At 45.5% G+C, this 57671-nt stretch carries 48 protein-coding genes and 1 tRNA gene (1 of these 49 running past the window's edge); 25 read left to right on the forward strand and 24 right to left on the reverse strand.

Translation table 11 applies throughout. The features are described 5' to 3' along the window. A partial coding sequence (locus IE070_RS14390; protein WP_189483900.1) for a formylglycine-generating enzyme family protein occupies nucleotides 1–1215 on the forward strand: 1215 nt, incomplete at its 5' end. A gap of 1041 nt (nucleotides 1216–2256) precedes the next feature. Here IE070_RS14390 and IE070_RS14395 read toward each other — a convergent pair. The 3 genes from IE070_RS14395 to IE070_RS14405 form a co-directional block, all read right to left on the reverse strand. Then, nucleotides 2257–2333: transfer RNA gene (locus IE070_RS14395), tRNA-Val, on the reverse strand. Between the two features lie 103 nt (nucleotides 2334–2436). Next, nucleotides 2437–3456, reverse strand: a complete 1020-nt coding sequence (locus tag IE070_RS14400) for a DUF3080 family protein (RefSeq protein WP_189483901.1) — start codon at nucleotides 3454–3456, stop codon at nucleotides 2437–2439. Further along, nucleotides 3428–4801, reverse strand: a complete 1374-nt coding sequence (locus tag IE070_RS14405; protein WP_189483902.1) for an MATE family efflux transporter — start codon at nucleotides 4799–4801, stop codon at nucleotides 3428–3430. Before IE070_RS14405 ends, IE070_RS14400 begins: the two co-directional genes overlap by 29 nt. A 63-nt stretch (nucleotides 4802–4864) precedes the next feature. Between IE070_RS14405 and IE070_RS14410 the strand changes: the two genes are divergently transcribed. Further along, nucleotides 4865–5482, forward strand: coding sequence for a riboflavin synthase subunit alpha (locus IE070_RS14410; protein WP_189483903.1), 618 nt, complete (start codon nucleotides 4865–4867; stop codon nucleotides 5480–5482). Nucleotides 5483–5586: 104 nt separating this feature from the next. Here IE070_RS14410 and IE070_RS14415 read toward each other — a convergent pair whose 3' ends face one another. Both IE070_RS14415 and IE070_RS14420 read right to left on the reverse strand, forming a co-directional pair. After that, nucleotides 5587–5787: a CPXCG motif-containing cysteine-rich protein gene (locus tag IE070_RS14415; RefSeq protein WP_189483904.1), complete on the reverse strand. Its 201-nt coding sequence runs from the start codon at nucleotides 5785–5787 to the stop codon at nucleotides 5587–5589. Nucleotides 5788–5824: 37 nt separating this feature from the next. After that, nucleotides 5825–6577, reverse strand: a complete 753-nt coding sequence (locus IE070_RS14420; RefSeq protein ID WP_189483905.1) for a pteridine reductase — start codon at nucleotides 6575–6577, stop codon at nucleotides 5825–5827. A 538-nt stretch (nucleotides 6578–7115) separates the two neighbouring features. Here IE070_RS14420 and IE070_RS14430 point away from each other — a divergent pair. From IE070_RS14430 to rplT, 6 genes are all read left to right on the forward strand, one after another. Then, entirely contained in the window at nucleotides 7116–8609 is a 1494-nt protein-coding gene (locus IE070_RS14430) for a methyl-accepting chemotaxis protein (protein ID WP_189483907.1), read from the forward strand. 14 nt (nucleotides 8610–8623) lie between these two features. Then, nucleotides 8624–9130, forward strand: coding sequence for a DUF6436 domain-containing protein (locus tag IE070_RS14435; RefSeq protein WP_229797082.1), 507 nt, complete (start codon nucleotides 8624–8626; stop codon nucleotides 9128–9130). A 165-nt stretch (nucleotides 9131–9295) separates the two neighbouring features. Then, nucleotides 9296–11212 carry a threonine--tRNA ligase gene (gene thrS, locus IE070_RS14440; RefSeq protein ID WP_189483908.1) on the forward strand — a complete coding sequence of 639 codons (1917 nt, stop codon included), beginning with the start codon at nucleotides 9296–9298 and terminating at the stop codon, nucleotides 11210–11212. A gap of 32 nt (nucleotides 11213–11244) precedes the next feature. After that, nucleotides 11245–11787 (forward strand): translation initiation factor IF-3, encoded by a 543-nt coding sequence (gene infC, locus IE070_RS14445; protein ID WP_229797087.1) that lies wholly within the window; start codon nucleotides 11245–11247, stop codon nucleotides 11785–11787. Between the two features lie 91 nt (nucleotides 11788–11878). Continuing rightward, entirely contained in the window at nucleotides 11879–12076 is a 198-nt protein-coding gene (rpmI, locus tag IE070_RS14450; protein WP_189433221.1) for a 50S ribosomal protein L35, read from the forward strand. A gap of 17 nt (nucleotides 12077–12093) precedes the next feature. Further along, a complete protein-coding gene (gene rplT, locus IE070_RS14455; RefSeq protein ID WP_189483909.1) occupies nucleotides 12094–12450 on the forward strand; it encodes a 50S ribosomal protein L20 in 357 nt (118 codons plus the stop codon). A gap of 99 nt (nucleotides 12451–12549) precedes the next feature. On the opposite strand, the gene IE070_RS14460 is transcribed toward rplT, so the two are convergent. The 3 genes from IE070_RS14460 to upp are packed head-to-tail and all read right to left on the reverse strand — an operon-like array spanning nucleotide 12550 to nucleotide 15269. Beyond that, nucleotides 12550–13680: an META domain-containing protein gene (locus IE070_RS14460; protein ID WP_189483910.1), complete on the reverse strand. Its 1131-nt coding sequence runs from the start codon at nucleotides 13678–13680 to the stop codon at nucleotides 12550–12552. A gap of 56 nt (nucleotides 13681–13736) precedes the next feature. Then, on the reverse strand, nucleotides 13737–14624 hold the full coding sequence (locus IE070_RS14465) for an alpha/beta fold hydrolase (RefSeq protein ID WP_189483911.1): 888 nt from the start codon (nucleotides 14622–14624) through the stop codon (nucleotides 13737–13739). Between the two features lie 18 nt (nucleotides 14625–14642). Continuing rightward, nucleotides 14643–15269, reverse strand: coding sequence for a uracil phosphoribosyltransferase (gene upp, locus IE070_RS14470; protein ID WP_189483912.1), 627 nt, complete (start codon nucleotides 15267–15269; stop codon nucleotides 14643–14645). A gap of 197 nt (nucleotides 15270–15466) precedes the next feature. Between upp and psrA the strand changes: the two genes are divergently transcribed. From psrA to IE070_RS14495, 5 genes are all read left to right on the forward strand, one after another. Further along, nucleotides 15467–16183 carry a TetR family transcriptional repressor PsrA gene (gene psrA / locus IE070_RS14475; RefSeq protein ID WP_189483982.1) on the forward strand — a complete coding sequence of 239 codons (717 nt, stop codon included), beginning with the start codon at nucleotides 15467–15469 and terminating at the stop codon, nucleotides 16181–16183. Between the two features lie 88 nt (nucleotides 16184–16271). Then, complete coding sequence (locus tag IE070_RS14480) at nucleotides 16272–18587, forward strand: acyl-CoA dehydrogenase (RefSeq protein WP_189483913.1); 2316 nt, start codon at nucleotides 16272–16274, stop codon at nucleotides 18585–18587. A gap of 135 nt (nucleotides 18588–18722) precedes the next feature. Continuing rightward, nucleotides 18723–19223, forward strand: coding sequence for a GNAT family N-acetyltransferase (locus tag IE070_RS14485; RefSeq protein WP_189483914.1), 501 nt, complete (start codon nucleotides 18723–18725; stop codon nucleotides 19221–19223). A gap of 62 nt (nucleotides 19224–19285) precedes the next feature. After that, entirely contained in the window at nucleotides 19286–19534 is a 249-nt protein-coding gene (locus IE070_RS14490) for a hypothetical protein (protein WP_189483915.1), read from the forward strand. Nucleotides 19535–19678: 144 nt separating this feature from the next. Beyond that, nucleotides 19679–22927 carry a sensor histidine kinase gene (locus IE070_RS14495; RefSeq protein ID WP_189483916.1) on the forward strand — a complete coding sequence of 1083 codons (3249 nt, stop codon included), beginning with the start codon at nucleotides 19679–19681 and terminating at the stop codon, nucleotides 22925–22927. 67 nt (nucleotides 22928–22994) lie between these two features. Here the strand turns inward: IE070_RS14495 and IE070_RS14500 are convergent, their stop codons facing one another. Further along, nucleotides 22995–24041: a Leu/Phe/Val dehydrogenase gene (locus tag IE070_RS14500; protein WP_189483917.1), complete on the reverse strand. Its 1047-nt coding sequence runs from the start codon at nucleotides 24039–24041 to the stop codon at nucleotides 22995–22997. Between the two features lie 246 nt (nucleotides 24042–24287). Here IE070_RS14500 and IE070_RS14505 point away from each other — a divergent pair, with 246 nt between their 5' ends. Next, a complete protein-coding gene (locus tag IE070_RS14505) occupies nucleotides 24288–24713 on the forward strand; it encodes a DUF4826 family protein (protein ID WP_189483918.1) in 426 nt (141 codons plus the stop codon). Nucleotides 24714–24829: 116 nt separating this feature from the next. Here the strand turns inward: IE070_RS14505 and IE070_RS14510 are convergent, their stop codons facing one another. The 6 genes from IE070_RS14510 to IE070_RS14535 form a co-directional block, all read right to left on the reverse strand. Next, nucleotides 24830–25984, reverse strand: a complete 1155-nt coding sequence (locus IE070_RS14510; protein ID WP_189483919.1) for a ribosomal protein uL16 3-hydroxylase — start codon at nucleotides 25982–25984, stop codon at nucleotides 24830–24832. Between the two features lie 119 nt (nucleotides 25985–26103). Beyond that, on the reverse strand, nucleotides 26104–27474 hold the full coding sequence (gene purB, locus IE070_RS14515; protein ID WP_189483920.1) for an adenylosuccinate lyase: 1371 nt from the start codon (nucleotides 27472–27474) through the stop codon (nucleotides 26104–26106). A 24-nt stretch (nucleotides 27475–27498) separates the two neighbouring features. Further along, nucleotides 27499–28122: a high frequency lysogenization protein HflD gene (gene hflD / locus IE070_RS14520; RefSeq protein WP_189483921.1), complete on the reverse strand. Its 624-nt coding sequence runs from the start codon at nucleotides 28120–28122 to the stop codon at nucleotides 27499–27501. Beyond that, nucleotides 28123–29226 (reverse strand): tRNA 2-thiouridine(34) synthase MnmA, encoded by a 1104-nt coding sequence (gene mnmA, locus IE070_RS14525; RefSeq protein ID WP_308428959.1) that lies wholly within the window; start codon nucleotides 29224–29226, stop codon nucleotides 28123–28125. 172 nt (nucleotides 29227–29398) lie between these two features. Continuing rightward, nucleotides 29399–29860 (reverse strand): NUDIX domain-containing protein, encoded by a 462-nt coding sequence (locus IE070_RS14530; RefSeq protein ID WP_189483923.1) that lies wholly within the window; start codon nucleotides 29858–29860, stop codon nucleotides 29399–29401. A 123-nt stretch (nucleotides 29861–29983) separates the two neighbouring features. Then, complete coding sequence (locus IE070_RS14535) at nucleotides 29984–30550, reverse strand: pseudouridine synthase (protein ID WP_189483924.1); 567 nt, start codon at nucleotides 30548–30550, stop codon at nucleotides 29984–29986. Nucleotides 30551–30833: 283 nt separating this feature from the next. Here IE070_RS14535 and IE070_RS14540 point away from each other — a divergent pair, with 283 nt between their 5' ends. Further along, complete coding sequence (locus tag IE070_RS14540) at nucleotides 30834–33062, forward strand: NADP-dependent isocitrate dehydrogenase (protein ID WP_189483925.1); 2229 nt, start codon at nucleotides 30834–30836, stop codon at nucleotides 33060–33062. Between the two features lie 148 nt (nucleotides 33063–33210). Here IE070_RS14540 and cspD read toward each other — a convergent pair whose 3' ends face one another. Beyond that, nucleotides 33211–33423, reverse strand: a complete 213-nt coding sequence (gene cspD / locus IE070_RS14545) for a cold shock domain-containing protein CspD (protein WP_019676583.1) — start codon at nucleotides 33421–33423, stop codon at nucleotides 33211–33213. 197 nt (nucleotides 33424–33620) lie between these two features. On the opposite strand from cspD, the gene clpS reads away from it, so the two are divergent. Both clpS and clpA read left to right on the forward strand, forming a co-directional pair. Next, on the forward strand, nucleotides 33621–33941 hold the full coding sequence (gene clpS / locus IE070_RS14550) for an ATP-dependent Clp protease adapter ClpS (RefSeq protein WP_189483926.1): 321 nt from the start codon (nucleotides 33621–33623) through the stop codon (nucleotides 33939–33941). A gap of 64 nt (nucleotides 33942–34005) precedes the next feature. Next, nucleotides 34006–36270 (forward strand): ATP-dependent Clp protease ATP-binding subunit ClpA, encoded by a 2265-nt coding sequence (clpA, locus tag IE070_RS14555; RefSeq protein ID WP_189483927.1) that lies wholly within the window; start codon nucleotides 34006–34008, stop codon nucleotides 36268–36270. Nucleotides 36271–36376: 106 nt separating this feature from the next. Here clpA and infA read toward each other — a convergent pair whose 3' ends face one another. From infA to trxB, 4 genes are all read right to left on the reverse strand, one after another. Beyond that, on the reverse strand, nucleotides 36377–36595 hold the full coding sequence (gene infA / locus IE070_RS14560) for a translation initiation factor IF-1 (RefSeq protein ID WP_008610216.1): 219 nt from the start codon (nucleotides 36593–36595) through the stop codon (nucleotides 36377–36379). 94 nt (nucleotides 36596–36689) lie between these two features. Beyond that, a complete protein-coding gene (locus IE070_RS14565) occupies nucleotides 36690–37412 on the reverse strand; it encodes an arginyltransferase (protein WP_189483928.1) in 723 nt (240 codons plus the stop codon). Next, complete coding sequence (gene aat / locus IE070_RS14570) at nucleotides 37412–38140, reverse strand: leucyl/phenylalanyl-tRNA--protein transferase (protein WP_189483929.1); 729 nt, start codon at nucleotides 38138–38140, stop codon at nucleotides 37412–37414. Before aat ends, IE070_RS14565 begins: the two co-directional genes overlap by 1 nt. Nucleotides 38141–38148: 8 nt before the next feature. Continuing rightward, nucleotides 38149–39105 carry a thioredoxin-disulfide reductase gene (gene trxB / locus IE070_RS14575; protein ID WP_189483930.1) on the reverse strand — a complete coding sequence of 319 codons (957 nt, stop codon included), beginning with the start codon at nucleotides 39103–39105 and terminating at the stop codon, nucleotides 38149–38151. A gap of 278 nt (nucleotides 39106–39383) precedes the next feature. On the opposite strand from trxB, the gene trhA reads away from it, so the two are divergent. Next, the gene (gene trhA, locus IE070_RS14580; RefSeq protein ID WP_189483931.1) at nucleotides 39384–40025 is read left to right on the forward strand and encodes a PAQR family membrane homeostasis protein TrhA; all 642 of its coding nucleotides are present in this window, start codon (nucleotides 39384–39386) and stop codon (nucleotides 40023–40025) included. Nucleotides 40026–40158: 133 nt separating this feature from the next. On the opposite strand, the gene IE070_RS14585 is transcribed toward trhA, so the two are convergent. Next, entirely contained in the window at nucleotides 40159–40938 is a 780-nt protein-coding gene (locus IE070_RS14585) for a MipA/OmpV family protein (RefSeq protein WP_189483932.1), read from the reverse strand. Nucleotides 40939–41175: 237 nt separating this feature from the next. Here IE070_RS14585 and IE070_RS14590 point away from each other — a divergent pair, with 237 nt between their 5' ends. The 3 genes from IE070_RS14590 to IE070_RS14600 all read left to right on the forward strand — a co-directional run bounded on the left by IE070_RS14590 (nucleotide 41176) and on the right by IE070_RS14600 (nucleotide 44046). Then, the gene (locus IE070_RS14590) at nucleotides 41176–42438 is read left to right on the forward strand and encodes a glycosyltransferase (protein WP_189483933.1); all 1263 of its coding nucleotides are present in this window, start codon (nucleotides 41176–41178) and stop codon (nucleotides 42436–42438) included. After that, nucleotides 42431–43189 (forward strand): Nif3-like dinuclear metal center hexameric protein, encoded by a 759-nt coding sequence (locus tag IE070_RS14595; protein WP_189483934.1) that lies wholly within the window; start codon nucleotides 42431–42433, stop codon nucleotides 43187–43189. The genes IE070_RS14590 and IE070_RS14595 overlap by 8 nt, the downstream gene beginning before the upstream one ends. An 83-nt stretch (nucleotides 43190–43272) precedes the next feature. Beyond that, nucleotides 43273–44046: a methyltransferase domain-containing protein gene (locus tag IE070_RS14600; protein ID WP_189483935.1), complete on the forward strand. Its 774-nt coding sequence runs from the start codon at nucleotides 43273–43275 to the stop codon at nucleotides 44044–44046. A gap of 140 nt (nucleotides 44047–44186) precedes the next feature. On the opposite strand, the gene tamB is transcribed toward IE070_RS14600, so the two are convergent. Together tamB and tamA are read right to left on the reverse strand one after the other, a co-directional pair. After that, nucleotides 44187–47984 (reverse strand): autotransporter assembly complex protein TamB, encoded by a 3798-nt coding sequence (gene tamB / locus IE070_RS14605; RefSeq protein WP_189483936.1) that lies wholly within the window; start codon nucleotides 47982–47984, stop codon nucleotides 44187–44189. A 42-nt stretch (nucleotides 47985–48026) separates the two neighbouring features. Further along, complete coding sequence (tamA, locus tag IE070_RS14610; protein ID WP_189483937.1) at nucleotides 48027–49730, reverse strand: autotransporter assembly complex protein TamA; 1704 nt, start codon at nucleotides 49728–49730, stop codon at nucleotides 48027–48029. Nucleotides 49731–49979: 249 nt separating this feature from the next. Between tamA and IE070_RS14615 the strand changes: the two genes are divergently transcribed. Next, nucleotides 49980–51098 (forward strand): beta-ketoacyl-ACP synthase III, encoded by a 1119-nt coding sequence (locus IE070_RS14615; protein WP_189483938.1) that lies wholly within the window; start codon nucleotides 49980–49982, stop codon nucleotides 51096–51098. A gap of 73 nt (nucleotides 51099–51171) precedes the next feature. Here the strand turns inward: IE070_RS14615 and IE070_RS14620 are convergent, their stop codons facing one another. Continuing rightward, nucleotides 51172–51480, reverse strand: a complete 309-nt coding sequence (locus tag IE070_RS14620) for an isoamylase early set domain-containing protein (protein ID WP_189483939.1) — start codon at nucleotides 51478–51480, stop codon at nucleotides 51172–51174. Nucleotides 51481–51879: 399 nt separating this feature from the next. On the opposite strand from IE070_RS14620, the gene IE070_RS14625 reads away from it, so the two are divergent. The 3 genes in view from IE070_RS14625 to IE070_RS14635 are tightly spaced (at most 7 nt apart) and all read left to right on the forward strand, a layout consistent with a single transcriptional unit that may run on beyond the window. Beyond that, nucleotides 51880–53094, forward strand: coding sequence for an efflux RND transporter periplasmic adaptor subunit (locus IE070_RS14625; protein ID WP_189483940.1), 1215 nt, complete (start codon nucleotides 51880–51882; stop codon nucleotides 53092–53094). A gap of 2 nt (nucleotides 53095–53096) precedes the next feature. Continuing rightward, nucleotides 53097–56261, forward strand: a complete 3165-nt coding sequence (locus IE070_RS14630; RefSeq protein ID WP_189483941.1) for an efflux RND transporter permease subunit — start codon at nucleotides 53097–53099, stop codon at nucleotides 56259–56261. 7 nt (nucleotides 56262–56268) lie between these two features. After that, nucleotides 56269–57671, forward strand: partial view of an L-lactate permease gene (locus tag IE070_RS14635; RefSeq protein WP_189483942.1) — the 5' portion only. Its footprint extends 220 nt past the window's final position; the window shows 1403 of its 1623 coding nt (coding positions 1–1403); it begins with the start codon at nucleotides 56269–56271; the stop codon falls past the right edge of the window.

A 57671-nucleotide genomic window follows, 5' to 3' on the forward strand; every position in this document is an offset into this window, starting at 1 on the left:
CTAACCACCATCGATCAGTGTTTAGCCTTTAAAGTCAGTGAGCGGCCGCAGACTATGCAACAGGTGAAACAGCGGCTGATGCCAAACAGCCTGGGACAGGCTGCTACGGCGCAGCCCCAATATCAGCTGTATTCAGAACCGCAACCCCCATCCCAACCAGCAACCCAAACAGCGACACGCCAGCTTTGGCCGGTAAAATGGCTAGCTACCTCTGCGGTGTTGCTACTGCTGGCAGTGGGTAGCTGGCAGTTTTTACAATATCGCGCTGAACAAATGCACTTAGCGCAACAGGATCATCAAGCGTGGCAATTGGCGAGCGCTGACCACACCGAGCAAAGTTATCAGCTTTATCTGAGCACACAGCCGCAAGGGCAGTATCGCCTTAACGCCCAAACACAGTTGGAAGTATTGCAGGCAGAAGCTGCGCAACTACAGTTGTTGGTGCAGCAGCAACAGGCAGAAGCAGCGGCGCATGATCAAGCACAGGCCAAGCAGGTTGAACGTGTATTAGGTAAGTTGGTGGCTATTCCGGCTGGCAGTTTTATGATGGGTTGCGATGAGATCACGCCAGAAAGAATGTGTTATGACACTGAGAAGCCATCTCGCCAAGTTGAGATTGATGCTTTTAAGCTAATGGAAACCGAAGTTACCTTTGCTATGTGGGATGCCTGCGTATCTGAGGGAGGTTGCAAAAAAAAACCTGCCGACGATAGCTGGGGCAGGGGCACCAGGCCGGTTATAAATGTGAGTTTTAATGACATAACACAGCAGTTTATTCCCTGGGTAAATAACATCACCGGTCTTACATTTCGCTTACCGAGTGAGGCTGAATGGGAATATGCCGCGAGAGCCGGCCTCTCAGTAAAAGATGCCAATGCGCAGTATAATTGTGAAACTGCTCACATCGGCCAGCCCTACAGTTGCAAGGGTGATGTGTTTAAAACCTTGCCGGTAAAATCATACCAAGCTAATACTTTCGGTTTGTTTGACATGATAGGGAATGTAGGGGAATTAGTTGCAGACTGTCACCGGGATAATTATAACGATGCACCTACTGATGGCAGTATTAAAGTTTATAAAAACTGCAACACCCGGGTTTGGCGTGGCGGTAGTTTTGGCGCTCCTTTAAATGACAGCCATGTGTCTATAAGGGGCTGGCAGGAGCCTTTTAAGGGTAGTTATGGTTTGGGCTTTCGATTGGCACTTAGTCAGTAGTGTTTGAGGCTGTCCTGCATTAAGGTTGAGTTGACAACACCTAGCGTGTCATTGGCTGGGCGTAGCCAATTAGCTTTAACAGTACAACGTTGTACTGGCGATCCCATATAATCAGCACATAGCGTTGTTGCGGTCGGTCATTTATGTTCCGTGGTTGTGGTTTTGGTGCTCCCTTGCAAGATAAGCTTGTTGTTTTACGCGGTTAGCAGGAAGCTTATATGCGAAGTTTTGCATTAGGTTTTCTCTTGATAATTGATAATCAGTAATTTCATGTAGTCACTTTTAAAATGTCGTTGACAAGTGATATGCCGCTGGATAATTAATTTATTTAACTTTGAACAATGGTTATCGTTAAGAGAGTAAATTATGCATAATGTATTTTTTGCTTCTTTAGCATAAATTTCTTCGTCCGGCTGTGAAACCTTAAATGAAGCTGCTTGGTATGACAAAACCTACTTATTAAACACCCAAGGAAGAAATAGGTATTCGTTAGATACATTATTATTTGTCATGTTGAGCGCCTTATTATGCATTTTAACTATACTAATCCATTGAAACCAAAAATAGACCAACACCCCAAACCAAAACAATGGCTTTAAATAAAGCATTAATTTAACGCGCCGTTCAATAAAAGTTTTCTTGGGAAAGTAACAAAAATCCCACATAAGCAAATTAACTTTATGATGCTAATGTGTGCATTTAGCCCCAATGTCCCCCAAAACTCATTCGCAAATTCCGGATTTAACTTTCCATATATAGATAAGACAATACCTACAATGGCCAGAATGATTATTAAATTAAGACCTAGATTATTACTTTTCATGACTTAAGGTTTTGGTCACCGAAATGGTGTCTACCTGTTTAAGAGAATTAATATAGGGGTCAAAAAAACATAATAGTCAGCATAGTATTTTTTAGTCGTGGTCACCTTATGGTCACCGATGGAAAAAACGCGAAGAAAAGCACTAATCAGAAAGTGAGTTTGGAATTGATTTCTTGGAATAAAAAGATATCTTACAAGGATTTGAAGATAAGAGAATTTGGTGCGTCCTAGTGGACTCGAACCACCGACCCCCACCATGTCAAGGTGGTGCTCTAACCAGCTGAGCTAAGGACGCACACTAAATGTTGTGGCTTATGCCTGACAACGGCGGCTATGTTATTGTGCTATGGTGTTGTTGGCAAGTGTTTTTCAGTAAGTTAAATGTGTTTGCCTGAAATTTAGCCGGTAAGGCCAATAGCACATTGCGAATTTAGCTGCTGATACCAACCAACATGCGCTAGCAGCAGGCGTTGTAACTGCTCAGCTTGGATTCCGAAGCGCTGTTCTAACACCGGTAGCATCGCAGTATCATGGTAAAGCTCGGCGATTAATGGCCAGCTTTGTTGTTGATACCGCATCAGTTCGGCTAGGTAAGCTTGGATCTCGCCAATAAAAAATTTGCGAAAAACGGTACTTAGAATGGTGAGTTGCTCAGTTTGGTTACTGCGGGCGCACAGGCTTGCGGGATCAAGTGATAATAACGCTGGATTCACCGCGTCAAACCAGCTGCTGGTGTAGCGCAGGCTGAATTGTAAACGCGATAAAAAGTCATATTGATAAAGCGTCGCCAAGGCCTGCTCAGGATCAATAGTGCTTGCCGTTGCCCAGTCTTGCGCTGCAATGGCTTGTTGTAAGTTTAGCAGTTGCTTGAGGGCTGATATGCTTTCGTTAAACCCATTGGTATCGTTTGGCGCTAACATAGTATCGCTACTGTGCCAACGTCGGCGCAATGTATCATCAGTTAGCAGCATATTGCGCCAAGCCGTTGTGATGCTTTGTTGCTTTTCACTGTAAAAGGCATCAAGTTGGCCTTGCAAGGGCGCATCCCAGCTTTTCGTTAAACAGCGCTGCATCACGTTAAGCACCTTTACTTCGTAGTGAAGGCGTTTACTCGCACTCAATACCTTGCCCATGCTGCTGTTGCGCTCAGCAATCAATTGATCGAGGCCACATTGCCGCGTAGCAAAGGCATCGAGTAAATCCATGCGAAGATCAGGTAGCGATTCGGCTAGGCTGTTTTTTGTAGGAAGAGGCGCAGCATCAACTAAAGTTACCTTTGTGGTGTCTAGTTCTAAAACCCGGTCTAGGCGCTGCTGGTAATCCTGTAATTGTGCTTTGCCCGGCTGTTCAGAACAACCACCAAGCGCTATCCCTAAAACTAACAGCCAACTAGTTTGCCGCAACCTGAAGATGTTCATGCTCCATCCTGTTAAGTTGTTTGCGCAGCACGACTGCCAGAGCAAGTGCCGCAACTGTTAACCCTACGATAATGCCAATCCAAAAACCATGCGCACCCATAGGTTCAACTACCCAATCTGTTAGTCCTAATACGGCACCTAAACCAAAACCGATTGGCCAATACGAAATAAGCGTAATAAAAAATACGGGTTTGGTTATTTTCATGCCGCGTAAGGCACAGGCTGCCACCACTTGTACGGCATCTGAAAATTGGTAAATAGCCGCCAGTATAAGCAGTGAGCTTGCGAGGGCAACAACAGCTGCATCTGTAGTGTATAAGGTAGCCACTTGATGGCGAAACAATAGGGTAAAGATCACGGTGGCAATTGACATTACCATTGACAGAATAATCACTGTACTGATGGATTTTTTCAGCGCTTGGATATTATTTTCACCCACTAGATGGCCAACTCGGATGGTTGCTGCTAGGCCCAGCGACAGCGGTAACATAAAGACAATCGCGCTGTAATTATGCGCAATTTGATGGCCGGCAACCATAATAGGGCCAAGGTGCACGATCACCAATGGTATACAGGCAAACAAGGTGACTTCAAAGAATATGGAGCAGGCTATCGGTGTACCAATTCGAATAATCTGCCATTGATCTTGCAAGCTTAGCCATAAGGTTTTCGGCCATTGCCGGTAAGGCCGGGTACTACGGCTACACCAACCATACACTAACATGGCGATGAACATGGCAACAAACACCAAACTGGTGGCAATGCCGCAGCCTGCACCGCCTAATGCGGGCATACCGAGTTTGCCGTAGATAAACACATAGTTAGCGGGGATATTCACTAAGATGCCGACAAAGGCAATCCACATACTGGCTTTGGTATTGCCTAAGCCTTCAAAGAGATTGCGCATGACCATATAGCCTGCTGCGGGAAATAAGCCAAAGCTAACATAGTATAAATATTGTAGCGTAGTGTCGCGTAATGCCGGTTCCATATTAAGTTTTGCCAGAGGAATATCGGCAAATAACATGACAACAAATAAAACACCGGCCAATAACAAACCCAAATAGAGGCCTTGCAACGTAAAATGACTGACATGCTGGGTTTGTTTACTGCCAAAAAACTGAGCAATAATGGGAGTAAGTGCCAACAACAACCCCTGCATGGTTAACACGACGGGTAACCATAAGCCTGACGCAACCGCAATGGCAGCCATATCCATTGCACTGTAACGGCCCGCCATTACCGTATCAACAAAATACATTAAGGTTTGGGTTAACTGGGCTAATACAATCGGGCCCGACAGTTTTAAAATGGTTCTGGCTTCAAAGCGTGAAAAGGGTAACATAGTGGCCGTTTTTGATTTGAGACGCGAATTAATAGGCGCGCAATTTAACACATTTGAGGTTTTATGTTTACTGGAATAGTGCAAAGCACCGCGACAATTCAGCACATTAACGATTTACCCGGCTTGAGACGATTAACGGTGCAAGTGGCCCCGCAGCATCTACAGCAGTTGCAACGTGGCGCCAGTATCGCTATTAATGGTGCTTGTTTAACGGCGACCGATTTTGACAGTGACGCGGGCTGGGTGTGTTTTGATGTAATTGCTGAAACCTTGGCCAAAACCAATTTAGGTTTACTGCAACAGGGCAGTAAAGTGAATTTAGAGCGCTCATTACGGTTTGGTGATGAATTGGGTGGGCATATTGTGTCTGGTCATATTCAAACCACCGCAGAATTAGTCGCTATTTTTCAAGATGCCCAAAACTGTCATTTACAGTTGAAGATGGATCCTTCGCTGTTACCTTATATTCAACCTAAAGGGTTTGTGGCAGTTGAAGGCTGTAGCTTAACGGTTGGCGACGTGACAGCCGATGGTTTTAGCTTATATTTGATCCCAGAAACCTTGGCAATTACCACACTGGGCAGCAAAGTAGTGGGTGATAAGCTTAATATTGAACTGGATCAGCAAACAGTGACCATTATTCGCACAGTAGAGCGGGTATTAGCCCAGCGTTTTGCCTAACTTCGCATATTACTAATACAGCAAATGAGCTCGGTGCGGGGGGTTCCCCGCAAATCGCTTTGACATAATGCCTTAATAGAACAGTTTTAAGGCGATGCTATGTCTTAATAATATTGCTCGTCGTCGGCATCAACAAAGATTTGTACCCGATGCTGCAGATCATCTTTGTGCACACGAATGTGCATGGGATTACAGCAATTGCTGCAATCTTCAATATAATCTTGATCTTCTTCGCTTGCTTCAATGCAAATGTCCGTGGGATAACCACAAAATGGGCAACTTACTGTTTGGAAAATGGGTTTCATGTTGCGCTCCTTTACCATCGCTCAACGTGGATCATCTTTAGGCTTTGTTTGCACCGCCTAAACTTCGGCCGCCATCAATGGCGACAATTTGGCCCGTGACATAAGGGGCTTGTGCTAAGTACAGCATAGCATTTGCTATATCATCTGGATCACCTAATCGCTGCATCGGGATTTGTGCCAGTACCGCAGCTTTGTCAGTGTCTGCTAACGTTTGTGTCGGCCATAAGATAGCGCCGGGTGCGATACCGTTAACGCGAATTGCGGGTGCGAGTTCGCGCGCAAGGGCTTTAGTCATCATTAACAACGCGGCTTTCGCCATACAGTAAATACTGTGATCTGCTAGAGGTTTCTCGGCATGGATATCAACCATGTTAATAATGCAGCCCTGATACTCTGCCAGCATGGGAGCTAAGGCTTTGCTCAGAAAATAAGGCGCTTTAACATTCGATCCAAACAAATCATCCCAAGCAGTTAGGCTAGCATTGTGCAGCGGTGTAGGATAAAAACTGGATGCATTATTGATCAAAAGATCAAGGCGCTTAAAACACGCCAAAGCCGCCTCTGCCAACGCTGCAACAGCTTGATCATCAGTGAGATCGGCGTGCACAACGGCAGCGCTATGGGCAATTTGTTGGTTCAGTTGTTCTGCCAATTGCGTCGCAGCAGGCAAAGAGCGATTAGCATGAATTATTACGCGGTACCCTTGCTGGTGCAGGCGCAGGATCATTTGGCGGCCTAAACGCAACGCACTACCGGTGACTAAAGCGACTGGCGCGTGAGAAAGTGTCATAAAGTTCCTTTACCGAAATAGTGGCTGAAGCTGTTTTTGTGCTGATAGCGTATAGTTTGCTTGAAACCGCTTAGCTGCATGTAGACTATGATAAAGATTATACAAAGCTCTGCGTACCTTAGAGCGATTATCTAATCGATAATAGTTAAATAAAATTGTTGAACAAACATAGTTAAATAAACTGAAATGGTGATTACTACCCTAAACGGTCGATAGCATAAAACTCGTCAATTACCATGCGCTTGGTTAGGGTGTAAAACCTCGTGTTCTAAATGTTGATTTGAAACAACAAAAAGCTAACAGAGCAACTTTTTAAACACGTTCTTTCCTTAAAACGGGAATACCTAACTCACCACTGATATGCTCTGCTATAATTTGAAGCATAACTTGCACCCTAAATTTGACCTTACATGATGCATGTCTGAAATAGGCTCTTTTACCTGCTTGAAATATCACTTTTTTAAACGACATTACATTTTAGCTACTAGAATATATACGTGACATCCGTTTTTAAAATTTAGCTCGCCTAGGAGTACTCATGCAAGCAATCACCCTACGATTTAGACAGCAAGCTTTTACCATAATGACTGTGGTTAACACATTATTGTTTTTGATAGCGTTAACCTTAGCTGCTATCTATGGCAGCTGGTTCGCGGCATTGGTCATTGGTTTACCTAGTGTCATCATTCCACTCTTATTATACCGGATGCTTGGAGATCATTTGCTGGCCCGGATCAGCTTTGGTGTTAGCTTTATGTTTTTCGCCGCATTGCATATCCATCAATCCAATGGTTTAACAGAGATCCATTTCGGTATTTTTGTGCTCTTAGCCATTCTATTTGCTTTCAGAGATCAATGGGTCATTATTACCGCTGCGGTCGTTATTGCTGTGCATCATTTATTGTTTATGTGGCTGCAACAACAAGATGCTGGCGTCTATTTACTCCCCGCTAGCCAAAATACTTTTTCTATTGTCATGATTCATGCTGTGTACGTCGTCGTAGAGGCGGTCGTATTAGTGTTAATGTGCCGTGCAGCGTTAAGAGAAGCGATGGTAGGGCAAGCACTTTTCGATGCCACTGATGAGTTGTTAGGTAGCACAGGTGCAATTCACCTAGATAAACGTGCTGTCGCGCTGGATTCTAAAGTGATCACGGGTTTTAATCGGGTTTTTGATTCGCTGCAGCAGACGATTGTTACAATTAATCACTCCGCTAAAGAGCTTCATCAGCAATCAGAAACGATGTTAGGCGATGGCAAAAACTTATCCTCTGGTATGCATGCTAAATTAAAAGAGGTGGAGCGTATTGCTGCGGCTACCGAACAAATGTCATACAGCATTGCAGATTTGCAAAAACTGTCACAGCAAGTAGCAAGTTATGCTGTAGCGGCTGAGCAATCAGCTATATCAGGTCAAAGTGTGGTTAGTGCGACTATTCAATCGGTGCGCACTCTAGCAACACAACTGCACCAGACGGGGAATAAAGTGCAAGACATGGCTTTAGCTAGTGCGGATATTCGTAAAGTGCTGGACGTAATTCAAGCCATCGCTGAACAAACGAATTTATTAGCATTAAATGCGGCTATTGAAGCGGCTCGGGCAGGGGAGCAAGGACGTGGATTTGCGGTAGTGGCGGATGAAGTAAGAACCTTAGCTTCGCGCACACAGAGTTCTACTGTTGAAATAAAACAGATTATTGAACGGTTAGTGACTAACAGTCTTGACTCAGTGGCGGTAGTAAAAACCAGTAGTGCTCAGTTAGCTGATACACAGCAGCATGCCGAACAAAGTGATGTTTTATTAGCGGCTATTCTCAAGCAGGCACGATTAGTAGCTGAATCTGCCCACACCATGAGTAATGCTATTGAGCAACAGAATGCTGCCAGCGCCGAAGTTGCTGTAAGTGCCCAGCAGTTAAAAAATATGACAGAGCAACAGAATCAGCAAAGTGATGCGGTGCTTCACGCTGCGACTCGCTTAGATAAGCTGTCAGCGACGTTAAATGCGGAAACACAAAAATTTATCGTTTAACACCGCGTTGGCGATTGAACGCGGCCTTAGTGCTGTTTTTTAGCTGGCTGCTGTTGGGCAGCCTGTTACTATTTCGTTTTGGTTTTGCCTTTTACGGCACCTTTGACGAAGAGCAGCGTTGGCACACTGCCACCCCCAGCGTAACCTTAGCGCAGTTAGCGATACCGGTTACTGCAGGCTGGCAGGTAGTACATGTTTTAGATTCTCACTGCGGTTGTTCACGTTTTGCTAAAGAGCATGCCGCTATGTTTACTTCGCAATATGCATTAGCTGAACAACAACAAAGCTATCGTACAGCACAAGAGCTTGCAGCAGTGGGGTTTATTATACCGGCGGTACCAGCGGTATTGCTGTTTGATCAAGGCATTTTAATTTACGCTGGCCCTTATGCCAGCGGCCCCCTATGTTCTACTCAGCAAAGCTTTTTGCACAGTCTTATTTCGCGCCAAACCCAGTTAGAAGGGCTCTGGTTAAATGGTGAAAGCAAAGCGTGCCGTTGTCTAGTAACACCTACCAGTTAGTGTTACCATAACATGGCGTATTACCTATTGTTATGCGCTTCAGCATTCAACGTTCTGCAGATGACTTTTCGTGTAAGCCATTAACTGCACAGCAAGAGGCTGAATTTTTCCTCTTAATTAAACAAGTGACCCTTGGTTTGGGCCACCACTGTATAAGGATTTATCATGCCAGTTATTACTCTGCCAGACGGCAGCCAGCGCGCTTTTGACCATGCTGTTTCCATTTTAGATGTTGCCAAAGATATCGGCCCAGGCTTAGCGAAAGCGACTATTGCCGGTAAGGTGAATGGCGAGCTAGTTGATGCCTGTGAACTGATAGAACAGGACGCAACCTTAAGTATCGTTACCAGCAAAGATGCGGAAGGCTTAGAGATTTTACGCCATTCTTGTGCCCACTTATTAGGTCACGCTATTAAACAATTATGGCCTAATGTGAAAATGGCGATAGGCCCAGTGATCGACAATGGGTTTTACTACGATGTTGATTTAGACCGCCCCATCAGTACAGACGATTTAGCTGTATTGGAAGCGCGGATGCTGGAACTGGCAAAAACTGAATACGACGTTATTAAGAAAAAGGTGAGCTGGCAAGATGCTTGGGACACCTTTAACGCCCGCGGCGAAAACTATAAGCAAGAGATACTAGAGCAAAATATTCCACGCGATAGTTTCCCTGCCTTGTATCACCATGAAGAATACACTGATATGTGCCGCGGCCCGCATGTGCCAAATATGCGTTTCTGCCAGCACTTTAAAATAATGAAAGTGGCCGGCGCTTATTGGCGCGGCGACTCAAAAAACAAAATGCTGCAGCGTATTTATGGTACCGCTTGGGCTGATAAAAAACAGTTAGCCGGATATTTACTGCAGTTAGAAGAAGCCGAAAAACGCGATCACCGGAAAATTGGTAAGGCGTTAGGTTTATTTCATTGGCAGGAAGAAGCGCCGGGTATGGTGTTTTGGCACAATGATGGCTGGACCATTTTCCGTGAATTAGAAACGTTTGTTCGTGAAAAACTGGGCGAGTACGATTACGACGAGGTGAAAGGCCCATTAATGATGGACCGCGTGCTGTGGGAAAAATCGGGTCACTGGGAAAAGTATGCCGACAATATGTTCACGACTCAGTCTGAGCATCGCGAATACGCCATTAAGCCAATGAACTGCCCAGGCCATGTGCAAATCTTTAACCAAGGTTTAAAGTCTTACCGCGATTTACCGCTTCGTATGGCGGAGTTTGGTTGTTGTCATCGTAATGAGCCATCAGGTGGTTTACATGGCTTGATGCGGGTGCGGGGATTTACCCAAGACGATGCGCATATTTTCTGTACCGAAGATCAAGTACTGGCTGAAGTAACAAAGTGTATCAAAATGGTGTTTGATACTTACAGTACCTTTGGTTTTAAAGATATTAAAGTGAAGTTGTCGACACGCCCTGCACAGCGGATTGGTTCTGATGAAATTTGGGATCGGGCTGAACAAGGTTTAATCGATGCGTTAAAGGCTAATGAAATTGCCTATGAATTGCAGCCAGGCGAAGGCGCTTTCTATGGGCCTAAAATTGAATTTACCTTACATGATTGTTTAAATCGTGCTTGGCAATGTGGTACCGTGCAACTCGACTTTGCCTTACCTGGTCGTTTAGGTGCCAGCTATGTTGCAGAAAGTGGCGATAAGCAGGTGCCGGTAATGATTCACCGCGCAATTTTGGGATCGCTCGAGCGTTTTATCGGTATTTTGATCGAAGAATATGCAGGCTTTTTCCCGACGTGGTTAGCACCGACTCAGGTCGTGGTAATGAATATTACCGATAATCAGTCCGAATATGTGCAAGATTTAGTAAAAACTTTCAAATCTCACGGAATTAGAGCAATAAGTGACTTGAGAAATGAGAAGATAGGCTTTAAAATTCGCGAGCACACGCTTAAGCGTATTCCGTACCTGATTGTGGTCGGAGATAAAGAAGTTGAAGCAGGTGATATCGCAGTCAGAACTCGCAAAGCTGAGGATCTGGGTAAGATGTCAACTGCTGCTTTTGTAGAAAAGCTAACAACAGAAATCAAAAACCGGGTATCGGCTTAAGCGAATTAGATAATTTTTCGGAGGAACATACTATTAAAGTAGGAAAGAAAACATTACCGGCCAACCGTCCTAATAGGATAAATGAAGAAATTAATCTACCTGAGGTACGATTAATTGGTATGGAAGGTGAACAGCTGGGTGTCGTGTCTACGGCAGAAGCAATTCGGTTAGCGGAAGAAGCGAGTGCTGATTTAGTTGAAATTAGCCCTACAGCGGAACCACCAGTTTGTAAGTTGATGGACTACGGTAAGTTCCTGTTTGAAAAGAGCAAAGCTCTTAAAGAGCAGAAGAAGAAGCAAAAACAGATCCAGATTAAGGAAATAAAATTCCGGCCTGGAACTGATGAAGGCGATTACCAGGTAAAACTACGCAACCTGCGTCGCTTCATTGAAGAGGGTGACAAAGCTAAAGTAACACTACGTTATCGTGGTCGTGAAATGGCGCATCAGGAAATCGGTATTGAGATGTTGACTCGAATTAAAGAGGATCTGTCTGATATCGCCATCTGCGAATCTTTCCCTAACCGGGTAGAGGGTCGTCAGATGATTATGATGCTGGCCCCAAATAAGAAGTAATAAGCGCCTACAAGTGTAATAAACGGCGGCTTGCTGCCGTTTTTTAACGCCTTATTATTCGTTGTAACTTAACAATGCGAGTTTAAATACTATGCCTAAGATGAAAACCAATAAAGGTGCCGCGAAGCGTTTTAAAAAGACTGCTTCTGGTAACTTTAAACGTAAGCAATCACACCTTCGCCATATTCTGACGAAGAAGTCTTCTAAGCGTAAGCGTCAGTTAGGTCCAAAAACCTTAGTCGCTAAAGTGGATATTGCCGGCTTAGTCCGTTGCATGCCGTACGCATAAGTCATTAGGAGACAGAAATGCCAAGAGTTAAACGTGGTGTCACGGCGCACGCGCGCCACAAGAAGGTTTTAAAACAGGCTAAAGGTTACTACGGTGCCCGCAGTCGTGTTTACCGGGTTGCTTTCCAAGCCGTTATTAAAGCCGGCCAATATGCTTACCGTGACCGTCGTCAGCGTAAGCGTCAGTTCCGTCAACTGTGGATCGCGCGTATTAACGCTGCATCACGGATGAACGGTTTATCTTACAGCCGTTTAATTGCAGGTCTGAAAAAGGCTTCAATTGAAATCGACCGTAAGATCCTGGCTGACATCGCTGTATATGACAAAGCTGCTTTTACTGCTATCGTAGCAAAAGCAAAAGAAGCTTTAGTTTAATACCGTAATGCCATAAAAAAACCACCGCAAGGTGGTTTTTTTATTTTTGGTATCTGACCCCGAACTAGCTTCGGGGTCAGATACCGAAAGCTAGCAAAGTTAGTTAACCGCAGGAATAAATTCCATAATCACTTCGTTATTAAAAAACAGCTGTAATTTATCGGCATTCACTTCAGCACGATCAGCTTGTTGCAGTTTTTCGGTAAATTGTTGTTCAATGGTACTGGCGTCGGCACAGAATTTACGGGTGCTGGCTAATTGCTGCACCGTGATTACGTTGGCACGTTGTTGATAACTGGCATTAAAATTATTGCAGCCGCTAAAGCCGTATAATTTATCTTTGTCAAAAATCAAGCGAACGTTAAGTTGATGCGGAATATACCGATCAGCCACTTTTTCTGCACGCCAAACAATGCCTTGTAATTTTTTCTGGGCAAATTGATCTGGGCAGGTTGCGTTGGGCCAAAATTGCTCAAACTTATCCACGTAAAGTGTATCTACGCCATTTTGATCGGGTGCTCTTCTGCCCACTAACGTAGTAATCACGGCTTTATTACTAAAACGCGGATCTTGCTGATACAACCGCATCATCGGTAAATGATTTTGGGTATTGGCTATGGGTAAGCTATCGCCGTTTTGACATTGAATAAAGGTTGCTTGGTTATTGCGCAGTTGGTACATGCCAAGCATGGGCTGACGTTGATCAATTTTTTTCACATTGTCATGTCGATTTAATTGATAAGCGTCAGAGGAAACAATCGGATTACCCGCCATATCGGTCATCACTAATTGCCGATTAGTGCGAAAATGAAAAACCGGTAAGGTGGTTTGCTGATTAACCAAGTGTAAGGTGCGTTTTTCTAATAGCCAACTGCCACTGATTAATGCCACTTGACCACGCTCTAAATACTCCTGGCGTGCTTCAAAGCGTCCATCGCGATACAGATTGATGTGGTAGGTGATCCCTGGGCAATCAGCACAAGGTAAGGTCCCTTCGAAGGTCATGTCGCTATCAATAAAAATATGTTCGAAATCGGTAGCTAATGCTTCAGTTGTGGCATTATTAGCCACTTCATTGACGTCTGCTACCGGTGCTGGAACCGGTACTATGACCGTCGGTTTGATATCGGTTTTTATTGGGGCTGCTTTTTCAGTCCCAAACTGCCCAAATTGCGGTAACTGGCTACACGCAGACAAAAACAGCGCGCTTAAAACAACTAACTTTTTCATTACAGAAGTCCCTGCAAAAAATTTGGCGCATTATAACGTATGCGACTTGTCTTTAGCTATTTTAAAGCAGTAAAAGCCTTAAGAGTAGTCGTTACCCAATCAGCAGCGTGCGCTGGTTGTTCTTGCATAAAGCAATGGCCCCCGGCAACTTGGTTCGCTATGACTGCAGGATTAAGCTGCTGCCATTTTGCGATTGCTTTTAGCACAAAGGGAAATGTCTGATCACCATAAAATACCTGAACGGGACCTGCAGCGTTTTTCAATGCTGGCCATAACCCTTTTGGGTAAGAGCTAAACACATCTGCTTCGCGTTGTGGTGGGCATTTCAAGCTTACGCCCTCATCGGTTTGCAGTAAGGCGTTCTCGACATAAGCCTGCAAGGCTTCAGGGTGCCAGGTTTTAAATAAGGTACGTTGTTGAAAGTACTGTAATGCCGTAGCACGATCGGGCCAATGTTGGCGTCTGCGCAAGGCCGCTTTAGCTAATGGATTCTTTTTGAATAAATTAATACCTTGTAACGTTCGCGCCAGTAATAACATTGAAGGCGGGAATAAAACGGGATCGAGCAGTACGAGCCCTTTAAAGATACCAGGTTTTTGGGCATGCATCAGCGCCGTCAACACGCCCCCAAAGCTATGACCAACACCGTAACATGCTGCGTTAGCAAAGCGCTGTTGATGCGCTAGCCAAGCGTCTGCGGCAATATCAGCGGCTACATTCCATCCTAAAAACTGCTCGCCATTATCACTTTCTCCGTGTCCTTGTGCATCTGAAATAAAAAGATCGAAATGAGGGGATAGACGCTGTAGCATCGGCGCATACGTTAAGCCACAAAAACCATTACCATGCATAAAATGCAGTACCGGTTTGCCACTCGGCTCACTGTGCATGCCACGCACGGTAACACCATATCGACTCTGATAAGCCCAAGGGACTAATTGCATTGAGAATGCCTTAACTGGTTATTTTGTACCAAAAAGTTTATCGCCCGCATCACCTAAGCCAGGCAAAATATAGCCCTTCTCATTCAAACCTTGGTCTACTGCGGCAGTATATAATTCAATATCGGGGTGCGCCGCAGCTAAAGCGCGAATACCCTCTGGTGCTGCCACGAGCACTAAGGCTTTGATATGCTGACAGCCTTGTTTTTTCAATAAATCAATGGTGGCGATCATCGAGCCCCCAGTCGCTAACATAGGATCAATGATAATAGCGAGACGTTGCGCAATTTCAGGCGCTAATTTTTGGAAGTAGGGTACGGGTTGTAATGTTTCTTCATCGCGATAAATTCCCACCACACTGATGCGTGCACTGGGGATCAGGTCAAGTACACCATCCAACATACCGAGGCCTGCTCTAAGAATGGGCACGACGGTGACTTTTTTACCTTGAATTTGCTCGATATCACAACTGCCACTCCACGCTGCAATGCTTACTCGCTCAGTGGGGAGATCTTTTGTGGCTTCATACGTTAGCAAACTGCCTAGCTCTGTTGCTAATTGCCGAAATTGACGTGTACTAATATCGGCTGCGCGCAGCAGACCAATTTTGTGTTGTACGAGCGGGTGGGTAACTTCAACCACTTTCATGGGAAAAATCCTCAGTTGTGTGAAGAGTTTATTATTTTATATATAGATAATAAGGTACAGAGCTTATCGGGAGCAAGTGTTACCCGGTGTTAAGCCATATCTGATGCTGATCAGACCACTTTTGCATTTGCCACTTGACAGACCAGTGATTCAAACGTACATTTCAAACAGGTGTTTAAAAGTGGTGTTTGACTATGATGAGCAGTAAAATTAATACCCAGCAGAAAATCTTAGATGCAGCCCAAAATCTTTTTGCAGAAAGCGGTTTTAATGATACTTCATTGCGGCAAATAACCACGAAAGCGGAAGTGAATTTAGCGTCAGTAAATTATCACTTTGGCTCCAAGAAAGAATTGATCCAAGCTGTTTTGCAACGTTACTTACAAATCTTAATGCCACGGTTAGATCAAGAGTTTGATCTGCTGTTAGCCCGCACCAAACCAAATAACCTGCCAGATGTGCTTGCGGTTTTTGTTAAGCCCCTGTTAGAGCTTAACCAAGTTCAGCGTAAGGGTACTCGTACTTTTTTACAGCTGCTTGGGCGTGGTTATACCGATGTACAAGGACATTTACGTTGGTTTATTAACCATCATTATGGTCGTACATTAGATAAGCTTGTATTGCTAGTGCAACAAAGCTGCCCACATCTGCCGCAAAGTGAATTGTTTTGGCGATTACATTTTTCCTTAGGTTCTATTGTTTTTACCATGGCGTCAAATGAAGCACTGGCAGAAATCGCGTTGGCCGACTTTGACGAGGCCGTGGATATCGAGGGCGTGATTTGCCGCTTGATCCCTTATTTATCGGCGGGTATTGCCGCCCCAGTTTTTAATCAAGTTACACAAATAACAACACCACCCAACATGAATGAAGGGGCTGCCAAACGGCAGATAAACGCGTCTTTATCAGTCTAGTACCTTATGACTAAAAAGCGTGTTATCTGTTGTAGCCCATTTAAGAATGCTGGATTTAAACCAAGCCTGATGCTGGAAGGAAGCTGAAATGCTATTTTTATTAATAATCGTCGCCATACTTGTTGTGCTGTTGGGGGTAACCTCAGTTCGGCGCAGTGTCATTACCAAGCCAGTTTTTGCTATCTTTAAAAAGATTTTACCGCCACTGTCTGATACCGAGCGCGAAGCGATGGAAGCCGGTGATGTATGGTGGGATGGTGAATTATTCAAAGGCAAGCCTGATTGGCAAAAACTGCATGCTATTCCTAAAGCAGAGTTATCGGCTGCAGAGCAGGCGTTCATGGATAATCAAGTCGAAACGCTGTTAACCATGTTAGATGATTATAAAATTGTACAAGAGCAGCGCGATTTACCTTTAGACGTCTGGAATTACATCAAACGCGAAGGGTTCTTTGCGATGATTATTCCGAAAAGCTACGGCGGTTTGGAATTCTCTGCTATTGCCAATTCAACCATTGTATCGCGCATTGCTACCCGCAGCTTAACGGCAGCGGTGACCATTATGGTGCCTAACTCATTAGGTCCAGGCGAACTGTTAATGCATTATGGTACCGATGAGCAAAAAAATCGTTGGTTGCCAACACTGGCTAATGGTACGGATGTGCCGTGTTTTGCTTTAACGGGCCCAGAAGCCGGCTCTGACGCTGGCGGTATTCCAGACAGCGGTGTGGTCTGTAAAGGTCAGTTTGAAGGCAAAGAAGTATTAGGCATTCGCTTAAACTGGGATAAACGCTATATCACCTTAGCGCCTGTTGCCACTGTGCTTGGTTTAGCATTTAAGATGTATGATCCGGATAAGCTGTTAGGTGATAAAGAAGAGTTAGGCATCACCTGTGCATTAATCCCAACAAGTCATCCTGGTGTGCAAATTGGCGATCGCCATTTCCCGATGAATATGGCGTTTATGAACGGCACGACCGCCGGTAAAGACGTGTTTATCCCAATAGAATGGATCATCGGTGGTCCATCTTACGCCGGTCGTGGCTGGCGCATGCTGGTAGAGTGTTTATCTGCAGGTCGGGGTATTTCCTTACCCGCATTGGCAACGGCCACTGGCCATTTAGCCACGCGGATGACCGGTGCTTATGGTTATGTGCGTCAGCAGTTCGGTATGTCAATTGGCAAGTTTGAAGGCGTACAAGAAGGTTTAGCGCGTATTGGTGGCTTAACCTATACCTTAGAAGCTATGCGGGTGATGACCGCAGGTGCGATTGATTTAAAATTAAGCCCGTCTGTTGTTACGGCTATTGCCAAATACCATATGACGGAAATGTCGCGCGTGTTATTAAACGATGCTTTTGATATTCATGCCGGTAAAGCCATTCAATGCGGCCCGATGAACTACTTAGCGCATGGCTATATGGGTGTGCCTATTTCCATTACGGTAGAAGGCGCCAACATTTTAACGCGCAATCTGATGATTTTTGGTCAAGGTGCGACCCGTTGTCACCCATACGTATTGGCCGAGTTAGAAGCTGCAGCGAATCCAAATGCGGAAGAAGGCTTAGCGCAGTTTGATAAGCTGTTAATGGCACATGTTGGCTTTGCCATTGGCAATACCTTCTCTGCATTATGGCAAGGCTTAACCGCCGGTGCCTTTAATGGTGCGCCGGTATCGGGTGATACTGCGCGTTACTACAAGCAGTTAAGCCGGATGAGCCGTGCTTTGGCCTTAAGTGCCGATATTTCGATGCTGATGCTAGGCGGCGATTTAAAACGTAAAGAAATGCTGTCTGCGCGTTTAGGTGATGTGTTAAGCCAGCTGTATATTGCTTCAGCGATACTTAAATTCTATGAAGATAATGGCCGTCAGCAAGCGGATCTGCCGTTTGTGCATTACAGTGTGCAGCGTGCCTTGTATGAAATTGGTAAAGCGTTTGATGGCTTCTTTGCGAACTTCCCGAATCGTATTGTGGCTCGTACTATTCGTACCTTGGTGTTCCCATTCGGTATTGGCTATAAAATGCCAACTGATGACGTGGCACAACAAATCTGTGAGGCCTTGTCTAAGCCATCTGTAGTGCGCGATCGCTTAACGCATTTATGCTACGTTGGTGCTGATGAGAATGACGCCACTGGCTTAATGGAATCAGCCTTTGTTGCGATGCATAATGCGCAGCCGTTACTGAAAAAGCTGGCGCAAGCGCAAAAAGCCGGACAGTTGCCACGCAAACAACCTTTGGTTGATACGATTAAGCATGCTTTAGCAGCAGGTATTATCACGTTTGAAGAAGCGGCAACGTTAGAGCATATGAATAAACTGCGCTTTAAGGCCATCAGTGTTGATAGCTTTAAACCGGGTGTGTTAGAAAGCTTAAGTGTAGCGACACGAAAGGCGGCGTAAACCGCGATGTTAAATGCAAAAACCGGCGTTAATACGCCGGTTTTTTTATATATATCAGCCTGATATTGATTTACTATACTGCTTTATTTGCAATATCTTTTATGCCAATGTTTCTTGGCCACTAATGAGGTTTTCATGTCATCACTAAGTTCTATCCGTATCGCGACTGCCGCAGACAGTGCATTAATTTTAGCGTTTATCCAAGGTCTTGCTGAATATGAAAAACTGGCTGATCAGGTTGTTGCCACAGAACAAACCTTGTTAGATAGCTTGTTTGGTGAAAAACCTGCAGCCGAGGTCGTTATTGCCGAGTATGCTGGAGAGCCAGCCGGTTTTGCCCTGTTCTTCCACAATTATTCTACCTTCTTAGCGCAGCCAGGTTTGTATCTAGAAGACTTGTTTGTATTACCGGCCTTTCGAGGGAAAGGATTAGGCAAGTTATTACTGAGTTATTTAGCGAAATTGGCGGTAGAGCGCAATTGTGGGCGTTTTGAATGGTCGGTATTAGATTGGAATCAACCTGCCATTGATTTTTATCAGGCGCAAGGGGCCAATGTGATGAATGATTGGCGAATAACTCGGGTTACGGGTGAAAAACTTCAAGCATTGGCAGCAAAATATTCAGAGTTAACATGATACAAAAAACACTGATTGGATGATAAAAATAAGCGCGCTTGTATAGGGCAGTACTAAGCATTATGACCGCTGAACGAAAACATAAAGAAGTAAAAAATACACATTCGACACTGCAGTGTGTAGCGGCAAGTGGGGCATCTAGCCTAGAAACAAAAACGGCAAAATCTGGCACTCATGTACAGAAAATCGTTAGTCAAACGGTGATAAGAAAACGACGTAGTGATGATTTTTGGATTAATATTGGTGTAGTATTTTTTATTAGCGTTTGCTTGATTATATTGAGTTGGGATGTTTTATTAATGGGTATGTAATACGATTTACTGAGTAAGCTAAAACGTGTTTCTATAGCAGCCACATTTAGGCAAATAGATTATGCATTGCTTTTCGTTGATCAGTTAAGTTAGCCTACTGATTTGGAATAGCACCTTTTTAGCTTTCAGTTTTAAGGGAGTCTCGTGCTTAAAAATTTTTTCACGTTATTACTGTTTTTAAGTACGGTTTCCCTACCTGTGCTCTCAAAATCATTAGTACATCGTTTGGGTGTTGAGGATGGCATTAGTAATAACACGCTTTACGATATTGTGCAGGATGATTCTGGATTTATTTGGCTAGCCACTACCGAATCAGGTTTACGTCGTTACGATGGTTATCGTTTTATCACTTTCCCAATTTTACAACCCAGTGAGATGCTCAGTGCCGTTCAACCTGATGTAGGGAAACTTCTTATTGATAGCAAAAATCGTCTTTGGGTTGGCACCTGGGGTATGGGCGTTAGTCGGCTTAGCCATGATAGGAGAGAACTTTCACGTTTTCTTGTAGATGGTTATCAAGTGCAAAGTTTGCACGAAACGAAGGATGGACATATCTGGCTGGGTACCACTGATGGTCTTTACCGATTGAGTAATGACGATTCCATTGAGCGAATTGGCGGTCCTGAAGCTAATCAATCTTTTGTACACCAGCGTATTTGGAGCATGGCTGAAGGGGATAATGGTAAGCTTTGGATCGGCACCAGCTACGGCTTTTATTCTTGGCATGAGACAGAGGGATTGTCGGGGCCGTTTTTGGTCAGTCAAAATAGTGCAACAAATAGAAGATCAAATGAGATAAGAGCGCTTTCATATTTTAATAAAACACTTTGGTTAGGGGGTCGAGTTGGCTTACGCGCTTATGAACCTGAGACGCAGCAATGGTATTCTTTTGATGATATTGCTGAATTAGCAGAAAAACCTGATTTTTTAATCAATACAATAAAGCCTGATAATAATAATAATTTGTTGTTAGGAACATACGAAGGGCTTTATCGCTTTTCGCCCGATTGCCGCTGCTTTATTCCATTTCGATCACAAAACGCCTTATTGCCGTCATTGAATGTCAGAGCTATCTTGCAAGATCGCAGTGGTTTGCTCTGGTTGGGGACACGTTCTCACGGTCTATTTTATACGCGTTACAACCGTAACGCATTTTCCGACTTGACGCATGCGGTGACAGATAATTTACGAAAAGCGTTCACATTTTCTGTTAGGGGTCTTGCGTTAGCAAATGATCAAACATTGTGGTTAGCTGTTGGGCAACAAATTTACCAACTAGATTTATTAAGCGATGAGGCACAGCGTTTTACCTTAGAGGCCAGTATAAATAAAATTGTTTCAGATAAAAATGAAACCCTCTTTATTGCTACTGACGCGGGCGTCTACAAGAAGCCCCTAGCTGATGATAAATACGAGCTTTTTGATGAGCCTTTTTTAAAGGCTAATCTAAAACAGCCTTTGGTGCGGGATATTATTATTCAATCTGATGAGCGTTATTGGTTTGGGTTATGGGGCGAGGGTGTTCTTTACTACGATCAACAGCAGCAACGCTATCAGCATTTTTTAGCTGAGTTAGCCAGTAATCATGCAGGCGATGCTATTGAAGCGATGACGTTAATGGCAGATGGCTCAGTCTGGGTTGGCACACGTTATAGTGGCTTATATCATCTTGACATTACAGCGGGTGTTAAGGCGCATGTGCAGCAAAGTCATGAAAGTGGCTTACCATCAGATAAGATCCAATGTTTAAATAATGACGGTGGCACATTACTCATAATTTGTACAAATAAAGGTTTAGTAATATGGGATCTGGTAGCCAATACAAAACGGCTTTTGGGGGAGCACGATGGTTTAGCCAGCGACAACGTTATTGGTGTCGTTATGGAAAATCAGCGTATTTGGGTGCTTACGGGGCATGGTGTGAGTTTAATCAGTCCTGATATTCCGCATATTGTCAGTTTCAATCGCCATGATGGTTTAAGCACGCCAGAACTTAACAGGAACGCTGCTGTCGTTGATAGCCAAGGTATGATTTACCTTGGTACCTTAGAAGGGATCATTAAATTAGATCCATCATTATTGTGGACCAATACAACACCACCAGTCCCTAAGATTACTGCCATTAGAGTTAATCAAGCCGCTGCAATACCCACTGACGAATTTTCACATGAAAGTCTGATGCTTTCGGCAAATGAGAACACCCTAGAATTTCAGTTTTCAGCTATGGATTTTCATGATGTACAGAGAAATAGTTTTCGCTACAAATTGGTAGGCGTTGATCAAGATTGGATATATGGTGGGACAAGACCTTATGCTATTTATTCTAACTTGCATCCGGGTGAGTATGAATTGCAATTAATGGCAATGAATAATCATGGTTTAATTTCAACCTCTACAGCGTCTTTTCACTTTAACATTCATCCCCAATGGTGGCAGTTGCGCTTAGTACAAATTGCCTTTGGCTTATTAGTTTTGTTGTTACTTGTAGCCTTTCACTTTTACCGTATGCGGCACATTCATCAAGTAAATCGACTTCTAAACCAATCGGTTGAAGAGAAAAATAATAATGCACGATTACTTGAAAATATGGTGAGTGAACGTACGTTAGCGCTTAAAGAAAAAACTGCCATGTTATCTTTTAAAACCGCTGAATTAGAGCAAAGTCTGATTGCCTTAGCAGAAAAAAACCAAGAGTTAACACGCTTGGATAAACTAAAAGATCAATTTGTGTCTACGGTTAGTCACGAATTGAGAACGCCACTCACGGCCATAAGGGGGGCAATTGCGTTATTGTCTAATAATGCGGTTAAACCTGGCACGGCTGCATTTCAGAAAATGATTGATGTCGCCTTACTTAATGGCGAGCGTTTATCACAACTCATCAATGACTTGCTCGATTTACAAAAGTTCGAATCAGGTCATTTTACTTTACAGATCAGTAGAGTAGATCTTAATCAATTAACAGAACAAGCGCTAAATGGCATGCAACCCTATGCAGAGCGTTTCCGCGTCGCTTTGCGGTGGCACAATGACAACAAAGAGCAATGGGTTGACGCAGATCCGCTGCGGCTTCGGCAGGTTATGGATAATTTTTTGTCAAACGCCATTAAGTTTTCTTCTGCAGATCAAGTGGTTGAAGTATCTATCACGGTAAAAAATAACACTGTCCGCTGGTCGGTGATCGATCATGGTCGTGGTATTTCTGAGGCGTTTGCCAAGCGTATTTTTACGAGTTTTACACAAGCTGATGCATCGGATTCGCGCAATCGCGAAGGCTCTGGACTGGGGTTAGCAATAAGTAAAAAGATTATTGAAAGTCATCAAGGCCAATTGGGTTTTGATAGTACCTTAGGGCAAGGCAGTACGTTTTGGTTTAGTTTACCATCAGAGTAGCAAGCGTAAAAAGGAGGCCGTAGCCTCCTTAAGTAACATGTTCGCTTAATTGTAATGATGTTGACTATTAAGCGGTTTTTCCTTTCGCGATGATTTCTTGTGCCATGATATCAGCAATCACACTGGTAGAAAGTTGTTGTGAATCAGCACGATTAAAAATAGTGAGTAAGGTATCAAAGATTTGCATTACTTTGGCCGTTGATTCTTCTGCACTGTAACCTTGTGGACGCATTTCAAACGCGACATTAATAATGCCGCCAGCGTTAATCACATAATCAGGCGCATACAATATGCCGCGCGCACGTAGCATATCGCCATGCTCAGGCCGTTTTAATTGATTGTTTGCACAGCCGGCCACAATTTTCGCTTTTAACTGTGGGATCGTCTCGTCGTTTAACGTGGCACCTAACGCACATGGCGCATAAATATCAGCGTCAGCCGCATAAATAGCATCTAAGCCTACAGCAGTAGCCCCAAATTGTGTTACTGCGCGATTTACAGCGTCTTGATTGATATCGGTAACGATCAGTTTGGCACCTTCTTTATGCAAGTGTTCACACAGGTAGAAACCAACACTGCCTAGACCTTGAATGGCTACCGTTTTACCTGATAAATCGGCTGAGCCAAATTTATGTTGTGCAGCGGCTTTAATGCCCTGGTAAGTACCTAATGCCGTAAAAGGACCTGGGTTGCCACTTTTGCCCTCTAGGCCAGCCACAAACGGCGTTTCCTGATTTACTTGCATAATGTCATGCGTTGTAATGTTGACATCTTCAGCGCTGTAATAGCTGCCGCTCAAGCGGTGTACCATGCGGCCAAACGCGCGGAATAGCGCTTCAGATTTAATGGTTTTGGCATTACCGATAATCACGGATTTCCCGCCGCCCAAAGGTAAGCCAGCCATGGCGTTTTTATAGGTCATGCCACGTGATAAACGCAGTACATCAACAAGAGCGTCTTCGTCAGTAACATAATCCCATAGTCTACAGCCGCCTACGGCAGGGCCTAAACGGGTACTGTGAACGGCAATAATGGCTTTAAGGCCTGTTTCTGCGTCGCTACAAAAAACCACTTGTTCATGTTGATCAAATTCAGGATGATTAAATACTGCCACGGTGAACTCCCTCGGAGGCTAACGATGATAATGTTGGGTTGAGATTTACGCACTTCTTTACGTTTACGTAAACTGTAGTTCTTGTTTTTATGGCGCGGAATGTATCACTTGATACAGCTTTATGCCAGTATTCGTGTTAAAAAATGGCTGGTCTGGCCAGCATAGACAAAATCCCTGCGCGCAAAGCTTGATTGTCAGCGATGACTCACCTAAAGTAGCGCCAACTACAACACAGGAAGTCGTCTTATGAGTGAGCAGTTAACTCAGAATAATACTGAAATTACTGATGAACAGCGGGCCAACTGGGTGCGGTCTCAGTTTCAAAAAGCCAATGAATATTTGGCAACCAAAGGCATTATCCCTGATAATGTGGCCGTGAGTGAAAGCCGTTACCTGCCACCTTTTGTCGCGGTATGGAAGCTAAATACCCGTGATAAAAAGTCTTTTTGGGTGATTAGTGGTGATCTGCCAACAGATCATATGCCTATTTCGGCAGCATTAAATGCCCGAGAGGCGATCCGTGCTTTTGCGCTGCATTGGCAGCTAAAAGCTGAACAAATTGCCCAAGCGGGTTTTACTGATCAAACACAGCAAGATTTTGCGAATTTATTAGTCTCGCGTGCGCATGGTTTGTATGATTTATTTGATGATGAGCAACTTTGGCAGAGCTAATATTTTGGCGCCTTAATTGTAATTTAATCTTTACAGTAAAAACGCCGCAGCTGCGGCGTTTTTACTGGGTCTAATCTTACTCATTATCGTAACTGATTAGCGCTTGAGCAATGCCGTTATGCTTCAAAATACCACAAGCCCTGATTAATCAGATCGGTGATTAACAGCAAACGCTCTTCTCTGGCGATTAAATAAAGGCATTGCTGTTCATCGATCCGCTGGCTGTCACAGAGTAAGCGCGCCGTGAGGTATTCCTCCGCCGGCAGCACAATCCGATTGCCATTAATAAACAGCTGAATATCGCTATCGTTAGCGGCTTGATAATAACTGCAACGTAAACCGCCAAGGCGCGCTAGTACCGAACCTTCTTCAAGGTACTCGGCAATTTCTTCCGGCTGGTAATGTGGATCCGGCTCTTGCTGATCAAGTTCATGTTTTGCCTGCGTTATATATTGGCCAAACCACAGCGGTAATTGCTTACGATCACTTACCAACTGTACCAATAATTGTTGCACTTGATCTAAATCGTGCTCACTAATTGCACCTATTTCGGATGTTAAACCACGCTGGGCATCACTAAAGCGTTTACCAACGATGTCGTTGTCTAACAAGTAATCGGCCAAACCGGTCAATAAATCTTTTTGTGCGGGCGCGCGAAACCCCACAGAATAATTCAGGCTGTTTTCAATGGATATGCCTTCATGTGGACAGCCTGGTGGGATATACAGAATATCGCCTGGCTCCATAACCACATCAATACAAGCGGTAAAAGGTGTTACTTGCAGTAAGCGGGGGTGAGGGCAAATAGATTTTAAACTGGGATCTGGCATACCAACGCGCCAATGACGCTTGCCTTCGCCTTGAATGATAAAGACATCATACTGATCCAGATGCGGACCAACACCGCCGCCGGGGGTAGAAAAACTGACCATTAAGTCATCAATTCGCCAGTTAGGAATAAAGCGAAACGGTTCAATTAGGGCAGCGGCAGGCGGATGCCAATGATCGACGGCTTGAACTAAGATGGTCCACTCTTTCTCACCAAAGCGGGCAAAGTCTTCAAAAGGGCCAGTTTCCAGCTGCCAGTTGCCATCGGTGCACTGGACTAAGCGTGACTCGACATCATCTTCTAAGGCTAAGCCTGCCAGCTCGTCGGCTGAAAGCGGATCCTGAAATTGCTTGAAACCTTGCTTAATCAGCAGTGGCTTTTTTTGCCAGTACTGCTGCATAAAGTCTTCAAGACGTAAATCGCCCAGATCTAATTGGTACATGGTAAGGTCCTTATTGCAGAGACAGTGCAAAGTATGCGCGTTGATTAACTCAGTGAGTTTGCTAAGCAAACAAGCCGACACTATGCCGGCTAGTTTTCTGCTGCTTAATACGCCAGTATTTAGTCCAGTAACTCTACTAAACGAATGGCATCACCGATATAACCGGCAGGTGTTAACTGTTTCATTTCGTTTTTAACGTTGGCAGGTAAATCTAAGCCATCAATAAACACGGCTAAATCGGCTGCACTAATACGCTTACCACGGGTTAGCTCTTTTAACTTTTCATAAGGCTTTTCAATACCGTATTTGCGCATCACGGTTTGCACTGGCTCGGCCAGTAATTCCCAGTTAGCATCTAACTCGGCTAGCAGATTCGCTTCGTTGACTTCAAGCTTACTGATGCCTTTTAAAGTGGCTTGATAAGCAATTAGGGTGTAGCCAAAACCGACCCCTAAATTGCGTAGCACTGTTGAATCGGTCAGATCGCGCTGCCAACGAGATACCGGTAATTTTGCCGACAAATGGTTAAATAATGCGTTAGCGATGCCTAAATTACCTTCTGAGTTTTCAAAATCAATCGGGTTTACTTTATGCGGCATGGTCGAAGAGCCAATTTCACCGGCAACAGTACGTTGTTTGAAATGACCCAGTGCAATATAGCCCCACACATCACGATCAAAATCGAGCAATATGGTGTTAAAACGCGCAATGGCATCAAACAGCTCGGCAATATAATCATGCGGTTCAATTTGCGTGGTGTATGGGTTCCAAGTTACCCCTAATGAGGTAACGAAACGCTCTGCAAAGGCATGCCAATCAATATCTGGGTAGGCAGATAAGTGTGCATTGTAGTTACCAACGGCACCATTAATTTTACCCAGCAGACTTACTGCCGCAATTTGCTCGCGCTGGCGTTTTAAGCGCATATACACGTTAGCCATTTCCTTACCCATGGTCGTGGGAGATGCGGGCTGACCGTGCGTTCTGGCCATCATAGGAACGGCTTTTAAATCTAGGGCAAGTGCTTTAATGGCGGCTAAGAGAGCATCGCACTCTGGCAGTAACACCTGATCACGTGCTTCGCGCAGCATCAGGGCATGCGATAAATTATTGATATCTTCTGACGTGCACGCAAAGTGAATAAATTCGGTGATTGCCAACAGTTCGGCATTTGCCGCCACTTTTTCTTTCAGCAAATATTCAACGGCTTTCACATCGTGATTCGTGGTGCGTTCAATCTCTTTAACACGCGCTGCGTCATCAAGGCTAAAGTCAGTAATGATACGATCTAAAATAGCATTTGCTTCGGCAGATAACGCGGGAACCTCGGTGATCTTGGGTTCTGCGGCTAATTGTTGTAACCAACGCACTTCAACCGTTACCCGGTATTTGATTAAACCAAATTCGCTAAAAATAGGGCGTAAGGCCGCGGCTTTGCTGCCGTAGCGACCATCTACCGGCGATATGGCGGTAAGGGCATTCAGTTCCATGACAACTCCTGATATTGGGCGTGATTAAAGACTGGCCAAAGCGGCTTCCGCGGCGGCGAGTAATTTACGTCGTTTAAAAATAAAGTGTAAGCGGCTGCCACCCGCCTGACGCCATAATACGGCGGCCCTAACTGCAGCCAGTAATAATGCACGTACTTTGTGCTGAACACTGCTTTGGCTAAGTAATTCAGGTTGGCCATAGATTTGGATACGGGCACCTAGGCTACTGATGCAATCGCTGTATATATCGGCCAGTTTACCCACTATGGTATCGTCGGTAACCGTAAAATGTTGTAATTGGCGTTCAAGTTGGCTGAGTTGTTGACCCAGTTCACTCATGTTTTTGGGGGTTTTATGTAAACGCCGTTCTAGGCCCAAAACGCCCACTAAATAACGGGTGAGCTCAACATCTTTTTTCTGTTTATCGCCTAGCTGCTCTACAATAAGCTCAAAGCCTTCACGTAAATTTGCCAGCTCGCCGCCATAGATATCTAGAGGCGTCGCTGGATTCAAATTGACGACACTGCCCAGAATAAGCTCGAGTTTTGCGTGTTGCGATTCGCTCGTGCGCGCGACGTTTTGCACTAATTTAGCGGCTTGGCATAAGGCTGCCAGCGCAATCAGTTGCGTTTGAATCGAGGTTTCCATTTAATTCAGTGCCTCATCAATAATACCACCACCCAGACACACGTCATCGAGATAAAAAACGGCTGACTGACCGGGTGTAACGGCTTTTTGGGGATGTTCGAAGGTCACCAATACTCTACCCTCTGGCTGTGGTGTCACCGTGCAGGCAATATCGGTCTGCCGATAGCGTGTTTTTACGGTTAAGTGTGTTACGTGCTGTGGGCCGATACGATCGACCCAATGCAATTGACTGGCGATCAATCCCGTTGAAAGTAGCGCGGGATGATCATGACCTTGTGCCACTAAAAGCTGATTTTTATCGAGATCTTTTGCAACCACATACCAAGGATCATCACCGCCGTCACGCAAGCCCCCAATGCCGAGGCCCTTGCGTTGCCCCAGCGTGTGGTACATTAATCCTTCGTGTCGACCAATAATTTTACCATCGTCAATACTGACAATATCACCGGGCTGTGCGGGTAAATAGTGTTGTAAAAAGTCTTTAAACTTACGCTCGCCGATAAAGCAAATACCGGTAGAGTCTTTTTTGTCGTGAGTAATTAAGCCTTGTTGCTCTGCAATAGCCCGTACTGCCGGTTTTTCTAATTCGCCCACTGGGAAGAGCGTTTGTGCAATATGGTGTTCAGCTAAGGTGTATAAAAAATAGCTTTGATCTTTATTGCTATCTAAGCCACGCAGCATTTGCCAATGGCCATCGTGATAGCGACGACGCACATAGTGTCCTGTGGCAATATAATCGGCTTGTAAGGCGTCGGCGGCAAAGTCTAAAAAGGCTTTAAATTTGATTTCTTTGTTGCACATAATGTCGGGATTTGGCGTGCGGCCGGCTTTATATTCGGCTAAGAAATACTCGAATACGTTATCCCAATATTCAGCAGCAAAATTGACTTTGTGTAATTTAATGCCAAGTTTATCGCAAACGGCTTGCGCATCAGCCATGTCTTCGGCTGCAGCACAGTATTCGTCGTTGTCATCTTCTTCCCAGTTCTTCATGAACAGGCCTTCAACCTGGTAGCCCTGTTGTAACAGTAACCACGCTGACACGGATGAATCAACGCCGCCGGACATGCCAACGATAACTTTTTTACTACTATTATCAGACACGCTGTTGTCAGACATAATCTCGCACTTCACTTAGCCAAAAAGAAAGGCGCGAATTATAACACCAAAATGCGCATTGAAAAACGCCAACGGCGGCTAAGTTAGCCAGTCATTATGTGACTAGCCTATGTTAGGCGCTGTGGCTATGAAGATTTGTTAGGCGATATTGTTCGCATCACAAGGTGATTAAAGGCTGGATTAACGTTAACGGCAAACGAATTTGCTGGGTATAGCACTCGATTGCATCGGTGACCAGTTTGCTGCGAACAGGAATGGGTTGAGCCAGTAATTCTGCAGCAGATAGCCAATGTAAGGCTAATATATCACTATCTTGAGGTTGATAATTAGCGGGCAGCGTGCTGGGTTCAAATAAAAAGTTGATTCGGATGTAGGTATGCTCGTTGGTCGATTTTAATTGTGAGATCCCCAGCCATGCTGTGGGTTCTAGCTGTAAGCCGGTCTCTTCGAACACTTCGCGACAAATCGCTTGTACGATGTCTTCATCCTCTTCCATGTGTCCTGCTGGTTGGTTTAATACTCTATGCCCCCCAATTTTGTCTCGCTCTTCAACAAATAAAAACCTGTCATTAAACACGACAACAGCAGCAACAGTGATGTGTAAGCGGGTACGACTCATGTAAAATCCTTTATGGGTGTGCGAAAAGCATACGCGACGATATGAAGTATATACAGGCTCAAGTCAGCACCGGCCATTTGTAAGCACGTTGCCAACCGACAAAACATCGTTATCATATTACTATCACATTGACGCATCTAAAGTAATAGTACGGCTTGCACCAGGCGCTAGATCGCCTAATTGCCAACATCCTATTTGTGCGCGAACCAAACGTAGCGTGGGAAACCCCACTGCGGCCGTCATACGCCTAACTTGGCGATTGCGCCCCTCGGAGATGGTTAAACTAAGCCAACTGGTTGGTATGGCGGCGCGAAAACGTACCGGTGGATGGCGTGGCCAAAGCGTCGGTTCTGGCATACGTTCAGCCAAGGCGGGTAACGTGAGGCCATCATTCAACACAACGCCTGCGGCTAATTGTGCTAACGCCAGATCAGTAATTATTCCTTCAACTTGCACCCAATACGTCTTGGGGGCTTTAAAGGCTGGATCGCTAATTTTTTGTTGCGTTTTACCGCAATTAGTCAGTAACAATAATCCTTCACTGTCACGATCCAAGCGGCCTGCCGGATACACATTGGGGATTGTGATAAAATTTGCTAGGGTAGCGCGGGGGGGCGAACTGTTGTCGGTAAACTGGCTGAGCACATCAAATGGTTTATTAAATAGCACCAACAATGGAATTTCTACCATAGTCCTATTGTTTTTTGGCAAAAAAGCCTTATGTTTTTGAAGGTCTGCTGTTTTGGTTTTTTTCACACGGTTTCTCTAAGGTTTTCACGGCGGTGTTTGAAATTCGTGGCCTAATGCTGATGGGATATCATTCGCATAAGCATTGACCAAGCACTCGCCTGTTTTAATCGATACGATGCTGATATAATAAACGCGCTTCGTTTGGCTGCGTTTAAACAATTTCCACAAATGGGTGGCAATGGCTTTGTCATGGCGATCCGGCTATTACAATACAGGAACTAACATGTCGAAAGAAAGTGCAAAAATTATTTACACCATCACGGATGAGGCGCCAGCACTGGCCACTCAATCGCTCCTGCCTATTATCGAGGCCTTTTCTGCCGCGGCGGGTGTAGCCGTTGAAACACGCGATATATCGTTATCAGGCCGCATTATTGCCAGCTTTCCAGAATTTTTAACGGCTGAACAGCGCATTAATGATGATCTGGCAGAATTGGGTGAATTGGCAAAACAGCCTGACGCTAATATTATTAAATTACCCAACATCAGTGCTTCAGTGCCGCAATTAATTGCAGCCATTAAAGAATTACAAGCCCAAGGCTATGCGTTGCCAACGTATCCCGAAGAGCCCAAAACAGACCAAGAACGTGATATTAAAACCCGTTATGACAAAATAAAAGGTTCAGCGGTAAACCCAGTTTTACGTGAAGGTAACTCAGATCGTCGGGCACCGGCTTCCGTTAAGCAATATGCTCGTAAAAACCCGCACAGTATGGGTGCCTGGAGCAGCAGTTCAAAATCGCACGTTGCGCATATGAGCGCCGGCGATTTTTATGGTTCTGAGCAATCTGCCACTATGGCGGCTGACGATGTACTGAACATTAGCTTACACAAAGCTGATGGCAGTGTGCAGGTATTAAAAGAGAAGGTTGCGGTATTGGCTGGCGAAGTCGTTGATGCCACCTTTATGAGTGCCAGCGCGTTACGGGCGTTTTATGCCGAACAAATTGCCGATGCCAAAGCGCAGGGTGTGTTGTTTTCACTGCACTTAAAAGCCACCATGATGAAGGTGTCTGATCCAATCATGTTTGGTCATGCGGTTAAGGTGTTTTACCAAGAGATTTTTGCTAAGCACGCGGCGACGATTGCGAAACTGGGTGTGGATGTAAATAATGGTTTTGGTGATCTCTACGCTAAGCTGAAAAACCTACCACAAGCCGAGCAAGATGCCATCATCGCTGATATTAATGCACTGTATGCCACTAAGCCGGCGATGGCGATGGTTAACTCTGACAAAGGTATTACTAACCTGCACGTACCCAGTGATGTCATTATCGATGCGTCTATGCCAGCGATGATCAGAAGTTCTGGCCAGATGTGGGGCCCAGATGGTCAGCTGCAAGATACCAAAGCCGTGATCCCCGATCGCTGCTACGCAGGTGTTTATCAGGAAACAATCGAGTTCTGCCGTAAAAATGGCGCCTTTGATCCGCGTACTATGGGCTCAGTGCCGAACGTAGGCCTGATGGCACAAAAAGCGGAAGAATACGGCTCACACGACAAGACCTTTGAAATGGCTGCTGCAGGTACTGTAGTGGTTACCAACAGTAAGGGTGAAACCGTATTTAGCCATGTGGTAGAAGCGGGTGATATTTGGCGGATGTGCCAGGTAAAAGACGCGCCAATCCGTGATTGGGTGAAATTAGCGGTAAATCGTTCACGTTTGAGCAATACACCTGCTGTTTTTTGGTTAGACAGCGCGCGCGCGCATGATGCGCAGATCATTAAGAAAGTTAACGCTTACTTAAAAGAGCATGATACCCAAGGTTTAGATATTCAGATTATGTCACCGGTTGAAGCAACCCGTCACAGTCTGGCGCGCATGAAGCAAGGTTTAGATACCATTTCGGTTACCGGTAACGTGCTGCGTGATTATTTAACGGATTTATTCCCAATTTTAGAATTGGGCACCAGTGCCAAGATGCTATCTATAGTACCGTTAATGAACGGTGGCGGCTTGTTCGAAACCGGTGCGGGCGGTTCAGCACCGAAGCACGTTGAGCAATTTGTGGATGAAAACCACCTGCGTTGGGATTCGTTAGGTGAGTTTTTAGCGCTAGCGGCCTCGTTAGAGCATTTGGCACAAGTTGCTGATAATAAGGTTGCACAGATTCTGGCTGATACGCTGGATCACGCTACCGCCTTGTTCCTAGATAACGACAAGTCACCACGCCGTAAAGCGGGTGAGCTGGATAACCGTGGTAGCCATTTCTATTTGGCGATGTACTGGGCTGATGCGATGGCTAAACAAACGAACGATGCCGCTTTAGCAGCACGTTTTGCCAAGCTAGCGGATACCTTACATGCTAATGAACAGCAAATTCTGGCTGAGTTAAATGGCGTGCAAGGTAAGGCGGTTGATATCGGCGGTTACTTCCGTCCAGATCAGACTAAAGCGGCTGCTGCGATGCGTCCAAGTTCGACATTAAATGCAGCCTTAGCTGCGCTATAATCGTTTTAGCAATCGTTATAGCAATCGTTATAGCGCCTGTGTCATGTTTACTCTTGGCACAGACCATTTAAAACAATAAGGCGCTAATGAAATGTTAGCGCCTTATTTTTTAAGCTAAATGCCGCTTAAGTATGTGCAGCGTGGTGTCTTATTCTTCACCAGGCAGTTTAATATTCACCGCGTGTAAGCCTTTTGGGCCTTCTGACAAATCAAAAACCACATCCTGACCTGCCTTAAGCGTGCGGTAGCCGTCCATGCTGATGGTTGAATAATGGGCGAAGATATCTTCATCGCGACCATCTTCCCGGATAAACCCAAATCCTTTTGCATTATTGAACCATTTTACTTTACCGGTAGCCATACTACTTACTTCCTTCTCTAAGTTAGCTATATTCTGTATGCTAGTGATGTACACTCATGGGAGTTGCATACTCCACTATCTAATGTAGATAATTTGTACAGACAGTCAAGGTGTTTGCTGAAATTAAGCTGAATACTTTATTAAATTTTAATTAAAGCGCCTTTGCTGGATGGCGCATGCATGGCTATAGTTGATATATGAGCGGTTTTAACAATCCAAACGTACATAATGATGATCTTGCAGAACTGACGCGGCAGCGCTTGGCGCCGCCGCCCATGTATAAGGTGATTTTGCATAATGACGATTTCACGCCAATGGATTTTGTAATCGACGTGTTAGCGCGGTTTTTTAATATGCAATATGAACGGGCAACTGAAATAATGTTAAAAGTACATTATGAAGGAAGCGCAGTGTGTGGCGTTTATACAGCAGAAATTGCTGAAACCAAGGTACAGCAGGTAAGCCAGTATGCGAAAGAGCATCAGCATCCTCTGCTTTGTACAATGGAGCGCGCTTAAGCAAGCCAACAAAAACCAACGACTGTTGGGGTAGTAACTAACTCAGGTGGATTAGGAGTAGTATATGTTAAATAAAGATCTTGAGTTAACTCTGAATATGGCATTCAGATTTGCGCGTGACCGTCGGCATGAGTTTATGACCGTAGAGCACCTGCTGTTAGCCTTGTTAGATAATCCTGCTGCCAGTGCAGCGTTAAAATCGTGTGGCGCGAACATTGATAAGCTGCGCCAAGAGCTCAGTAGTTTTATCGACTCCACCACGCCTGTGTTGCCGGAAGGCGATGTAGAGCGTGATACTCAGCCTACATTGGGTTTTCAGCGTGTGTTGCAACGTGCCGTATTTCATGTGCAATCATCAGGCAAAGCCGAAGTGAATGGCGCAAATGTGCTGGTAGCCATTTTCTCTGAACAAGAGTCCCAAGCCGTCTATTTACTCAAAAAAGTCGATATTACCCGCTTAGATGTGGTGAATTATATTTCGCACGGTATTACCAAAACTGAAAAATCAGAGCAACACGATGAACCGTCACAGGAAGAAAGTTCGGAAGGTGGTCAGGAAGAACATCGCTATTTAGAAACCTTTACGGCTAATTTAAATGTGCTTGCAAAAAATGGCCAAATCGATCCTCTGATTGGTCGTGATGCCGAAGTTGAGCGAGCGGTTCAAGTATTGTGTCGTCGTAAAAAGAATAATCCGTTATTAGTCGGGGAAGCTGGCGTTGGTAAAACGGCAATAGCGGAAGGCTTAGCATGGCGTATCGTGCAGCAACAAGTGCCTGAAGTGATTGCGGATGCGACTATTTATTCGCTAGATATGGGCGCCTTGCTCGCGGGCACGAAATATCGTGGTGATTTTGAAAAGCGCTTAAAGTCACTTTTAAAAGAAGTTGAAAACGAAAAAAACGCCATCTTATTTATTGATGAAATTCACACCGTGATTGGCGCGGGAGCGGCATCGGGTGGGGTGATGGATGCGTCTAATTTAATTAAACCGCTGTTATCAAGTGGTCGCTTACGGTGTATGGGATCAACCACTTACCAAGAGTTTAAATCTATTTTTGAAAAAGATACCGCCTTGGTGCGCCGCTTTCAGAAAATTGATGTGTTAGAACCTAGCGTTGAAGATACTACACGTATTTTATTGGGGCTAAAAGAACGCTATGAGCAGCACCATAATGTGAAATACACCCAAAAAGCCCTTCGTGCTGCCGCGGAATTGTCAGCAAAATATATCAACGAGCGGCATTTGCCCGATAAAGCCATTGATGTAATTGACGAAGCGGGGGCATCACAGCGGTTATTACCCTTATCTAAACGCAAAAAAACCATTAATGTACCGGAAATTGAACAAGTGATTGCGCGGATGGCGCGGATCCCTGAAAAATCCGTGTCGGCTTCTGATAAAGATGTGTTAGCCAATTTAGATCGTAATCTTAAGCTGGTGGTATTTGGCCAAAATGAGCCGATTGATGTGTTAACCTCTGCGATAAGATTGTCGCGTTCAGGTTTAGGCAATGAAGAAAAACCCATCGGTAATTTCCTATTTGCAGGTCCCACGGGGGTAGGCAAAACCGAAGTGACCAAGCAATTGGCTAAAGTGATGGGCGTTGAATTACTGCGTTTTGATATGTCCGAGTATATGGAGCGTCATGCGGTTAGCCGTTTGATTGGTGCGCCGCCAGGGTATGTTGGTTTTGAACAAGGCGGCATGTTAACCGATGCCGTCTCAAAACATCCTTATTCGGTTGTATTGCTCGACGAAATTGAGAAGGCGCATTCTGATATCTACAATATTTTATTGCAGGTTATGGATCACGGCACGTTAACGGATAACAATGGCCGCAAGATCGATTTTAGAAATGTGGTTTTGGTGATGACAACCAATGCCGGTGTGCAGGAAACCATTCGTAAATCAATTGGCTTTAAGCAACAGGATCATAGCCATGATGCGCTAGCCGAAATTAATAAAACCTTTAGTCCGGAGTTTCGTAACCGCCTAGATGGGATTATTTGGTTTAAACATTTAGATCAGGACATTATTCTGCAAATTGTTGACAAGTTTATTTGTGATTTACAAGTGCAATTGGATAAGAAGCAAGTCTCACTGGAGTTGACGGCCGATGCCAGACAATGGCTCGCAGAGAAAGGCTATGATCATGCAATGGGTGCGCGGCCAATGGCGCGTGTGATCCAAGAGCATTTGAAAAAGCCACTCGCCAATGAAATATTGTTTGGTGCCTTAATGGCCGGTGGGGAAGTCAAAGTTAGCCTTAAAGATCAGCTATTACACTTTGAATATCAATCGGCTAAGGCGTTAGCTAATGCGTAAGTTAACTAATACGTATTTGTGTTAAAGAGTAGGCAAGATAAACGCAAAAACCCGGCTATGGCCGGGTTTATCTGTTAGCGCAGTAAACCACGCTAACGGTGTAGACTTAACGCTGGCGGAATACGATACGACCTTTAGTCAAATCGTAAGGTGTCAGTTCAACAGTGACTTTGTCGCCCGTTAAAATGCGGATATAGTTTTTACGCATTTTGCCAGAAATGTGCGCGATCACTACGTGACCATTCTCAAGTTCAACTTTGAACATCGTATTTGGCAGGGTATCCAAAATGGTACCTTGCATTTCAATTACATCTTCTTTCGCCATTCAGCGTACTCGCCTCTATAAAATTGGGTGCCTTCGGAAAAACAGCGCAGATTGTGCCGAAATACGGCCAATAAGTAAAGCAGCAAGCGCTTTTTTAAGCAAATGAGTGCCAATATCCATCAAAAAAACGCTGATGCGGCCGAAATTCGGTTTTGTAGGCCATTTTTCGACAGCCATCGACCTGGTAACCGAGGTAAACAAATTGCCTTGCAGATGCTTTTGCCTCGGCCAGTAAATACAGTACCGCCAGTTTACCTGGTGAAAATGCCACCGCTTCAGGTGCAAAAAAACTGTACACCGCTGAGTAACTGTTGGTTAAGGCGTCAATAATGCTTACCGCCATTAATTGCTGTTGTTGATACACGGTAAGCAGTTTTATGGGTTGCCATTGAGAGCTCAGCAGTGAATCAAGCTGTTCAGGAGTGGCGGGGTACATACTGCCATCGGCATGCTTAAAGGCAATATAACGCTCAAATAGGGCAAAGAGTGACTGATACGCTTCGGGTGTAAGGTTGTTGTCCTGTAGACGATAATGCCAGTTAGCCCGTTCGGCTTTAGCCAAGATCCGCCGCTGTGCGCGAGAGGGCTCAAAGGTATTTACCGGAATGCGTAACGATTGACAGGCTTGGCATTGCGCACAATGCGGTCGATATAATTGGTTGCCACTGCGTCGAAAATTGTGTGCGACCAATTGCTCATAAAGCTGATGATCGTGTGGGATAGGTGACATTAATACGGCTAGCTGCTCTTGTGCCGTAGGTAAATAGCTACAGGTTGCAGGCGGAGTTAACCCAAATTGCAGCGGTGTGCTGGACATTAGAGCGGCGTCCGCGCGGGTTGTAACAACAGTGTTTTTGGTGACCAGTGCCCGTTGGGTGCGGGTTGTGTCTGCAAGCGCTTTAATAACGTGAGATAATCAGATCGGGGTAGCGGGGTGGCACCGAGTTGTAACAAAAATCGATTTGGTAATTGGCAATCTATCCAGCCTTCCGCATACTGTTGTAAATGCTGTTGCAACGCAATTAAGGCAAACTTAGCACCGTTATCAATTCGATTGAACATCGATTCCCCACAAAACAATTGTCCAAGTTGCACGCCATATAACCCGGCGACAACGGTATCATGCTGCCAAATTTCAATGCTATGCGCTACACCTAACTGGTGCAAGGTTAAATAGGCCTGTTGCATCGGAGGTAAAATCCAGGTTTGCGCTTGGCTGGGTCTGGGGGCGGCACAATGCTGCATGACTTCGGCAAACCGTTGATTAAGCGTGATCCGGTACTCGCCTTTTTGCCATTGTTTACGTAAGGTTCTATTTAACAAGAGCGTATCGGGCGGAAACACTGCGCGGATTGATGGGCTCCACCATAAGAGGGGATCGCCCTCAGAAAACCACGGGAAAATACCAGATTGGTAAGCGAGTGTTAATCGTTCAGGAGATAAGTCACCGCCCATAGCCAGTAAACCATCAGGTTCTGCTAAAGCGCGGCTTACTGGAGGAAAACTGAGCTGCTCAACGAGCAGCTCGGGTAAGTAAATAGGCATTGCTGCGATTATTTACTCAAGGCATCTAGGTAACGTTCAGCATCTAATGCCGCCATACACCCTGAACCGGCAGAGGTAATGGCTTGGCGATAAATATGATCAGCAACATCGCCTGCGGCGAAAACACCAGCAATACTGGTTTGAGTGGCATTACCTTCAGTACCGCTTTGTACTTTTAAGTAACCGCCATTCATCTCTAACTGGCCGGCAAAAATATCGGTGTTAGGTTTGTGACCAATCGCGATAAACACGCCTTGTAACGCCACATCTTCAGCAGGTGCGCCTTGAGTCGATTTTAAGCGGACACCTGTAACGCCCATATCATCGCCTAACACTTCTTCTAATTCGCGATGAGTGTGTAAAATAATGTTACCACTGGCTACTTTGGCCATTAAACGATCAATTAAGATCTTCTCGGCTTTAAAGGTATCGCGACGATGCACTAAATGCACTTCTGCGGCAATATTCGATAAATACAGTGCTTCTTCAACGGCAGTGTTACCACCACCAATCACGGCCACTTTTTGATTGCGATAAAAAAAGCCATCACAGGTGGCACAGGCTGATACACCGCGACCACTATAAGCTTGTTCCGAAGGTAAGCCTAAGTACTTCGCTGACGCGCCAGTGGCAATAATTAAGGCATCGCAGCTATATTGACCATTGTCGCCGGTTAAGATGAAAGGGCGTTGCTGTAAATTTACCGTATGAATATGATCAAACACGATTTCGGTGTTGAAGGCTTCAGCGTGTGCTTGCATCCGCTCCATTAAGCCCGGACCGGTTAAGCCGTGTGCGTCACCAGGCCAATTCTCAACTTCAGTGGTGGTGGTTAATTGCCCACCCTGTTGCATACCCGTTAAGAGAACCGGAGCCAAGTTAGCGCGCGCCGCATACACGGCGGCGGTATAACCCGCGGGGCCAGAGCCCAGAATAAGCAGTTTGCTGTGTTTGATCTCTGACATCAGAGTACTCCAAAGTTAAAAGGCAAAAAATAAGTTAGTTTAGCTGCCTGCTAAGTAGGCATCGCGGTATTTGCAATAAATAGCGTTACCGCAAGTATTAAACCAATGGTATAGGGCAGATTCTACGGAAAGCCCGATTAAAGCGAAAGCCTAATGCAAGGATATGCGGGCGTTTTGCTGTAAATAAAGCCGCACAGTGATTAATTTTTACCAGTATGAGTATGTTGTTGAGTGAAAGCTGGTAAGATCAGTGGCCAAGCCGTTTTTAGTAAGCCATTATGAGTCATTACAGCCGTTTAGAAGAGCATTTACACAGTGTCAGCCATGGCATTGGCGCGATCTTGGCCATAATAGGAAGTTATCTGCTGTTTAGTCACACCCTAAAGGGGGACGGTTGGCAGCAAACGGCGGCGCTGTTATATGGTTTTTCGCTTATCTTGTTATATAGCAGTTCGAGCCTCTACCATTTTTTTCAGAATCCACAGCTTAAATTTCGGCTTAGGCAATTAGATCACGCCGCTATTTTTATCCTTATTGCGGGTACATACAGCCCTTTTACACTGGTAAGTTTACGTGGGCATTGGGGCTTAGCGCTATTTACAGTCGTTTGGGTAATTGCTATTGCAGGCGTATTGTTGGAATGTTTAAGTGGAATGAAATACAAAAAATTATCGTTAGGCTTATATTTAGGCTTAGGTTGGATAGTGGTGGTCGCGATTAAACCGATGTTAGAGCAGTTAGCGCCCGGTGCATTATGGTTACTCTTAGCTGGGGGACTAAGCTACTCATTCGGTGTCATCTTTTATGTATGGAAAAGCCTGTATATGCACCATCTTATTTGGCATATATTTGTTCTTGGCGGCAGTGTTTTACATTTTTTAGCAGTGTATTGGTATGTATTGCCCGCTGTAGTAGAGTGATCAACGATATTAAGGGGGGATACCTCGCGCAGTTATTGTCACCCCTAATCCTCTTCATACAGACGCCTGACCGCTCAAAATCGCAGCGAGCCTTATTGGTATTTAAACGACGGTATCTGCATAAAATCCGTATTTAAAAAAACCGCGACCAGGCCAAAAAAGCCGACACACCCGTATCACGATCCGTTAATGGGCTATCACTAATACTCTTGTCGTACCAATGATGCTCTACCCCTAACCGCGTCATCCCGCCAAAAAAGATTGGGGTACTAAACGCGAGCCCTAGATGATAATTAAACGCTGATCCTGCCTCATAAAATGCACGATTAGCCGTGACTTCGTTTTGGCGAACACCATAATAATAATCAACGAGATTGCTGGTGGCATAACTAATGCCCGCTTCTGGACTGATCTGCAACGGACCAGAGCGGAGGGTGTAAGACAGTTTTAGTTTAGATTCTTGCCCATTTGAATTATTAAGCGCATCGGCAAGTGTTTCAGCCTCAAGCGTCCATTGATCGCGTTGAAATTGAATACTTACGCCTGCATCAAGTGAGTTTTTACGTTTAGCCATCCCAGCAAAAACATCGCTATCACTATCATCAAAACCCGCAAAACGGGGCGCTAGCTTGGCATTAATACGTATGTCTCCAAGCACCGTATCAGTCCATTTAGCGAGTTCATAGGTGACAAAAGGCCCATACACAGAGAGCTTTTCGCCGCGATAACCGATTAATGGCAGTGGAATAACCCGACGTTTGTACCCTTGATAAATTTCTTGATTAATCCCGACCCCCACACCGTACAAAAATCCTTGCGGAGCGGTTGGTGCGTTTTGTTGTGCAGAAACCGCACCACTTAACAGCAACGAAGCAATCAGGGTAAGGGCGAATGGCGTGCGAATAGTGAGCATAAACCAACCTCTAAAATATGTCGTTCGCATTGGCGCGAACCGCTTTAACAGTAAGCATTATGTTTAATAAATAATTATCACTCTTAACTTACTTTTATCACACTGATTACGATCAATCTAGAGAGTTTTTTTTGTGTGTAATTGTGTACGCAAGTTCCTGCTTTTTCGTCATTAAAACGCTAAAATAGCGTTTTGAGTATCCTTTGCCTTAAGGATGATTTTATAAGCGAGCACGTGATGCCGACAGTGGTTGTGATAGGGTATGTGTGGCCTGAGCCTGCGTCTTCAGCGGCGGGAAGCCGTATGCTCAGTTTAATTCGATTATTTCAGATGCAAGGTTATCAGGTGGTGTTTGCCAGCGCGGCAGAAAAAAGCCCGCATCGCTTTGATTTACCGAGTATCGGGGTGGTAGAGCAGAGCATCGTATTAAATTGTGACAGTTTTCAGCCTTGGTTACAGGCATTGTCACCACACGCCGTACTGTTCGATCGCTTTATGTTGGAGGAGCAGTTTGGCTGGCGCGTGGCAGAAGCGTGCCCAGCGGCGCTGCGTATTCTGGATATGGAAGATATGCATGCGTTACGCCATGCCCGCCATGAAACAGTAAAAGCCGATAATACCTGTGTTGCGAACGTGGTGGCGGCTGAACGGTTAAATAATGATTTGGCCTTTCGCGAAGTGGCGTCGATTTATCGCTGCGATCTGACCTTGGTGATCTCCAGTTATGAAATGCAGCTGTTACAACAACATTATCATATCCCCGAGGCGTTACTCTGTTATTGCCCCTTTTGGCAAAGTGGTCCCTATGCCGAGGTTCCAGACTTTGCGGCACGGGCACATTTTATGAGTATTGGTAATTTTCGTCATGCGCCTAATTGGCAAGCGGTGTTGTGGCTGAAACAGCAAATATGGCCGTTAATTCGTCAACAATTACCTAAGGCAGAGCTGCATATCTATGGCGCTTATCCGCCGCCCAAAGCTACCGCGCTTAACAATGTCCGAGAAGGCTTTTTGGTCAAAGGATGGGCATCAGATGCGGTGGCCGTGATGCAGCAAGCCAGAGTGTGTTTGGCGCCTTTGCAGTTTGGTGCGGGCTTAAAAGGCAAGCTGCTTGAAGCAATGCAATGCGGTACACCCAGCATGACAACCAGTGTCGGGGCTGAAGGTATGTCAAGTGACAACGCGCAGTGCGCTTGGTCTGGGGGTATTGCGGATAGCGCATTGCCGTTTGCCACTGCAGCCTGTGCTTTATACCAGGATGAAGAGGCGTGGTTAAGTGCCCAGCAACGGGGGTATCGTATTCTCACTGAGCGGTTTAGCGAACAGCAAGCTCAGCGAGTCTGGCAGCTATTACAGCGCTTATTGGATGAGTCTCCGGCCGAGCGTAATATTCGGCGGCACAGCAATTTTACCGGGCAAATGTTACAATCGCATGCTTATCGCAGCACCCGCTATATGGGGCAGTGGATTGCAGCAAAAAATAGGAATAATCATGATTGAACGCCAGCAACTTGTTAACTTTATTGATGAAACGCTTAATAGTGCTCGGATTAAAGATTATTGTCCTAATGGGTTACAGGTAGAAGGTAAGGCCGAGATCCGCACCATTGTCACGGGCGTCACTGCCAGCCATGCGTTATTAGCCCAAGCGGTTGCGCTGCATGCCGATGCGGTCTTAGTGCATCATGGTTATTTTTGGAAAAACGAAGCGATGCCGGTGGTAGGCATGAAAAAGCGTCGATTAGCACTGTTATTGCAGCATGATATTAATTTATTGGCCTATCATTTACCGTTAGATGTACATGCGGAACTTGGCAATAATGCGCAGCTAGGTGCTATTTTAGGAATATCGCAATCTAAACCGGTACTGACGGCCGAGCCATTAGGTGTCCTGCAACAGGGTACGTTAGCGGTTGCTACACCGTTAGCGGTGCTTGCCCAGCACTTACGCGACACCTTGGGGCGTGATGTGCTGGTTGAAGATGCGGGTATAGGGCTGGTGCAGACTATTGCCTGGTGCACTGGGGGTGGGCAGGGGTATATCGAACAGGCTGCTGCCGCAGGGGCGCAATTATTTGTAACGGGTGAAGTGTCCGAACAAACGATTCATATTGCACGCGAATTGGGTATTCATTTTATTGCGGCAGGGCATCATGCAACAGAACGTTATGGTGTTAAAGCCTTAGGCGAGTATTTAGCCACTGAACTAGGCCTTAAGGTTCACTTTGTCGACATTGATAATCCGGCCTAATCCCAGCCTTTACTGGGGTAGCGTGATAGTACACCGAGGGATCTTTCCTTTTTTATCAATTAGCTTATTAAGCAGAGAGCGCTATGCGTGATGGTTTAACCGATCGTAATTTTGATAATTTGGCTAACCGTTTTTCTCAGAATATTTACAACACCACCAAAGGGCAGATCCGGCAGGCGGTACTGATGCGGGATTTGTTGGAATTACCCCAGTTAGCGCACCCTTGTAAGGTGTTAGATGTGGGCGGTGGTCAAGGGCAATTAGCGTTGAAGTTGGCGGCGCTCGGGCATCAGGTGTTGCTTACCGATATTTCAAACGAAATGCTAGAGCATGCTAAAGTGCAAGCCGCGGCACAGGGATTGTCATCACAGTTAACCGTGGTACATAGCCCGTTACAGCACCTCGCTGAGCACCTTGTTGATAAGCAGTATCCAATTGTATTGTGTCATGCAGTGCTGGAATGGTTGGCAGAGCCGGCAGTAGCCATTAGCCAGTTACAGCAATGGGTTGCGCCGGGCGGTGTGTTATCTCTGATGTTTTACAACAAAGATGCCCATCGCTTAAGTAATATTATTTATGGCAATTTTGATTATGTGAAAGCCGATTTACGGGCAAAAAAGCCGGTAAGATTAAACCCGCAACATCCGCTTGTGCCGGCCGAGGTATTATCCTGGTGTCAGCAAGCTGGATTTACGTTACTCGGAAAAACTGGTGTGCGCTGTTTTCATGATTACTTACGCGATCGTAGTCAGCAACAAAGCCATTATGCGGATTTAGAAGCGTTAGAACTGCAATATAATCGACAAGAGCCTTATGCTTCGCTTGGGCGTTATACGCATTTTCTACTAAAAGCCTAAATATAAAAAATGGCTGCCGAAGCAGCCAAAGCAAAAGTAGCAGAGTGCTAATGACAACCCCTTTAAAGTCATCAACAATGTAAGCTTAGCTACGCCAGCGTAACATGGGATGCGACAGACTGTCGCATCTGTATCATGGGCTAATCAAACTCAAATTTGTACAGTAAATCTACCGCATTATCCATGCCTGACACGGCTTCAAGGAACAAGCTTCGCATTAAACGATAGCGCAATGTGAATTGCCCAATCGGTTGAAAAATGCCGATACCATATTTTAACTGCAGATCCCGAGTCAGGTAACCGCTTACGGTTACTTGGGAGTTATCACCCGCTCCCTCGGTATCGAGTGTCAGATCACTTACCCCAAAAGCTTCACCTATCTCGCCAACGAGCTTGCCGCTAGAGGCGATACTCATACCAATTAAGCTGGTTGTGACACTATTTGCGGTACTGCCTGATTCGCTGTCGAGATTTCGACCCATAATCAAATAAGACAAAGCATTAGCTTGCGGTTTAGAGGGTTCCGAGAAAATGCTGATCACCGGCTCATCTGCAGGACCCGTTACCCGAATACCGGCAATCACATCATCTTCCATATTGGCAGGATTACGGATCGCTTCAACATTTAAGAAGGGTTGATCGGCTGGTCCACTAAAGGTCATTTTACCTTGGCGGATTAACAGGTCTTGGCCATAAGCTCGAAAGGTACCATCGCGCAGGCTTACTTCGCCGCGCACCGTTGGATTGATTTGCTGCTGTTGCACGCGTAGCTCGCCATTTAAGCGCGTTTTTAAGCCAAAAGCCGACAAATTAACGCGATCCCCTAATTGCACACGGATATCGGTTTCTATCGCAACGTTATTCGCTTGCTCTTCGGTTATGGCTTCTAGACGCCGGTTAAGCAAGATGTGATCGCTGGAAATGCCGACCGCATTTTGCGGTAAGCTATCAATGGTAATGGTGGCACGCGGGATACTGACGGTACCTGTAATGCGACTACGGCCCGGTTGTGCCGCTATTTGCAAGTCAGGTTTTACATATAATTCGGCTTGCGGTATTTGCAATTTTAATTCGTCCCCCTGAATTTGCAGGGCGGCCCGCCAATTTTCTAATTCTTGCCAATTGGCATTACCTGAGAGCGTAATAAAGCCCTCTGGCGTTTTAACTTGTCCCGCTAACAACGCTTGCGCCCCAATAAAATTGATAATTAAGTCGGCCTGCTCAATATCTGTCGGAGCGAGCTTACCTCTGACTTTTAAGGCAGCCAATTTAAGTTCGCCTTGTACAGTCGGGTTCGCTAAGGTGCCGTTTAAACTGAGTTGACTTGACAACGTACCTGCGAGCTCACTGTATTCATCGAGGAGGGGACGTAAAAAGGTTAATGTGAGATCATCTAAGGTGATTTCGGCTCGAAGTGGTTTATCGGCCGCATTTAGATCGCTGACCAAGGCCTGTGCAGTCAAGGTGCCCGAATCACTGATATTTACCGTTAATTTACTGCGTAGCTGATGCTGCGCCATCGTATTATTGAGACGCAGTGCCGACCACGCTAAGTTTACCGGGACGTCAAATTGTTGGGTAATACTGCCTTGTTCACTGTTAACGTCTAACGTAATGGTAGGGGCCATATTGGCTTGCCATGCGGCGGTTAATTGCAGGGCTAAATCACCTTGCACCGTGGTGTTTAAGGGCAGCACGCTATTTAGCTGAGCTAGCGGATATTCAGTAAGCGCCATCTTAATGGCGCCCGTTGCAGCGCTAAGTGTGGTGCTCTCCGTTAAGCACAGTGTTGCAGGTGCTTGCTGCCAGCAATGTTGGCCAACACTAAGCTGTTGTGTGGGGAGATCTGCGGTTAAGGGGATCGGTGCCTGCAATTGCCATTCACCCACAGGGGTTTGTAACAGTACCGTGTTTAACGCACCTTGCCATTGTTGTCTGTTTTGTAAAGCCCCTTCAAGTGATAATGTGGCACTTAGGGCGTCCGCAGTCACCTTGATATCTAATTGATGCGCCAGCTCTGTACCGGTTAAGGCAAGCTCTAAATTTTGCAGGCGTTGTTGCTGCCAGCGGCCTTGTTGTGCCGTTAAACGGATCTCGCTTTTGATGGGCGAGGCTAAGGCAATATTGGCGGCTAAGGTAGCTTGCCGTAAGCGCATATCGGCGTAGGCTAAGCGCGCAACCTCTAAGTTAAGATTGATATCAGGTGTGAGCGCAGGGCCGCGTAAGGTCACTTTTCCTTGCACAGCGCCTCGCAGCGCGGGATAGCTGGCTGCCAGTTCCGGCAAATTTATATTGCCGTCTAGTTGCCACTCTTCGGCTAATTGCCCAGAGACGGTAAGGTTGTTTTTACCATGGCTGAGGGTTAAACCGGGGGTTGCCACTTGCCAGTTTGCCTGTGCAGGCTGGCCTTGTACATCAAGGCTTCCCGCTAAATTAAATGGCAATTCTCGTAACTTGCCGGCAAATTGCAGCTGCGGTATCGCCAGCGTGATCAAACCGTTGGCATCCTGTGAGCCACTAGTTTCTACTTTACCCGTTATACTGCCAGGATACTCTGGCCAAGTTATTCCGGGTTGGATCGCATTTAGCGCCAGTGCCAATTGCCAACTAAGGATAGGGTGCAATACCAGATGGCCATTGGCCTCTATGTCGCCACCTAAGGTAGATAATCGCAATGCAGTAAGCTCTGCCCGTTGTTGCCAATGTTGCCAGCGGCTAGATAATTGGATCTGGGTATCAGGCAGTGCGTCTCCGGTAAATTGACTATTTAGCTCAATGGCAAGCTCGCTTAAGGTGCCTGCAACAGTGACGCGAGTGGCGGCTAACTGATAACGCGGTTGCGTTAGGGGCCAGTATAATTGTTCGCTTTGTAACGTTAATGACAAGGGCAGATCATCGGTTAATAACGCCAGTTCTGCTGCCAGATTGGCATTAATAGGGCCTATTGTGTTTAACGTCAATTGTAGTTTCGATAAGTCTCCCGCGAGTTGCAACTGTGCCTGTTGTCCGGCGAGCTCACCCAGAGACTCTGCCTGGCTAAGGGCCAGATTAAGCTCGGCTGTTAAGGGAAAGCTCGGGGTAAGCGCAATATTAGCGGCTAATTGTGCGGTACCTAAGTGATGGCGTACTGTCGCATCTAAGAGCCTAATTTGGGTGGGGCTAAGCTGTGCACTTAAGGTTAACGCAGCTAATGTTTCGGTAAGTTCGCCTTGCTGAAAGCGCAGATCATTTAGTTGAAAATCGTCTAGATACACTGAAAGCGGTAAACGCAGCTGCGGTAACGCCAATGCCCGATATTCTGTAAAATCAGGGCTTTCAGTATTAGCAGAGGGCGCTAAGGTAACGTGCAGATCTTGCCAGCGGCCTGAACTCAATTGTAAGCGATTGCCCCATGCGACGACCCCAATACTTAAATGCTGCCAAGCCAATTGTTGCTCGGGCAAAATGATTGCGGCTTCTTCTATAATAAGTTTTTCAATGCGCAGCGGTATTGGAAAAAGTAACTTTGGGCTTGTTAGAGACGAAGAAGGATTTACCGATGTCGTCTCCTCAGCTACCGACGTCGTCTGTTCAGCGACAGACGTCTCTATCTCTGCATCAACGGGCTGTGAGGCCGAGGCAACGGTAATGCGATTTCCTCGGAGTGCCAGTTCAGGGATACACAGCCTAAATTGAATCAGACAGCGTTTTTGTAACCGAAAATGCAGCTGATCAATCTGAGCATCAATACTGGCATTCTGAAAATGGATATCGGAAAGGGTGATCCCCGTTAACCAAGCGCCTTCACTGTGTCCGATGGTCAATTCATCTACGAAATGATCAGCCAGCCACACGCTCAAACGGAGGCCTGGCTGTGTAAACAGCAAAACACTAAGCCATAAAAAAACGAATAACAAAGGCCATACAAGCACGCGATTAAGCCATTTACCCCAAAGCATTGCACCTCCAGCCGATCTGCGCACAAGCGCTTTTTATCATGATCATAATTCCGGCCCTAAAGAAAAATGTAACTGAAAGGGTGAGCCTTCTGCATCTAAACCCCATGCAAAATCAATTCGCACGGCGCCGATAGGGGAACCCCAACGTACCCCCACACCTACCCCACGTTTCCAATCGGGTGTGTTACTCCAGGCACTACCGTAGTCAGCAAAGGTGGCTAACCACCAATTGCCTTTTACCCGATATTGGTATTCAAGGGAGGCGGTTGCCATATAGCGTCCACCAATTAATTCATCCTCGCTGTTTAAAGGTGATACCGATTCATAAGCATATCCGCGTAAATTATTATCGCCCCCTGCAAAAAATCGAATAGACGGGGGCAGGTTATCGATCTCCGCCATTAATACTGCACCCGCATCGATGCGGCTGACCAGACGATGATTATCACTAAAGGTATTGATATAGCCCGCACGTCCCCGTAAGCGGATAAAGCTTTCATCAGAACCCCAACTGCGATCCGATACTTCAATACCAAGTAGTAAGCGATCAGCTCTGATGGGCATGCCAGATCCAGTTTGTCTGGCGCGCGAAAAACTCAAACCTGGCATTATCAGGCTGCTGATGTCTTCTTGATCGGCTTGAGTATAGTCTTCATAAAGCCATCGAATAGATGCCGTTCGATACCAATCGCTTTCTAACAGCCAATGCCGCTCTAAAGCGAGATTCGATTCTTTAGAGCGCGTATCTTGATAGTCTCTATTACGTAAACCGTACTGTAATTGCCAAAAATCGGTGGCGACGGTTTCCAACGGCATTTTGTAGGCGGCTTCGACACTTTGTTCTGCACTAGATAGGGCAAGCTTGCTGTCGAGACTATGACCGCGATCATTTAACCAAGGCTTTAACCAATTGAGTTTAAAGCGTGCACCCACATCATCCGAAAAACCGATACCCGTTTCGATGCTGTTGCGTTTACGTGGCGCCAGTTCTACGTCTACGGGCAAAATCGTTTCACTTAATTGCTCGGTATTGCCGGTAACTAAAATAGATGAAAACCAATTAGTATTGGCAAGTGCTTGATTAAGTTCACCTAACTGTGTAGCTAAATAGGGATCCCCTGCTTTAAAGGGAACGAGTGATTGCAAACGTGCGCTTTGAATATGTTCACCCGAAAAGCGAACTTCGCCAAAACGATAGCGCGTACCGCTATCAAAATGCAGTTTTACAAAGGCTTGTTTCGCCCGCGGCGACACTTCCAATCGAGCAAGCGTAAAGGTCGCATCAAAATAGCCACGGCGTAACGCCAAACTGTTTAGGCTATTTTTAAAATTATCATAGCGGCCATGGTGCACAATTTGTCCGGGTTGTGGGGCTTGTTTGAGTAAATTGATAAATTCAGGATCGGTGGCGGCATCGCCTAATACTTGTAGATCAACCGTGTTAATACGAATGGGTTCACCCGCATCAACCGTAATATTTAGGCGGCTACCGTTAGTGCGCTGCTGCAATTGAATTGTAATTTCACTGTCGTAATAACCCAGAGCTTGCAGGGCGGTGCTAATGTCTTGTTCTAAACGAGATTGGAAACGTAACGAGGTAGAAATATCATTAGCGCCATACCGATTTAAATACAACTGTACGTTATCCTCAAGCTCACCGCTTAAACCGGATAATCGTATAGTCGTTTGTGCCGCCAACACGGTATGACTAAAGATCGTTAATAAGATCAGAAAAAATCGGAACATGCCTTTCCTACTTGCTTAGGGTAAACCCACTAAACACCCTGCTTGGTGTGTAACCGCTAACAACCTTAATACTTGAGTGTACCTTAATGGTGGGTGACTGACAGTAAAAGTGGGATCGACTGCTGCATTTTTCGCCGCTTTGCTGATTTGGGGCTTTTAAAAGCCATCACTTCAGCGTGGCAATTCGGTTATACTGAGCCATAAAAATGCCAAAAGTTCATTCTTTTGCCAACAGAATAAGGTAACAACATGAAAAATGTGGTGATTAGTGGTTCAGGTTTATTTACCCCAACCCAAAGCATTAGCAACGACGAATTAGTGCTAAGTTATAATCAGTACGTCGATACTTACAATACTGAACATGCTGCGGCCATTGCCGCAGGCGATGTTGTCGCATTAGAGTATTCTAGTAGTGAATTTATTGAAAAAGCCTCGGGGATAAAAGCCCGTCATGTTTTGTATAAAGACGGCATTTTAGATCCCGCAATCATGCGTCCTATTTTTAATAAACGCGGCGAAGATCAGATCCCAGAAATGGTCGAAATGGCTGTCGTGGCGGCGAAACAAGCCTTAGCTCAAGCCAATAAAACGGTAGCCGATATCGATCTGATCATTTGTGCTGCCTCAAATATGCAGCGGCCTTACCCGGCCTTATCTATTGAGCTGCAACAGCAACTGGGTGCAGCAGGCTATGCATTTGATATGAATGTGGCGTGTTCTTCCGCTACGTTTGCCATTAGTAATGCCGTTAATGCGATTCGGGGCGGCACGGCAAAAACGGTGTTAGTGGTCAATCCAGAGTTTGCCTCACCGCAAGTGGATTACCGTAGCCGTGACAGCCATTTTATTTTTGGTGATGTGTGCACCGCCACCATTATCGAGGCAGAAGCTGATTGTCGCAGTGAGCAGGCCTATCGTATTTTGGGTATGCGTTTAAAAACAGAATTTTCCAACAATATTCGCTGCGATATTGGTTACACAGAGCATTGCTTTACTGAACAGGATCCAAAAGTTCCGTTTTTTAAACAACAGGGCCGCAAGGTATTTAAAGAGCTGTTGCCCATCGTTGCTGATGTGATCCTTGCTGAAATGGCAGAACAACACCTAGCGCCGGAGCAGTTAAAGCGGCTGTGGTTGCATCAAGCAAATATCAATATGAATATTTTTGCTGCGCGAAAAATTTTAGGGCGCGAACCTTTACCCGAAGAAGCTCCATTAGTGTTAGATACCTATGCAAACACCGCTTCAGCTGGTTCAATTATTGCCTTTCATAAGTATCAGCAAGGATTAGTCTCTGGCGATAAAGCCATATTATGTTCGTTTGGTGCAGGCTATTCTGTTGGGTGTCTTGTACTCGAGAAGTGTTAATACTGCAGGCTTGACTGCGCCAAACAAGGAAGGGTTTGAGTATAATTAAGCAGGGGGCTATGCCCCTTGCTTACTATAATTTTAAGACAGAATTTTCGTCATACGATACCCGAGAAGGCAGATAGGCATCGGCTTCCTCATCATTTAACCAGGTGCCACCATCTACCAGATAACGAAATTGAAATTCGCTGTCTTTAGGCAGGGTAATACTGGCACTAAAATCCCCGCTTTTACTCTTTTTCATCACCAGAGCGTGCGGATCCCAATTGTTAAATTCCCCTAACAAGGCAACCTCTGTCGCAGCTGGCAACGTTTCTGCTGTCAGTTTAAAGGTCACTTTGCAAGCGGGTTTGGTCTTCAAATACTGCTTACTAATGCTCATTGCTAACTCCTGTTGCGATAAAGGGGCAATACTCACGTTATCTATGAGTACCATATTACCCTAACCCAATATGAGCGCTTTGCCAATGGCTATTAAATAAGCATTCGTATGTGGTTATTCGAAGAAGTTTGTAACAAAGTATTTTTTGGCAAGACTATATCTCTGTAATCAATTTATTCGGATAGACGGGCATGAAAGGAAAACCTTGGCGTGTAAGCCTTGTGGCTACAGGTTTTTTGGTATCACGACATCGTTTTTACGGGTAAAAAAAGCAATCAATGTTAAGCATCGCCTAATGTTTTTGATACAAAGATTAACAGTGTATATGGTGCAGCTCGCTTTATCGTAAGTAGAATATATCGTAGAGCAATTTAAAAATTATTAAAGTAGGGCAATTTTATGGCGTCAACGTTTATTAAAGTCGGTGTACCTATTATTATTTTGGGTGCTGCAATCTTCGCGGCGGTGAGTTTAGGCGCTTTACGCAAGCCGCCAGCCAAAGTAGATGAGCAACGCTTAGCGTTATTGGTTAATGCTAAGGCGCTTCAAGCTGAAGATTTAACTTACCGCATTGCCTCTCAAGGCAATGTAACGCCAAAGTTGGAAACCACCTTAATTTCTGAAGTTAATGGCCGAATTGTTGCGGTATCCGAACAGTTTGTGGCCGGAGGTTTTTTCAAAAAAGGGGATCTACTGATTCAAGTTGAGCAATCAGACTATTTAACCGGTGTAAAAGCTGCAGAAGCGGCTTTAGCAGGTGCCCGCGCCCAATTAGAAGAGGAAAAAGCGCGTGGCCGGGTCGCCGAAGCCGAGTGGCGTTCGTTTACCGAGGGTAATGCGCCGGCTTTGGGCTTACGGCGTCCGCAATTAGCCAGCGCGCTGGCCAATGTGCAATCGGCGGAAGCAGAAGTTGAGCGAGCCCGCCGTGATTTAGCGCGCACCGAAATTCGTGCACCTTACGATGGCATGGTTCGCAGCCGTAATGCTAACTTAGGGCAGTTTATTAGCCGTGGCAGTCAGCTGGGTATGATTAATGGCACTGAGTTAGCCGAAATTCGCTTGCCGTTAACCGATACCGATTTTGGATTTTTACCGCAAGGTTTATCGCGTGAACTCGCCATACCGGTACGTTTAACGACTGTTGTCGGCGGTATGCCACAAGAATGGCAGGCGACTATCGTGCGCACCGAAGGCGTACTGGATGAGCGTAGTCGAGTGATTTATGCCGTTGCTGAACTTATCGATCCCTATCAGCGTGAGCGCGCTGACGGCACACCATTGCAGTTTGGCCGTTTTGTTCAAGCCGAAATTACCGGCGCTGCGGCATCACAGATGATCCGTATTGCGCGACATTTATTGCGCCCAGGTAATCAATTGTTAGTGGTTGACGATCAAAACAATTTACAGTTCCGTACCGTCACGGTGGCGCGTGCTGATGCCAATTATGCCTATATCAGTACTGGCTTTGCTGCTAAAGATCGCTTAGTGGTTTCTCCCGTAACGAATCCTTTAGCTGGCACCTTGGTGCGAGTAGCGGGGGATGCCGAGCCTGAGCCACAAGACGACACCGCAGTGGCAGCGAAAACACCCGACGCAGAGACTGAGGCTAATTAATTATGGATACGAATAAAGGCATAATTGCGTGGTTTGCCCGCAACAGTGTGGCAGCAAACTTATTAATGATTATTTTATTGCTGGCTGGTGTTGGTGCCATCTTCACGATTAAAAAGCAGGCGTTTCCAGAGATCCAACTTGAACAAGTCAATATTCGTGTGCCGTACTTAGGCGCAGCGCCACAAGAAGTTGAAAGCGGCGTTATTGATAAAATTGAAGAAAGTATCCGTGGGGTTAATGGCATTAAACGCATCCGCTCTACCGCAGTAGAAGGGATGGGAACGGTTATTGCAGAAATTGCCTCGGGTTATGATATTCAAGAGGTGATGGAAGAAATTAAAACGCAGGTCAATTCTATTTCAACTTTGCCAGAGCAAACTGAACGCCCTTTGGTATATCGCATTCGCTTTCAAAGCAATGTTATGTGGTTATCTTTGTATGGCGATGCGTCTGAGCACGCGTTAAAAGAGTTGGCAAAAACCATTCGTGATGAAGTGAAAAAGCAACCTGGCGTGAGTAAAGTCGAGGTTGTGGCAGCCAGAAACTATGAAATTGCAGTAGAAATTCCGGAATCGCGTTTACGGGAATACAATTTAACCTTTGAGCAGGTCGTCAGTGCCATTCGGGGCAGTTCAGTTGATTTACCCGGTGGGGCCATTCGCTCAGAAAGCGGCAATATATTGCTGCGTACTAAAGGCCAAGCCTATTATCAAAACGATTTTGATAATATTGTGCTGCTAAATTTTGATGATGGTACCAAGTTATTATTAAGTGACATTGCTACGGTGACTGATGGCTTTATTGAACGTGCCAGTTTAGCCACATTTAATGGGCAAAACAGTGTATCGGTAAAAATTGATGCGGTTGGTGAGGACGACACTCTAAAAATTGCTGAAACCGTAAAAAACTATGTAGAGAAAAAGCGCGCTGAATTACCGCCGAGTATTTCGTTAGATTATTGGGGTGATTCTAGTTATTACTTGCAAGGTCGCTTGGACTTAATGACCGATAACTTACTGTATGGGGTTATTTTGGTGTTGTTAGCCTTAACCCTGTTTTTAGAATTCCGAATCGCTTTCTGGGTAATGGTGGGGATCCCCGTGTGTTTCCTCGGGGCATTGGCGATGTTGCCCTTACCGTTTTTTGATGTCTCTATCAATATGATCAGTCTGTTTGGCTTTATTTTAGTACTCGGTATTGTGGTCGACGATGCCATTATTATCGGTGAAAGTGCCTACAGCGAAATTGAGAAACGCGGTAAATCAACGGAAGCCGTCATTGCCGGCGCGAAAAAAGTGGCTATGCCAGCCACCTTTGGGGTTCTTACTACTATTGCTGCTTTTGTGCCGATGTTATTGGTTGGCGGTGCGCAATCGGCAATATGGAGCTCAATCGCCTGGGTTGTTGTGCTGTGTTTAGTGTTTTCTATTATCGAATCGAAGCTCATTTTACCCGCGCATATTGCCAATATGGATACCAAACCTTGGGATCCTAATAAAGGCGGTATTTATGCGTTGGGGCGCTTTGGCAGTAATACCTTAAAACGGATCCGCGAAGCAGTATCTCGCAGCTTAAACGGTTTTATTGAACGTCGTTATCGGCCATTAATTGAAAAATGTATTGAGTTTCGTTATGTCACGATGGCAGTCTTTTTTGCCTTACTGATTTTAATGTTTGGGGTGTTATCTGCTGGTTTTGTGCGCTGGGTGTTTTTCCCCGATATACCCAATGACTTTATGCAAGCTTCGGTGCAAATGGAAGAAGGGGCTTCGAACGAAGCCACGGTGTTAGCGATTAAAGAAATTGAAGCGGCCTTGATGCGGGTGGATCAACAATTATTGAGTGAAGGCGAAGATGTGGTGGTTAAGCATCGCTTGGTATTCCTCAATAGTGACACGGCTGGGCAAATTGTGGTTGAGCTGGATAAAAGCGAAGGTCGCGAAGTCGATAGCTTTGAGATTGGCCGCCGTTGGCGCGAGCAAATTCCGGAAATCCCGGGATTAAAAGCGTTCAAACTTAGTAATTCTGGTTTTGGTGCTGGAGCGGACATTGCGCTGCAGTTACGTGGCACTAATCTGGACAATCTACAAAAAGCCACTGAAACTTTAAAACAACGTTTAGCCGAATACGAAGGGGTTTTCGATATTGAAGACAACTTACTTGGGGGTAATGATGAGATTGTGCTCGCGCTAAAACCTGAAGCAAAACTCTTAGGCATCACGCTTGCCGACTTGGCGCGCCAAGTGCGCTACGGTTTTTATGGTGCCGAGGCGCAGCGCATTCAGCGTGATGGCGAAGAGATAAAGGTGATGGTGCGTTATCCGCGTGACGAGCGACGCTCTGTTGGTGATTTAGAAAATATGCGTATTCGTACAGCAGATGGGGGTGAAGTCCCGTTTTCACAAATTGCGACGTATACCATGCAACCGAGCTTTAGTGCCATCAATCGTGTCAATGGTGAACGTGCTGTAACCATAACGGCTGCAGCAGATAAAGCGAAAATAGAACCCGGTAAGGTTGTTGCTGAAGTACGTAGAACGGTTATCAAAGAGCTAGAACAACAATATCCTGGCGTCACTGGTGAATTGGATGGAGCCAGTCAGGATGAGGTTGATGCACAGGTTGACTTGATGATTGCCGCGGTCTTTGCCTTATTTAGTATCTATGCCTTAATGGCGATACCGTTAAAATCTTACTCACAACCGCTGATTATTATGAGTGTGATCCCGTTCGGTTTAATTGGTGCGGTAATTGGGCATATGTTGCTGGGGCTGAGCATGAGTATTATGTCAGTCTTTGGGCTCGTGGCGTTGGCAGGTGTTGTGGTAAACGATAGCTTGATTATGGTGGATTTTGTTAACCGCGCACGTGAGCAAGGTATTGCAATAAAACAAGCGGTGGTCGAGGCGGGTACGCAGCGTTTTCGGGCGATTTTGCTTACGTCTTTAACCACCTTTGTCGGGTTAGCCCCTATTGTGTTGGAGCGGAGTTTACAAGCGAAAATCGTGATCCCCATGGCTGTATCACTAGCTTTTGGTATTTTGTTTGCAACGGTAATTACGTTAGTGTTGATCCCAGCGTTATATGTGATGCTGGAAGATCTTAAATCATTGTTCCGCGGGAAAAGCCGCGCTAAGCTAGCGAGTACCGATACCGTTCTAAAATAGGCTCTTAATGACCCTATGGCAATTTCTAACAGCGGCAATGCCGCTGTTCAGCGTGTTTATTTTGTTGGTGTTATGTCGCCTGCCGGCGCGGCAGGCGATGCCGCTTAGTCTTTTATGCAGCAGTGTTTTGGCCTATTGGGTATGGCAAATGCCAATATTGCAGTTAAGTGCTGCGCTGCTAGAAGGGCTGATCATTGCCGCCACCATTCTTTGGATTATTTTTGGCGCCATAGTGTTGTTAAAGGTGCTTACCCTAAGCGGTGCTATGGCGGTGATTAAAGCCGGCTTTAGTCAACTCTCTGCCGACAAGCGGGTGCAATTGGTGATTATTGGCTGGCTGTTTGTCGGCTTTCTAGAAGGCGCCGCCGGCTTTGGAACACCCGCCGCGATTGCCGCTCCCTTATTAGTCGCGTTAGGTTTTAGTCCACTCGCCGCCGTGGTCTTGGCCTTAGTGGCTGATTCGGCAGCTGTCTCGTTTGGTGCTGTTGGCACGCCCGTATTGGTTGGTTTAGCACAAGGCGTGCCTGGTGTTACTTCTGCTGAGTTACACCAGATTGCTTTAACGGCCATCGGTATTGATATTTTTGTCGCCTCTTGGTTACCGTTAATTTTAGTATTGATGTATAGCCGCTTTTTTAGTGAACAGGCCAATTGGCGCTATGGTTTAGCGGCCGCCCCGTTTGCGTTGCTGTCTGGATTAGCGTTTACGCTACCGGCCTATGGCGTTACTTGGTGGCTGGGGCCTGAATTCCCGTCCGTATTGGGCGCCCTGCTTGGATTAGCCATCACGTGTAGTGCAGCACATTTTAATTTTTTAACACCAAGATCTACACTTACCCCAGATAATGCGCTTGCGACATCGTTACACCTTGCAAAAAATGATATGCCAATAGCCGCAAGTCCCCAGATTAACCGCATTCCACTTTGGCAAGCATGGCTGCCTTATGTCGCAGTGGCGTTGCTTTTAGTGCTAACGCGAGTGACAACATTGCCGTTAAAAGCGTGGTTACAGAGCATGAATTGGCAATGGCAAGGCATCTTGGGTACTGATATTAGCGTGAGTGTGGCGCCTTTATACTTGCCAGGCTCAGTATTTATGCTGGTTGCACTTGCTGCCGCCTGGGGTTTTCGGCTTTCTGCGGTTAATGTCGGTAAAGCCTTTATGCAAAGTGGCAATATGCTGTTGCCATCGTGTATTGCCTTGGCTGCTGCTGTACCGATGGTGCGTATTTTTCTCCATTCAGATGTTAATGCGTTAGCGTTACCCGCAATGCCAATTGCTCTGGCAGCTGTGGCGGCGCAATATTTGAGTGATTATTGGTTGGCATTTGCGCCTTTAGTCGGTGCGCTTGGTTCTTTTATAGCGGGTTCAGCAACGTTTTCTAATCTTATGTTTGGCAGTTTTCAACA

The organism is Alishewanella tabrizica (genome assembly GCF_014652375.1).
GTDB lineage: Bacteria > Pseudomonadota > Gammaproteobacteria > Enterobacterales > Alteromonadaceae > Alishewanella > Alishewanella tabrizica.

Coding starts and splice junctions, on each gene's coding strand:
- IE070_RS14485 (WP_189483914.1), top strand. CDS start 18,723: ATGTCATCACTAAGTTCTATCCGTATCGCGACTGCCGCAGACAGTGCA.
- tamA (WP_189483937.1), bottom strand. CDS start 49,730: ATGTTCCGATTTTTTCTGATCTTATTAACGATCTTTAGTCATACCGTG.
- trhA (WP_189483931.1), top strand. CDS start 39,384: ATGAGTCATTACAGCCGTTTAGAAGAGCATTTACACAGTGTCAGCCAT.
- IE070_RS14595 (WP_189483934.1), top strand. CDS start 42,431: ATGATTGAACGCCAGCAACTTGTTAACTTTATTGATGAAACGCTTAAT.
- aat (WP_189483929.1), bottom strand. CDS start 38,140: ATGCCTATTTACTTACCCGAGCTGCTCGTTGAGCAGCTCAGTTTTCCT.
- IE070_RS14530 (WP_189483923.1), bottom strand. CDS start 29,860: ATGAGTCGTACCCGCTTACACATCACTGTTGCTGCTGTTGTCGTGTTT.
- purB (WP_189483920.1), bottom strand. CDS start 27,474: ATGGAACTGAATGCCCTTACCGCCATATCGCCGGTAGATGGTCGCTAC.
- IE070_RS14505 (WP_189483918.1), top strand. CDS start 24,288: ATGAGTGAGCAGTTAACTCAGAATAATACTGAAATTACTGATGAACAG.
- IE070_RS14405 (WP_189483902.1), bottom strand. CDS start 4,801: ATGTTACCCTTTTCACGCTTTGAAGCCAGAACCATTTTAAAACTGTCG.
- rpmI (WP_189433221.1), top strand. CDS start 11,879: ATGCCTAAGATGAAAACCAATAAAGGTGCCGCGAAGCGTTTTAAAAAG.
- IE070_RS14430 (WP_189483907.1), top strand. CDS start 7,116: ATGCAAGCAATCACCCTACGATTTAGACAGCAAGCTTTTACCATAATG.
- tamB (WP_189483936.1), bottom strand. CDS start 47,984: ATGCTTTGGGGTAAATGGCTTAATCGCGTGCTTGTATGGCCTTTGTTA.
- thrS (WP_189483908.1), top strand. CDS start 9,296: ATGCCAGTTATTACTCTGCCAGACGGCAGCCAGCGCGCTTTTGACCAT.
- IE070_RS14415 (WP_189483904.1), bottom strand. CDS start 5,787: ATGAAACCCATTTTCCAAACAGTAAGTTGCCCATTTTGTGGTTATCCC.
- IE070_RS14585 (WP_189483932.1), bottom strand. CDS start 40,938: ATGCTCACTATTCGCACGCCATTCGCCCTTACCCTGATTGCTTCGTTG.
- IE070_RS14625 (WP_189483940.1), top strand. CDS start 51,880: ATGGCGTCAACGTTTATTAAAGTCGGTGTACCTATTATTATTTTGGGT.
- trxB (WP_189483930.1), bottom strand. CDS start 39,105: ATGTCAGAGATCAAACACAGCAAACTGCTTATTCTGGGCTCTGGCCCC.
- psrA (WP_189483982.1), top strand. CDS start 15,467: ATGAGCAGTAAAATTAATACCCAGCAGAAAATCTTAGATGCAGCCCAA.
- hflD (WP_189483921.1), bottom strand. CDS start 28,122: ATGGAAACCTCGATTCAAACGCAACTGATTGCGCTGGCAGCCTTATGC.
- upp (WP_189483912.1), bottom strand. CDS start 15,269: ATGAAAGTGGTTGAAGTTACCCACCCGCTCGTACAACACAAAATTGGT.
- IE070_RS14480 (WP_189483913.1), top strand. CDS start 16,272: ATGCTATTTTTATTAATAATCGTCGCCATACTTGTTGTGCTGTTGGGG.
- IE070_RS14420 (WP_189483905.1), bottom strand. CDS start 6,577: ATGACACTTTCTCACGCGCCAGTCGCTTTAGTCACCGGTAGTGCGTTG.
- IE070_RS14400 (WP_189483901.1), bottom strand. CDS start 3,456: ATGAACATCTTCAGGTTGCGGCAAACTAGTTGGCTGTTAGTTTTAGGG.
- IE070_RS14620 (WP_189483939.1), bottom strand. CDS start 51,480: ATGAGCATTAGTAAGCAGTATTTGAAGACCAAACCCGCTTGCAAAGTG.
- IE070_RS14630 (WP_189483941.1), top strand. CDS start 53,097: ATGGATACGAATAAAGGCATAATTGCGTGGTTTGCCCGCAACAGTGTG.
- IE070_RS14460 (WP_189483910.1), bottom strand. CDS start 13,680: ATGAAAAAGTTAGTTGTTTTAAGCGCGCTGTTTTTGTCTGCGTGTAGC.
- IE070_RS14465 (WP_189483911.1), bottom strand. CDS start 14,624: ATGCAATTAGTCCCTTGGGCTTATCAGAGTCGATATGGTGTTACCGTG.
- IE070_RS14565 (WP_189483928.1), bottom strand. CDS start 37,412: ATGTCCAGCACACCGCTGCAATTTGGGTTAACTCCGCCTGCAACCTGT.
- IE070_RS14540 (WP_189483925.1), top strand. CDS start 30,834: ATGTCGAAAGAAAGTGCAAAAATTATTTACACCATCACGGATGAGGCG.
- IE070_RS14510 (WP_189483919.1), bottom strand. CDS start 25,984: ATGTACCAATTAGATCTGGGCGATTTACGTCTTGAAGACTTTATGCAG.
- clpA (WP_189483927.1), top strand. CDS start 34,006: ATGTTAAATAAAGATCTTGAGTTAACTCTGAATATGGCATTCAGATTT.
- IE070_RS14410 (WP_189483903.1), top strand. CDS start 4,865: ATGTTTACTGGAATAGTGCAAAGCACCGCGACAATTCAGCACATTAAC.
- clpS (WP_189483926.1), top strand. CDS start 33,621: ATGAGCGGTTTTAACAATCCAAACGTACATAATGATGATCTTGCAGAA.
- IE070_RS14600 (WP_189483935.1), top strand. CDS start 43,273: ATGCGTGATGGTTTAACCGATCGTAATTTTGATAATTTGGCTAACCGT.
- IE070_RS14535 (WP_189483924.1), bottom strand. CDS start 30,550: ATGGTAGAAATTCCATTGTTGGTGCTATTTAATAAACCATTTGATGTG.
- rplT (WP_189483909.1), top strand. CDS start 12,094: ATGCCAAGAGTTAAACGTGGTGTCACGGCGCACGCGCGCCACAAGAAG.
- IE070_RS14490 (WP_189483915.1), top strand. CDS start 19,286: ATGACCGCTGAACGAAAACATAAAGAAGTAAAAAATACACATTCGACA.
- cspD (WP_019676583.1), bottom strand. CDS start 33,423: ATGGCTACCGGTAAAGTAAAATGGTTCAATAATGCAAAAGGATTTGGG.
- infA (WP_008610216.1), bottom strand. CDS start 36,595: ATGGCGAAAGAAGATGTAATTGAAATGCAAGGTACCATTTTGGATACC.
- IE070_RS14615 (WP_189483938.1), top strand. CDS start 49,980: ATGAAAAATGTGGTGATTAGTGGTTCAGGTTTATTTACCCCAACCCAA.
- IE070_RS14590 (WP_189483933.1), top strand. CDS start 41,176: ATGCCGACAGTGGTTGTGATAGGGTATGTGTGGCCTGAGCCTGCGTCT.